This window comes from Pelodictyon clathratiforme (assembly GCF_982375515.1).
The window spans coordinates 1,180,001-1,235,855 of the sequence record NZ_OZ455102.1; the positions used below are offsets into that span (position 1 = coordinate 1,180,001).

59 protein-coding genes and 2 tRNA genes (1 of these 61 only partly in view) are annotated in these 55,855 nt (G+C 46.5%); 35 read left to right on the forward strand and 26 right to left on the reverse strand.

Features of this window, described 5'->3' with window-relative positions:
* Nucleotides 1-1,384, reverse strand: the 5' portion of a protein-coding gene (locus AC56AD_RS05720; RefSeq protein ID WP_012507907.1) for a thioredoxin domain-containing protein. The gene continues 830 nt to the left of window position 1, outside the view; 1,384 of the gene's 2,214 nt are visible here — the first part of the coding sequence; it begins with the start codon at nt 1,382-1,384; the stop codon falls past the left edge of the window.
* Between the two features lie 253 nt (nt 1,385-1,637).
* Between AC56AD_RS05720 and AC56AD_RS05725 the strand changes: the two genes are divergently transcribed.
* Nucleotides 1,638-2,492, forward strand: coding sequence for a bifunctional methionine sulfoxide reductase B/A protein (locus tag AC56AD_RS05725; protein ID WP_041526721.1), 855 nt, complete (start codon nt 1,638-1,640; stop codon nt 2,490-2,492).
* A 163-nt stretch (nt 2,493-2,655) separates the two neighbouring features.
* Here the strand turns inward: AC56AD_RS05725 and AC56AD_RS05730 are convergent, their stop codons facing one another.
* The 4 genes from AC56AD_RS05730 to chlG all read right to left on the reverse strand — a co-directional run bounded on the left by AC56AD_RS05730 (nt 2,656) and on the right by chlG (nt 5,782).
* Nucleotides 2,656-3,333, reverse strand: a complete 678-nt coding sequence (locus AC56AD_RS05730; protein WP_012507909.1) for a peroxiredoxin — start codon at nt 3,331-3,333, stop codon at nt 2,656-2,658.
* Nucleotides 3,334-3,601: 268 nt separating this feature from the next.
* Nucleotides 3,602-4,147, reverse strand: coding sequence for an LOG family protein (locus AC56AD_RS05735; protein WP_012507910.1), 546 nt, complete (start codon nt 4,145-4,147; stop codon nt 3,602-3,604).
* Nucleotides 4,148-4,154: 7 nt separating this feature from the next.
* Nucleotides 4,155-4,784 (reverse strand): glycosyltransferase family 2 protein, encoded by a 630-nt coding sequence (locus AC56AD_RS05740; protein ID WP_012507911.1) that lies wholly within the window; start codon nt 4,782-4,784, stop codon nt 4,155-4,157.
* Nucleotides 4,781-5,782: a chlorophyll synthase ChlG gene (chlG, locus tag AC56AD_RS05745; RefSeq protein ID WP_012507912.1), complete on the reverse strand. Its 1,002-nt coding sequence runs from the start codon at nt 5,780-5,782 to the stop codon at nt 4,781-4,783. Before chlG ends, AC56AD_RS05740 begins: the two co-directional genes overlap by 4 nt.
* A gap of 226 nt (nt 5,783-6,008) precedes the next feature.
* On the opposite strand from chlG, the gene AC56AD_RS05750 reads away from it, so the two are divergent.
* From AC56AD_RS05750 to AC56AD_RS05765, 4 genes are all read left to right on the forward strand, one after another.
* A complete protein-coding gene (locus tag AC56AD_RS05750) occupies nt 6,009-6,473 on the forward strand; it encodes a hypothetical protein (RefSeq protein ID WP_012507913.1) in 465 nt (154 codons plus the stop codon).
* 44 nt (nt 6,474-6,517) lie between these two features.
* On the forward strand, nt 6,518-7,144 hold the full coding sequence (locus AC56AD_RS05755; protein WP_012507914.1) for a LysE family translocator: 627 nt from the start codon (nt 6,518-6,520) through the stop codon (nt 7,142-7,144).
* Between the two features lie 347 nt (nt 7,145-7,491).
* Nucleotides 7,492-8,427 carry a D-alanyl-D-alanine carboxypeptidase family protein gene (locus tag AC56AD_RS05760; RefSeq protein ID WP_397233814.1) on the forward strand — a complete coding sequence of 312 codons (936 nt, stop codon included), beginning with the start codon at nt 7,492-7,494 and terminating at the stop codon, nt 8,425-8,427.
* Nucleotides 8,428-8,460: 33 nt separating this feature from the next.
* On the forward strand, nt 8,461-8,769 hold the full coding sequence (locus AC56AD_RS05765; RefSeq protein WP_041526723.1) for a Dabb family protein: 309 nt from the start codon (nt 8,461-8,463) through the stop codon (nt 8,767-8,769).
* Between the two features lie 84 nt (nt 8,770-8,853).
* Here AC56AD_RS05765 and AC56AD_RS05770 read toward each other — a convergent pair whose 3' ends face one another.
* The 6 genes from AC56AD_RS05770 to AC56AD_RS05795 form a co-directional block, all read right to left on the reverse strand.
* On the reverse strand, nt 8,854-9,042 hold the full coding sequence (locus tag AC56AD_RS05770; protein ID WP_012507917.1) for a 4Fe-4S binding protein: 189 nt from the start codon (nt 9,040-9,042) through the stop codon (nt 8,854-8,856).
* Between the two features lie 133 nt (nt 9,043-9,175).
* Entirely contained in the window at nt 9,176-9,367 is a 192-nt protein-coding gene (locus tag AC56AD_RS05775; RefSeq protein WP_012507918.1) for a 4Fe-4S binding protein, read from the reverse strand.
* A gap of 130 nt (nt 9,368-9,497) precedes the next feature.
* Nucleotides 9,498-10,463, reverse strand: a complete 966-nt coding sequence (locus AC56AD_RS05780; protein WP_012507919.1) for a PhoH family protein — start codon at nt 10,461-10,463, stop codon at nt 9,498-9,500.
* Between the two features lie 12 nt (nt 10,464-10,475).
* The gene (rfaD, locus tag AC56AD_RS05785) at nt 10,476-11,477 is read right to left on the reverse strand and encodes an ADP-glyceromanno-heptose 6-epimerase (protein WP_012507920.1); all 1,002 of its coding nucleotides are present in this window, start codon (nt 11,475-11,477) and stop codon (nt 10,476-10,478) included.
* 83 nt (nt 11,478-11,560) lie between these two features.
* Entirely contained in the window at nt 11,561-14,338 is a 2,778-nt protein-coding gene (locus AC56AD_RS05790) for a PAS domain-containing hybrid sensor histidine kinase/response regulator (RefSeq protein WP_012507921.1), read from the reverse strand.
* A gap of 367 nt (nt 14,339-14,705) precedes the next feature.
* Nucleotides 14,706-15,146 (reverse strand): RNA polymerase sigma24 factor, encoded by a 441-nt coding sequence (locus tag AC56AD_RS05795; RefSeq protein ID WP_041526724.1) that lies wholly within the window; start codon nt 15,144-15,146, stop codon nt 14,706-14,708.
* A gap of 187 nt (nt 15,147-15,333) precedes the next feature.
* On the opposite strand from AC56AD_RS05795, the gene hisC reads away from it, so the two are divergent.
* From hisC to AC56AD_RS05810, 3 genes are all read left to right on the forward strand, one after another.
* Nucleotides 15,334-16,401: a histidinol-phosphate transaminase gene (hisC, locus tag AC56AD_RS05800; RefSeq protein WP_012507923.1), complete on the forward strand. Its 1,068-nt coding sequence runs from the start codon at nt 15,334-15,336 to the stop codon at nt 16,399-16,401.
* A gap of 2 nt (nt 16,402-16,403) precedes the next feature.
* On the forward strand, nt 16,404-16,946 hold the full coding sequence (locus tag AC56AD_RS05805; protein ID WP_012507924.1) for an RNA methyltransferase: 543 nt from the start codon (nt 16,404-16,406) through the stop codon (nt 16,944-16,946).
* Between the two features lie 63 nt (nt 16,947-17,009).
* Nucleotides 17,010-17,840, forward strand: a complete 831-nt coding sequence (locus AC56AD_RS05810) for an alpha/beta fold hydrolase (protein WP_012507925.1) — start codon at nt 17,010-17,012, stop codon at nt 17,838-17,840.
* On the opposite strand, the gene pth is transcribed toward AC56AD_RS05810, so the two are convergent.
* Nucleotides 17,837-18,409, reverse strand: a complete 573-nt coding sequence (pth, locus tag AC56AD_RS05815) for an aminoacyl-tRNA hydrolase (RefSeq protein WP_012507926.1) — start codon at nt 18,407-18,409, stop codon at nt 17,837-17,839. The genes AC56AD_RS05810 and pth overlap by 4 nt on opposite strands.
* A 306-nt stretch (nt 18,410-18,715) precedes the next feature.
* Here pth and AC56AD_RS05820 point away from each other — a divergent pair, with 306 nt between their 5' ends.
* Complete coding sequence (locus tag AC56AD_RS05820) at nt 18,716-21,196, forward strand: sodium-translocating pyrophosphatase (protein WP_012507927.1); 2,481 nt, start codon at nt 18,716-18,718, stop codon at nt 21,194-21,196.
* 80 nt (nt 21,197-21,276) lie between these two features.
* Here the strand turns inward: AC56AD_RS05820 and AC56AD_RS05825 are convergent, their stop codons facing one another.
* Nucleotides 21,277-21,819 (reverse strand): pentapeptide repeat-containing protein, encoded by a 543-nt coding sequence (locus tag AC56AD_RS05825; protein WP_012507928.1) that lies wholly within the window; start codon nt 21,817-21,819, stop codon nt 21,277-21,279.
* 358 nt (nt 21,820-22,177) lie between these two features.
* Between AC56AD_RS05825 and AC56AD_RS05830 the strand changes: the two genes are divergently transcribed.
* The 4 genes from AC56AD_RS05830 (at nt 22,178) to AC56AD_RS05845 (ending at nt 25,999) form a co-directional block, all read left to right on the forward strand.
* A complete protein-coding gene (locus AC56AD_RS05830; protein WP_012507929.1) occupies nt 22,178-23,383 on the forward strand; it encodes a hypothetical protein in 1,206 nt (401 codons plus the stop codon).
* A 193-nt stretch (nt 23,384-23,576) separates the two neighbouring features.
* Nucleotides 23,577-24,599 (forward strand): NAD(P)-dependent oxidoreductase, encoded by a 1,023-nt coding sequence (locus tag AC56AD_RS05835; protein ID WP_012507930.1) that lies wholly within the window; start codon nt 23,577-23,579, stop codon nt 24,597-24,599.
* A gap of 161 nt (nt 24,600-24,760) precedes the next feature.
* A complete protein-coding gene (locus tag AC56AD_RS05840) occupies nt 24,761-25,528 on the forward strand; it encodes a slipin family protein (RefSeq protein ID WP_041526725.1) in 768 nt (255 codons plus the stop codon).
* Between the two features lie 12 nt (nt 25,529-25,540).
* Nucleotides 25,541-25,999 carry a universal stress protein gene (locus AC56AD_RS05845; RefSeq protein WP_012507932.1) on the forward strand — a complete coding sequence of 153 codons (459 nt, stop codon included), beginning with the start codon at nt 25,541-25,543 and terminating at the stop codon, nt 25,997-25,999.
* Here AC56AD_RS05845 and meaB read toward each other — a convergent pair.
* From meaB to rsmA, 7 genes are all read right to left on the reverse strand, one after another.
* Nucleotides 25,983-26,996 (reverse strand): methylmalonyl Co-A mutase-associated GTPase MeaB, encoded by a 1,014-nt coding sequence (gene meaB / locus AC56AD_RS05850; protein WP_012507933.1) that lies wholly within the window; start codon nt 26,994-26,996, stop codon nt 25,983-25,985. The two genes, AC56AD_RS05845 and meaB, sit on opposite strands and share 17 nt — an antisense overlap.
* Before the next feature lie 163 nt (nt 26,997-27,159).
* Nucleotides 27,160-29,298 carry a methylmalonyl-CoA mutase gene (scpA, locus tag AC56AD_RS05855; RefSeq protein WP_012507934.1) on the reverse strand — a complete coding sequence of 713 codons (2,139 nt, stop codon included), beginning with the start codon at nt 29,296-29,298 and terminating at the stop codon, nt 27,160-27,162.
* Nucleotides 29,295-31,070 (reverse strand): methylmalonyl-CoA mutase subunit beta, encoded by a 1,776-nt coding sequence (locus AC56AD_RS05860; RefSeq protein WP_012507935.1) that lies wholly within the window; start codon nt 31,068-31,070, stop codon nt 29,295-29,297. Before AC56AD_RS05860 ends, scpA begins: the two co-directional genes overlap by 4 nt.
* Entirely contained in the window at nt 31,067-32,869 is a 1,803-nt protein-coding gene (locus AC56AD_RS05865) for a carboxyl transferase domain-containing protein (protein WP_012507936.1), read from the reverse strand. Before AC56AD_RS05865 ends, AC56AD_RS05860 begins: the two co-directional genes overlap by 4 nt.
* Before the next feature lie 28 nt (nt 32,870-32,897).
* The gene (gene mce, locus AC56AD_RS05870) at nt 32,898-33,305 is read right to left on the reverse strand and encodes a methylmalonyl-CoA epimerase (RefSeq protein WP_012507937.1); all 408 of its coding nucleotides are present in this window, start codon (nt 33,303-33,305) and stop codon (nt 32,898-32,900) included.
* On the reverse strand, nt 33,302-35,224 hold the full coding sequence (locus AC56AD_RS05875; protein WP_012507938.1) for a propionyl-CoA synthetase: 1,923 nt from the start codon (nt 35,222-35,224) through the stop codon (nt 33,302-33,304). Before AC56AD_RS05875 ends, mce begins: the two co-directional genes overlap by 4 nt.
* Before the next feature lie 170 nt (nt 35,225-35,394).
* Nucleotides 35,395-36,183 (reverse strand): 16S rRNA (adenine(1518)-N(6)/adenine(1519)-N(6))-dimethyltransferase RsmA, encoded by a 789-nt coding sequence (gene rsmA, locus AC56AD_RS05880; RefSeq protein ID WP_012507939.1) that lies wholly within the window; start codon nt 36,181-36,183, stop codon nt 35,395-35,397.
* 71 nt (nt 36,184-36,254) lie between these two features.
* On the opposite strand from rsmA, the gene AC56AD_RS05885 reads away from it, so the two are divergent.
* Genes AC56AD_RS05885 through AC56AD_RS05900 form a run of 4 tightly spaced genes read left to right on the forward strand, consistent with a single transcriptional unit; the run spans nt 36,255 to nt 39,654 of the window.
* Nucleotides 36,255-37,238, forward strand: coding sequence for a transketolase family protein (locus AC56AD_RS05885; RefSeq protein WP_012507940.1), 984 nt, complete (start codon nt 36,255-36,257; stop codon nt 37,236-37,238).
* Between the two features lie 39 nt (nt 37,239-37,277).
* The gene (locus AC56AD_RS05890; protein WP_012507941.1) at nt 37,278-37,613 is read left to right on the forward strand and encodes a YbaB/EbfC family nucleoid-associated protein; all 336 of its coding nucleotides are present in this window, start codon (nt 37,278-37,280) and stop codon (nt 37,611-37,613) included.
* A gap of 6 nt (nt 37,614-37,619) precedes the next feature.
* Complete coding sequence (gene recR / locus AC56AD_RS05895) at nt 37,620-38,234, forward strand: recombination mediator RecR (RefSeq protein WP_012507942.1); 615 nt, start codon at nt 37,620-37,622, stop codon at nt 38,232-38,234.
* Nucleotides 38,235-38,265: 31 nt separating this feature from the next.
* Nucleotides 38,266-39,654, forward strand: coding sequence for an FAD-dependent oxidoreductase (locus tag AC56AD_RS05900; RefSeq protein WP_012507943.1), 1,389 nt, complete (start codon nt 38,266-38,268; stop codon nt 39,652-39,654).
* Between the two features lie 139 nt (nt 39,655-39,793).
* On the opposite strand, the gene AC56AD_RS05905 is transcribed toward AC56AD_RS05900, so the two are convergent.
* On the reverse strand, nt 39,794-41,635 hold the full coding sequence (locus tag AC56AD_RS05905) for an ATP-binding protein (RefSeq protein WP_012507944.1): 1,842 nt from the start codon (nt 41,633-41,635) through the stop codon (nt 39,794-39,796).
* 52 nt (nt 41,636-41,687) lie between these two features.
* Between AC56AD_RS05905 and AC56AD_RS05910 the strand changes: the two genes are divergently transcribed.
* From AC56AD_RS05910 to AC56AD_RS05935, 6 genes are all read left to right on the forward strand, one after another.
* Nucleotides 41,688-41,858 carry a hypothetical protein gene (locus tag AC56AD_RS05910; protein WP_190274030.1) on the forward strand — a complete coding sequence of 57 codons (171 nt, stop codon included), beginning with the start codon at nt 41,688-41,690 and terminating at the stop codon, nt 41,856-41,858.
* Nucleotides 41,859-42,031: 173 nt separating this feature from the next.
* Nucleotides 42,032-42,667 (forward strand): flavodoxin family protein, encoded by a 636-nt coding sequence (locus tag AC56AD_RS05915; RefSeq protein WP_041526727.1) that lies wholly within the window; start codon nt 42,032-42,034, stop codon nt 42,665-42,667.
* 90 nt (nt 42,668-42,757) lie between these two features.
* Nucleotides 42,758-42,830, forward strand: a tRNA-Arg gene (locus tag AC56AD_RS05920).
* 18 nt (nt 42,831-42,848) lie between these two features.
* Nucleotides 42,849-42,921 (forward strand) — tRNA-Pro (locus AC56AD_RS05925).
* A 329-nt stretch (nt 42,922-43,250) separates the two neighbouring features.
* Nucleotides 43,251-43,511 (forward strand): CopG family ribbon-helix-helix protein, encoded by a 261-nt coding sequence (locus AC56AD_RS05930; protein ID WP_012507946.1) that lies wholly within the window; start codon nt 43,251-43,253, stop codon nt 43,509-43,511.
* A complete protein-coding gene (locus AC56AD_RS05935) occupies nt 43,465-43,767 on the forward strand; it encodes a type II toxin-antitoxin system RelE/ParE family toxin (RefSeq protein WP_083765310.1) in 303 nt (100 codons plus the stop codon). Before AC56AD_RS05930 ends, AC56AD_RS05935 begins: the two co-directional genes overlap by 47 nt.
* Here the strand turns inward: AC56AD_RS05935 and AC56AD_RS05940 are convergent.
* Nucleotides 43,738-44,022, reverse strand: coding sequence for a hypothetical protein (locus tag AC56AD_RS05940; protein ID WP_150085611.1), 285 nt, complete (start codon nt 44,020-44,022; stop codon nt 43,738-43,740). The genes AC56AD_RS05935 and AC56AD_RS05940 overlap by 30 nt on opposite strands.
* On the opposite strand from AC56AD_RS05940, the gene AC56AD_RS05945 reads away from it, so the two are divergent.
* Nucleotides 43,982-44,164, forward strand: coding sequence for a hypothetical protein (locus AC56AD_RS05945; protein WP_190274031.1), 183 nt, complete (start codon nt 43,982-43,984; stop codon nt 44,162-44,164). The genes AC56AD_RS05940 and AC56AD_RS05945 overlap by 41 nt on opposite strands.
* A 3-nt stretch (nt 44,165-44,167) precedes the next feature.
* Here AC56AD_RS05945 and AC56AD_RS05950 read toward each other — a convergent pair whose 3' ends face one another.
* Complete coding sequence (locus AC56AD_RS05950) at nt 44,168-45,430, reverse strand: NRAMP family divalent metal transporter (RefSeq protein WP_012507948.1); 1,263 nt, start codon at nt 45,428-45,430, stop codon at nt 44,168-44,170.
* A gap of 78 nt (nt 45,431-45,508) precedes the next feature.
* Complete coding sequence (locus AC56AD_RS05955; RefSeq protein WP_223294052.1) at nt 45,509-45,751, reverse strand: hypothetical protein; 243 nt, start codon at nt 45,749-45,751, stop codon at nt 45,509-45,511.
* On the opposite strand from AC56AD_RS05955, the gene AC56AD_RS05960 reads away from it, so the two are divergent.
* Complete coding sequence (locus tag AC56AD_RS05960) at nt 45,662-45,880, forward strand: cation transporting ATPase C-terminal domain-containing protein (protein ID WP_223294021.1); 219 nt, start codon at nt 45,662-45,664, stop codon at nt 45,878-45,880. The two genes, AC56AD_RS05955 and AC56AD_RS05960, sit on opposite strands and share 90 nt — an antisense overlap.
* Before the next feature lie 331 nt (nt 45,881-46,211).
* Entirely contained in the window at nt 46,212-47,138 is a 927-nt protein-coding gene (locus AC56AD_RS05965) for a magnesium transporter CorA family protein (protein WP_012507950.1), read from the forward strand.
* On the opposite strand, the gene AC56AD_RS05970 is transcribed toward AC56AD_RS05965, so the two are convergent.
* The gene (locus tag AC56AD_RS05970) at nt 47,135-48,163 is read right to left on the reverse strand and encodes an endonuclease/exonuclease/phosphatase family protein (RefSeq protein WP_012507951.1); all 1,029 of its coding nucleotides are present in this window, start codon (nt 48,161-48,163) and stop codon (nt 47,135-47,137) included. The two genes, AC56AD_RS05965 and AC56AD_RS05970, sit on opposite strands and share 4 nt — an antisense overlap.
* Before the next feature lie 107 nt (nt 48,164-48,270).
* Between AC56AD_RS05970 and AC56AD_RS05975 the strand changes: the two genes are divergently transcribed.
* From AC56AD_RS05975 to AC56AD_RS06015, 9 genes are all read left to right on the forward strand, one after another.
* A complete protein-coding gene (locus tag AC56AD_RS05975) occupies nt 48,271-48,672 on the forward strand; it encodes a hypothetical protein (protein ID WP_012507952.1) in 402 nt (133 codons plus the stop codon).
* 75 nt (nt 48,673-48,747) lie between these two features.
* Entirely contained in the window at nt 48,748-49,458 is a 711-nt protein-coding gene (gene purC, locus AC56AD_RS05980; RefSeq protein ID WP_012507953.1) for a phosphoribosylaminoimidazolesuccinocarboxamide synthase, read from the forward strand.
* A gap of 29 nt (nt 49,459-49,487) precedes the next feature.
* Entirely contained in the window at nt 49,488-50,132 is a 645-nt protein-coding gene (locus AC56AD_RS05985; protein WP_012507954.1) for a DedA family protein, read from the forward strand.
* 77 nt (nt 50,133-50,209) lie between these two features.
* Nucleotides 50,210-51,121 carry a transketolase gene (locus AC56AD_RS05990; protein ID WP_012507955.1) on the forward strand — a complete coding sequence of 304 codons (912 nt, stop codon included), beginning with the start codon at nt 50,210-50,212 and terminating at the stop codon, nt 51,119-51,121.
* A 14-nt stretch (nt 51,122-51,135) separates the two neighbouring features.
* Complete coding sequence (rsmD, locus tag AC56AD_RS05995; RefSeq protein ID WP_012507956.1) at nt 51,136-51,672, forward strand: 16S rRNA (guanine(966)-N(2))-methyltransferase RsmD; 537 nt, start codon at nt 51,136-51,138, stop codon at nt 51,670-51,672.
* 13 nt (nt 51,673-51,685) lie between these two features.
* Nucleotides 51,686-52,177, forward strand: a complete 492-nt coding sequence (gene coaD / locus AC56AD_RS06000; protein WP_012507957.1) for a pantetheine-phosphate adenylyltransferase — start codon at nt 51,686-51,688, stop codon at nt 52,175-52,177.
* A 25-nt stretch (nt 52,178-52,202) separates the two neighbouring features.
* Nucleotides 52,203-53,411 (forward strand): pyridoxal phosphate-dependent aminotransferase, encoded by a 1,209-nt coding sequence (locus tag AC56AD_RS06005; protein ID WP_012507958.1) that lies wholly within the window; start codon nt 52,203-52,205, stop codon nt 53,409-53,411.
* Between the two features lie 7 nt (nt 53,412-53,418).
* Nucleotides 53,419-54,192, forward strand: coding sequence for a lysophospholipid acyltransferase family protein (locus AC56AD_RS06010; protein WP_012507959.1), 774 nt, complete (start codon nt 53,419-53,421; stop codon nt 54,190-54,192).
* 189 nt (nt 54,193-54,381) lie between these two features.
* Entirely contained in the window at nt 54,382-55,359 is a 978-nt protein-coding gene (locus tag AC56AD_RS06015) for a PSP1 domain-containing protein (protein WP_012507960.1), read from the forward strand.
* A 22-nt stretch (nt 55,360-55,381) separates the two neighbouring features.
* On the opposite strand, the gene AC56AD_RS06020 is transcribed toward AC56AD_RS06015, so the two are convergent.
* Nucleotides 55,382-55,609: a double zinc ribbon domain-containing protein gene (locus AC56AD_RS06020; RefSeq protein ID WP_083765311.1), complete on the reverse strand. Its 228-nt coding sequence runs from the start codon at nt 55,607-55,609 to the stop codon at nt 55,382-55,384.
* Nucleotides 55,610-55,855: the final 246 nt, after the last annotated feature.

Below are 55,855 nucleotides of genomic sequence, written 5' to 3' on the forward strand. Positions count from 1 at the left end.
CATTCCATGCCGTGAGTATTTTGTCATCAAGAAATGCTCTTGGTCTTCTGCTTCTTGCGTGATACAGTTTTGTGCGGGCGTCGTCAAGTGCCGCCCTGATCTCTTCGACTGTTTTTCCGAATGTATCTGCACACTCTTCATCTGTGGCTTGTTGCATCAGGATATTTTTACCGTTGAACTCTCCATGCGGATCGTACTCGGCATTGCCTTCATCCCTGATGCCGTAGGTAAAGGAGAAGATGGTGGCAAGCTCTTCGTCAGCGAGAGTTTCGCGGATTTCATCGGCGCTCCAAAGATAGAGTGCTCCTTCCTGCTTCTGTTCGCTTCCATGAGTGAGAAGAGTGTCGGCATCTTCAGCCGAGTAGAACCCTCCTTGCGGCGATCTCATGTCACAGAGTACATAGTTGAAGATATCCTCTGCTGTCCTTTTGTAGAAGTTGTCGCCACTGCATTGAAAGGCTTCAAGACAGGAGATGGCCAGTTGGGCATTGTCGTAGAGCATCTTTTCAAAATGAGGAACATGCCAGCGTTGATCGGTGGAGTATCGGGCAAAACCTCCGCCACCTTTGCCGATAATGCCGAGATGATCGTGTATTCCTCCCTCCGCCATTTTATGAAGGGTGTGCAGTGCCATTCTGAGGGCCTTTTTGTCTCCTGTATGGTATGCGTGGTTGAAGAGAAAGTTAAGAAGGACAGGGCGAGGGAATTTGGGGGCTCTGCCGAATCCTCCGAACATGGGGTCGTAGTTTGCTTCAAGCCATTCGAAGCATTTTTTCTGAGCCATCTCAGCATCGGGCTGTGAGGAGGGAGTTGTCCTTGACACTGCACCAAGAGAGGCAAAAAAGCTGCCGGATTCGGAAATAATTTTTTCTCGCTCATTTTCCCAATATCGGGTAATGGTGATGAGGATGGTTTTAAATCCCGGCATACCGTAACGCTCTTCAGGAGGGAAATAGCTTCCTCCATAAAATGGATTCAGTTCGGGGGTAAGCCAGACCGACATTGGCCAGCCTCCACGTCCTGTGCTTGCTTGTACATAGCTCATGTAGAGGCGGTCGAGGTCGGGAAGCTCTTCGCGGTCTACCTTGACGGGTACGAAATGAGCATTCAGCAGTTTGGCAATTTCAGGGTTTTCAAATGATTCATCTTCCATGACATGGCACCAGTGGCAGGTGGAATAGCCCACCGACAGGAAGATGGGCTTGTTTTCCCCTCTTGCTTTTTTAAAAGCCTCCTCCCCCCATGCAAGCCACGCAACGGGGTTCAGTGCGTGTTGCAGGAGGTAGGGACTTTTTTCTGCTATCAGGCTGTTTGGCTTGTTTTCTGGTGAGGTCATTGGTCGGGTGTTGGTAGCATGGTGAACAATATATCGATAGATAACCATCAATGGATGGTTGAAAGTTCTTGAGAATTGAAACCATCTGTGAACTCAGCCTGTTCTATAAAGGTTGAGTTACAATAATTAACAATGGTTAATGATGCTTGTCAGGATAATGAAAAGCGCTTTGAGGGGGAAGGGGATAGCCGTTGCGGCTTTTCTTTTGCCTGCTCTTCTTCTTTTTTGTGGATGTGCAGGCAATAATGGTCTGTCGCCTTTGCCGGAGGAGCCTCGTTCAACTGTTCAACTGGAGAAAGGTATGCATTTTAATGAGTTGACGCCCGAAGAGGAGAGGGTGATTGTTTATAAGGGAACGGAAAGAGCATTTACGGGAAAGTACTCCGAGAGCAAGGAGAGGGGCACTTATCTCTGCAGGCGCTGTGACGCGCCATTATTTCGCTCTACGGACAAGTTTGAATCGGGCACCGGTTGGCCGAGCTTTGATGATGCTCTTGAAGGTGCAGTCAAACAGCTTCCTGATGCGGACGGGCGTCGCACGGAAATAGTTTGTGCCAACTGCGGGGCTCATCTTGGTCATGTTTTTTTCGGGGAGGAGATAACGGCAAAAAATGTTCGTCACTGCGTTAATTCCATATCCCTCGGCTTTCTGCCGGAAGCAAAAGCTGCGTCGGTAACACAAAAGGCGATCTTTGCGGGAGGATGTTTCTGGGGTGTTGAGTACCATTTCAATAAGCTGAAAGGGGTTCTTTCCGCCAAATCAGGCTATACCGGCGGTCTGATTGATAACCCCTCCTATAAACAGGTCTGTACCGGTAGAACGGGACATGCCGAAGCTGTGGAGATAGCATATGATCCGGCCCTGGTCAGCTATGAAACGCTCGCAAAACTCTTTTTTGAGATTCACGATCCGACCGAACTGAACCGGCAGGGCCCTGACCGGGGTACGCAGTATCGGTCAGCCGTTTTTTATACCGATGAGGAGCAGAAAAAAGTGACTGAAAAGCTTATTGGTGAGCTGAGGGCCAAAGGATACAAGGTTGTGACAACGGTTGAAAAGGCAGGAACATTCTGGCCTGCCGAGGAGTATCATCAGGATTATTATGAAAAAAATGGTCATGAGCCCTACTGTCATATCTATCAGAAGCGCTTTTAGTTGCGAAGTGGCAGTGTATAAAAGTGGTTTGGTCAAGAGTAAAAACGGTCAATCATAGTGCTGCTGGCAGGGATGAAGGCGGGTATAACCATTTTGAGTAATAAAAAAAGCAGGGCTAAAAGTTATCTCGAGCCCTGCTTTTTTTTATAGTTGTCGAAAAAGCTCACTCTTCCAGTGGCTTGTAGCAGAACCACCAGTCGTAGCAATTCTTCATTCCAGTGCGTTTCTTTGCGTCTTCAATGTTGTTGGCGGGCGGAATGATCACCTGATCTTTCAGCAATGAGTTGGTTGGCCAGTTTGCCGGAATGGCAACTTTTTTGTTGTCGGCAATCTGCAGTGCTTTGACGGCGCGAACCACTTCATCGATGTTGCGACCTATTTCTTGCGGGTAATAGAGGATGAGCCGCACCTTGCCTTTTGGATCCCCAATAAAGACTGCACGAACGGTATTGGATCCTTTTCCAGGGTGCAACATGCCGAGTTGCATAGCAATTTTGTCGTTGGCAGCTACAATCGGAAAGGTGATCTCGATATTCATGTTATCCTTGATCCACTCTATCCACTTGATGTGTGAAAAAATCTGGTCTATCGACATGCCAATAAGTTTGCATCCAAGCTTTTCAAAATCAGCCATTCTCTCCTGAAAACCAAGAAACTCTGTTGTGCAGACAGGGGTAAAGTCAGCCGGGTGGCTGAAGAGAACAAACCACGATCCTTCCAGATCTGCTGGTATGTTCATCGGCCCGTGAGTGGTTTGGACATGTAGCTCAGGGAAATCATCTCCAAGCAATGGCATATTGAGCTCAGAATAAAAGGGCTGTTCATCATAAAGATCCGACATGGCAAAACTCCTTTAAAGTTAGACGGTTATAATTTTCACCAGATAACACAAACAAGGTCACAACAAGATTTCGATTAAGAACAGATACCCCTCCTGCACGTTCCGGTATATCTCAATTTAACAGTGATTTATTATAAAAAGTTTTATTTGAATCAGGGAGGTGATTGCGGGTTGATCCGGTTGATCCGGTCGATCTCGTAATCATGTTATCAGTATATTTACCATCTGTTACGTTGAAGAAATATTATGTTGCATACTGAACTCTCCCTTACGCCTGCTCTTGCAGCAACTCAAGCACCTCCAGAATGGTGTTGCAGACTGAGTAGTAGCTGCCATGTTCTTCACTGACCATATGCTCGGCGGCAATACGGTCGAAAAAGAGCAGCAGCGGATTCCAGAAGCCATTGAGGTTCAGCAGGATGATGGGTTTGTTATGGTGGCCAAGATGTTTCCAGGTGATCACCTCAACCAGCTCGTCGAGAGTGCCGAATCCGCCGGGCAGAACAAGGTAGGCATCTCCCCATTCGGCGAGTTTCATTTTCCGCTCGTGCATGGTTTCAACCACATGCAGTTCGGTGAGGCCGTAATGGGCAACCTCCCGTTCTTCAAGAAAGCGGGGAATGATCCCTTTGACCGTTCCACCCCCCTCCATTACGGCATCGGCGATGCAACCCATCAGTCCGACCCGTCCACCCCCGAATACAAGGCCGATACCCCGTTTGGCAAATGCACGGCCAAGGTCTGAGGCAGCGGTAAAATAGTCGCGAGGGGCGAGGTTGCTTGAACTGCAGTAGACGGTTACAGATGAGATCATGGTGTAGTTAACGGTTAAGGGTGATACTGTCGCTGGCTCGTTGGTAGACATAGGTTTTCGGCTCTTCTATCTTTTTTAAAGAAAAGAGCCTGGAAGCTCTTTCCCATAGATCGGTATCTTCAGCGTACTCCATGTCGCTGAATCCGTCGAGCGCAAAAAAGAGCTCTCTTTTTCCGAAGAGGGTACCACAAAGGATGCACTCCCTGATACCGACAAGAGAGTCAGGATGATAACAGTCTTTGACCGTGATGGTTTCATCGCAGAGAAATCCTCCCGAGAGCATGGAAACATCCTGCATCTCTTCGATGAGGGTGATCCGCGTTTCGAGATGGTTTTTCAGATAGTGGTCGTCACTGTCAAGAAAGGTGATGTAGCGGCCGAAAGAGGCCTGAATTCCTGTGTTTCGAGCGAGTGCAGCTTTCCGGTTGCTCTGTTTCATGTACCGGATATTGGGAAATTTGAGAATGAATGGGTCAAGCTTTTCGAAGGTGTTGTCATTGCTGCCGTCATCGACAATAATCAGTTCCCAGTTACTGAAGGATTGGGCAAGAACGCTGTGTATAGCACATTCAAGATGATTTGCCCGGTTGAAGGTGGGCATGATAATCGAAATGTCGGGTCTGGAGATGCCTTTCATGGTCTTGCAGCTCTGATGGCAAAGGCGCAGACCAGCATACCGGCGACCAGAAAGTTCTGCGCAATGGCATTATAGCGTACATCCATTGTTGCTGGTGATTTTACGAGAGCAAACTGCAGGTAGAATTGCGGGACGACGAGTGCGCCGACAATGATTCCGCAGGTAGTTTGACCAATCAGGAACATATAGCCTGATGCAAGGAGCTGGCCGGCATTGATGAGCACTGCGGCAATCAGTGCAGCATGGGTTTCTCCGAAGACAACGGGGAGCGTTCTGATGCCTACCATCCTGTCACCCTCAATTGATTTGAAGTCGTTGATGGTCATGGTGCCGGTGCTTGAGAGGGTGAAAAGTCCGGCAACGATCAACGATGGCTGAAGCGATGAGAGGGTAAAGGAGGGGTTGTAGGCGATCTCTCCGGCTATCCAGGGTATGATAAGGTAGGAGACGGCAACAATGATATTGCCTGCCCAGAGCCTTTTTTTGAGTTTGATGGGGTTTGCGCTGTAGAGATGCGCATTAATAATGCCGATGACGACGTAAAAACCGATGAGCGGATGGATCAGATAACCTGTGATAACCGAAAAGACCGACCATAGGGCAATCAGGATGGTGGCATTTCTGAGTGAGATGGCGCCGCCGGGTATAGGGCGGTTTGGTTCGTTGATTTCATCAAGATCACGGTCAAAATAGTCATTCAGCATCTGACAGGTTCCACTTGCCAGAGGACCGGTCAGCAGCATGGCGAGGAGAAACTTTATGCTGATCACCTCCTTCCATCCAAAGGCTCCGCTTGCTACGGCTCCGCAGAGAAAGCTCCACATGACAGGAATCCATGTGACCGGTTTAAGGAATCGAATGATCAGTGCAAGTTTTGAGATGTTCTCAGCGGGCATTGGCCGGGCATCAACCAGTTTACGGACACTCAAGGGCGTTTTGAACTCGCTCCGATCAGGCAACTGAGGCTCTGAACTCTTTTTGGCACGAAAATCACTCACACGTACAGACTTAGGTTTGAGAAATGCTGACAGAGTGAAAATAACAGGTTAAACGGAAGAAAGGAATCATCTGTTGCAAAAGAGCACTCTTCTGTGTGCAATATCCTGAAATATCATGAAGATTTTTTTTAAACTGACAAAACAGAGAGGAACTTACGTTGTTATTCATGGTTGCAAAAATCTGTTCCTGTTTTCAACTCATTGTGCTAAAGAGGAGAGGTGTGTTATGGCTGGTCGCAGTTTGCTTGAGGAGATGAAGAAAACCTTTCTGTTTCATGCCATTGCAGCCCATTTCAGTAATGGGCTGATTCCTGTTGCGGTGCTTTATCTGTTGTTGACCCTTTCAACCGGGAGTATCTATTTCGAGCATACCGTCGAACATCTTATTGTCATTGTTCTGATGGCTGTTCCGGTATCTTTTTTTTCAGGCGTTCATGACTGGAAGAAGAAATATCGGGGGGCGAAAGCGCCTGTGTTTATCAAAAAAATAAGGTTATCCGCTCTGCTTTTTCTTTTGTGTGCATCTGCTGTTGCTATCAGGCTTACCATTCCCGAGGTGATGACCGGTCAGGGTATTGAACACTGGCTCTATCTTGCGCTTCTTTTTTCCATGTTGCCTGTTGTGACGCTGCTCGGTCACTACGGAGGAAAACTGTCATCCCAGTCAAGGCAGGCTTCCAAACCGGCATGAGAAAGGGAAGTACTCATTACCAACCGTGAAAATGAACGTGTTTCATGATCGATAGTAACGTGCTGCTTGCGTTTTTTACGACGTCAGTAATTCTTGCGCTCTCTCCCGGCCCCGACAACCTTTTTGTTTTGGCGCAGTCGGCCCAGAATGGGCGTAGAGCCGGGCTTTTTGTAACACTCGGTCTTGCAACAGGGCTGATTGGACATACGGTTGCTGTTGCTTTTGGTCTTGCGGCCATCGTGCATTCGTCGGCGCTCGCATTCACCATTCTGAAAGGTGTGGGTGCGGCATATCTGCTTTATCTTGCATGGCAGGCACTCAGGGCAGCGGCGTTAACCGGGCAGGGGGAGCCGGTTCAGGCTTACTCAATGGGGGCGCTCTATCGCCGGGGGATTGTCATGAACTTGAGCAATCCCAAGGTATCGCTCTTTTTTATGGCGTTTTTGCCACAGTTTGCCGATCCACGTTATGGCTCCATGAGGGGGCAGTTTTTCCAGCTTGGAGCTGTTTTTATTATGGCAACTATCCTTGTTTTCGGTGTTATCAGCTTTTTTGCCGGTGGGTTCGGCGACAAGTTTCGCAATGCAGTTTCTGCTCAAAAAACAGTTAACAGGGTAGCCGCTTTCGTATTTATTGCTCTTGCCATTAAGCTGGCAGTTTCGGAACGATAAAGCAATATCTTTTGTCTTGCAGGAATTCGTTATTTATGATGGAAATATGTACAATGAAGCGATGTTTGTTTTACCCTCGCTTGAAACCAAAAGAACACTCTACCAGACCAATGCCAGACCAGATCCTGATATCTGCGATTTTCCGTTCACGGAAACGGGCCTTCTGTATCTACAGGAAGCCTCCCCTGTCACTATTCCGACAGATAACGTGTTTCGTTGTTTTTTTTGTCATAGCCGTTACGATCACTCCTCTTTTTTTGCTTGCACAAACAGGTGATGATTCGTTGCGCTCACCGTTTCCAATAAACTCATATATCGTAAAGGAGCGAGGTGGGTCTAAATTCCTGATGGCAAAGGATATAGAGAAATCCGTTTCCCCGGCAAGTCTTACCAAGATACTGACTTGTATCATGGCAATTGAAAGTGGTCGACTGGAAGAGGATGTGCTGATTACCAAAGAGTCGACCCTTGTTGAACCCTCAAAAGCGGGGTTTAAACCGGGTGAGAAAATCAGGCTTATCGATCTGGTCAAGGCGGCGATGGTCAACTCAAGCAATGATGCTGCATTTGCCATAGCCATACATCTTTCCGGCGATGTTGAATCATTTGTAGCGGCAATGAACTACAGGGCACAACGGATTGGAATGAGAAATTCCAGGTTCACCAACCCTGCCGGTTTTGATAAAGCTCTCTACGCTGGCAATAGTTCTACGGCAGAGGATCTTTTACATCTTACGGAATATGCAGTTAAAAATCCTGTTTTTAACCAGATCGCCCGGCTTGAACAGGTTGTTTTTACGGAGCAGACAACGCGCAAGGTTTATTCCCTGAAAACCCATAACAAGCTTCTTGATAAATATCCTTATGCTGTTGGTATTAAAACTGGTTATACTTCGACGGCTGGAAGGTGCCTGATTGCCAGAGCGATCAAGGATAACCGTGATATTCTTCTGGTGATGCTGAATGCGAAAACAGATCGATGGACTATTGCCGCTGATATTTTTGACTCGGTTTTTGCAATCAACCGACCGAATGCTGACTGGCTGCGTCAATCGAATCGGAGAAATTCCGGTGTATCAAGGGTTGGTCAAGGAGTGTATAGTATGTCGAAGTCCAGATATCAGATGAAAAAAAAGGTGACGAATGGGGCGAAACAAGGTCATAAGCTGAAAAATCGAGGGGTTGTTTCAGCAAAATCGCTCAAAAAAAACAGAAAGAGAGTGGCGCGTTCCTATGCATCGGTGGTTGGGTGTCATGTCGCTCATGATGATGCGAGTTCTTGAACAGTAATGCAACCATACCAGACAGAGAAAAAAATGATCAAGCATATCGTTATGTGGCGGCTTAAGGAGTTTGAGCAGGGTCATGATAGGCAAACCAATGCTCATCTTGTCAGGGAGAAACTTACCGCATTAAGGGGAAGGATTCCCGGGATGATGGCTCTTGAGGTGGGAGTCGATTTCAGTCGGAGCGATAGCTCTTGCGATATTGTGCTGTACAGTGAATTTGTTGACCGTGAAGCCCTCGAAGCCTATCAGATAAATCCGGAACATGAAGCAATAAAGCCCTTTATCGGCAGTGTCAGTATAGAACGCAGGATTGCTGATTACGAGGTGTCGGTGTAAAACCGAAGGTGCCGATATAAAACCGATAAAGAAGCGGATGTTTTCCCGTTCTCCGCTTCTTTATGGCGTTCTTATTCTTATTGCTTATCCCTGAACGATGCATTCTGCCGGGCAGACAGCAGAGCAGGCTGGGGAGTCAGCGTATCCTGCGCATTCGGTACAGGTACTTGCGTCGATAGAGTAGATATCGTCGCCAGCAACAATTGCGTTGACCGGGCATTCTGGTTCACAGGCTCCGCAGTAAGTGCATTCTTCAGTAATGTAAAGTGCCATAGTGATTTCCTAACTTAAATGGTTGTAAAAAAAAAGGAAAGAACGATTCTGGATAATTTCGTTCAATATAAGATTTTTTTTTAGCTCAAAAAAAAATGGAGCATCACTTAAGGTTATTTGTGCGGCACAATAATCAGACCATGATGATGCAGCCATCAACCGGGCAGACCGCAACACATGCAGCTTCATCATAATAGCCTTTGCAATCTGTACACACTGCTTCATCAACGACATAGATGTCTTCGCCGGGGGTAATGGCGTTTACCGGACATTCCGGCTCGCATGCTCCGCAATAGGTGCAGGTATCAGTAATTCGATGTGCCATGGTTCTCTCATTCAGGATTTATGGAAGATTGTTTTTCTTTGTTGCCATAATTGATGATTTCATCTGTTTTCACGCAATAGTTTAACCTGTTAACCTGAGAAGTGAAAATAAAGTTCTGCTGTTGTGTCTGTCAGGGCTTTTTTTGTTCGTGGATTTCGTAGGCATTGATGATATCGCGCACGAGCTTGTGGCGGACAACATCACTCTTATCCAGATAGACAAAGCTGATTCCCTTGATATTGTTCAGGATTTCGGGTGAACTGATGAGCCCTGAATTTATCTCCTTTGGCAGGTCGATCTGGGTGACATCACCGGTAATGATCGCCTTTGAATTCAGCCCAAGTCTTGTGAGACACATTTTCATCTGTGTATTTGATGCATTTTGAGCTTCATCGAGAATGATGAAAGCGTTGCTCATTGTTCTTCCTCGCATATAGGCGAGTGGAACAATCTCGATAACGCGCTGTTCTATGAGAAGTTTCAGCTTTTCGGCAGTGAGCATCTCCTGAAGAGCATCATAGAGGGGGCGAAGGTAGGGGTCTATTTTCTGAGCCAGGTCGCCGGGTAGAAACCCAAGGCTTTCACCGGCCTCTACGGCCGGTCGTGCAAGCACAATGCGTTTGACTCTTTTGGCTTTCCATGCAGCGACAGCAATGGCAACTGCAGTGTAGGTTTTTCCTGTACCTGCAGGGCCGATGGCAAAAAGAATGTCGTTGTTTTTTGCCTCAGCCACCATTCGCCGCTGGCCATCTGTTTTTGCCCTGACGGTAGAATCTGTTGTTGTGATGATAATATCTTCATCGCCATGATGAGCTGCTTTCAGGGTATGAGCAGGTGAGAGCGCAAGATTGATCAGTGCGTTCAGATCAGTGTCGAGCACTTCGCCATGTTTATTGGCGAGCAAAATCATCTCACTGAAAATCCGTTCCAGCAGGGCAACCTCTTCGTCTCTTCCTCGAAGAGTAATCTGTGTTCCCCGTGCAGTGATCTGTATATCGGAAAACTCATTACGAATTTTTTTCAGGAGGGAATCGTAGGGTCCAAAAAGAATGAGCGGTTCAATGCCCTGAATTTCAATGGTTTTTTCTATGGTCAAAATAACAGGGGGTTATGCATTGGAAGTGGGCTTTGTGTAGTCAAAATATGGATTGGCAGATGCGAGGTAGTGTTGCACATATTCTCTAATACCATCCTCGATTGAGGTGAGCGTTTCGCTGAATCCTGCCTCTCGCAGCCGAGTGATATCCGCGCAGGTGTAGTACTGATATTTATCACGAAGGCTCTCCGGCATGGGTGTGTAGTTGATGAGGATTTGACGATCAAGCGCGGAGAACGTTGCAGCCGCAAGGTCATTGAAGCTTCTTGGTGTTCCGCAGCCGATATTGAAGAGTCCGGTTGCTGAAGGGGTTTCAAGCATCCATGCCATAATTCGGGTACAATCTTTGATGTAGACGAAATCCCTTGATTGTTCACCATCACGGTAGTCTGGCCTGTGCGATTGAAAGAGATTCAATACCCCATGTTCGCCTATCTGATGAAACGCCTTATAGACGACACTGCTCATATCTCCCTTGTGATATTCGTTTGGGCCGTAGACATTGAAGAATTTCAGACCAGCGGCATGATTGAGGATATGGTGCTTCACTGCCCAGTGGTCAAAGAGCTGTTTGGAGTATCCATACATATTCAGTGGTCGGAGTGCAGCCATCCCTTCAATGGCATCACTGTATCCGTTCGATCCGTCACCATAGGTTGCTGCGCTTGATGCATAGATAAGTCGTACTTCATGCTGCATGCAGAACGAAGCAATTTTTTTTGAGTAGCCGAAATTGTTGGCAAGAAGATGGTCGGCATCGGTTTCTGTTGTCGAACTATTCGCGCCCATATGGATGATAGCCGAGATCCCTTCGAGTGCATTTCTTTCGAGCAGGCCGGGAAAAAGCTCTATGGGAATAAAATCGGCAAAATGAAGTCCGGAAAGATTGCGCCATTTTTCTGTGGTTGTGAACCCAAGATCATCGACAATGATGACATTCTCTTCACCTCTTCTGTTGAGCTCCCAAAGCATGGCGCTTCCAATAAATCCTGCGCCGCCAGTGATAACAATCATGGAAAATAAAATATAGATTTGATGCGGTAGCATCGAATATAAAGAGGTGGGTACAAATACAAAAACAAAAGATAATCTTAAAGTTAATGGTTCAGTGACTCACGTACCGCTTTTATGAGCGCATTTAAAGAAAATGGTTTTTGAATGAAATGTGTCCCGGTATCGATCATTTTGTGATTAGAAACAATGTCTGTTGCATACCCTGACATAAAGAGTGTTTTCAGATCTGGTCTGATTGACTGCAGTTTTCTGGAGAGTTCATTGCCGTTCATTTCAGGCATAATCACATCGGTCAGAAGCAGGTTTATGTTGCCTTTATATTGCTTTATCATCTTGATTGCATCACTGGGGGTCGTGGTTGGGAGTACCTTGTATCCCCTGCTTTCAAGCATGAGCTTGCAGAGTTTCAGTATATCAGGCTCATCTTCGACTATGAGTATTGTTTCTGTGCCTCTCTTTTTTTCCGGTTCAGCCTGTTGTTCACTTTCAACGGGATCAGCAGAGTCATTAAAGAGGGGAAAAGAGATTCTGAAGCATGTTCCCTTACCTGGATTGCTTTCACATTCGATAGAACCGTTGTTCTGTTTTACAATGCCATATACTGTAGAAAGTCCCATTCCGGTGCCTTTTCCCACCTCTTTTGTGGTAAAGAATGGTTCGAAAATATGGGGCAGATCCTTTTTTTCAATACCGGAGCCATTATCGCTGACGGCAAGCGTTACATAGTCACCGGGTGCAAGGTAAGGAGGAATGGTAGTACCATCAGTTTGGTCAATGGTTACCAGAGAGGTTTCAATGGTGATTTTGCCTGAACCAGCGATGGCATGGCGTGCATTGATGCAGAGGTTGGCAAGAATCTGGTCGATTTGTGCGGGATCGATCTTGACTTTAATGGGCCTTTTTTCGGGTATCCAGACCAGCGAAATATTCTCGCCGATCAAGCGCCTTAACATTGGCAGCATCTCCTCGACGACACTGTTTATTTTGAGAATTTTTGACATCACGGTTTGCTTTCGGGCAAATGCGAGAAGTTGATGGGTCAGATCGGCAGAGTGTGAGGCCGCTTTGTGGATGATCTCCAGATTGGCATAAATCGGCAAGGCGGGTTCAAGAAGTTCCATGGTCATTTCGGTATGTCCAAGAATCACAGCCATCATGTTGTTGAAATCGTGGGCAATACCTCCGGCAAGCTGTCCCACCACCTCCATTTTTTGGAATTGCTGAAGCTGGCATTGCAATTTTTCCCGCTCCTCGTCGACAAGCTTTTTGGCAACGATGTCCCATGCGATGCTTGCAAGCATGGTGACCCAACGGATATCATCGTCATCATAATCGGATGGTTTATTGACAACTACCAAAATGGCAATGATCCGATCTCCTTGCAGCATGGGAACAACCAGCGTTCGTCTGATAACAGGGTGGGATTGCGGAAGATTATCCTGATATTTATTGCGATCGTAACTATTGTTAATTACAGCTTTTTTTTCCCGCATGATATCAGCCCAGAACTCGGCATTATTCACTGAAGGATGATGTGATTGGCCAACCTCGCTGACAATGTGTTTATTTTTTTGCATGTTGGACGACATGACCTGTATCGTGCGGGATGGGGTAATATTTTCGATAAAGTGACAAAACCCCAAGGCACTGTTTGTCTGTCGTTCAGCTTCGTTGATGGCAGTCAGAAGTAATGTTTCCACAGATTGGGTCTCAGCCATTTCGATCAGGTGCAGGCGAAATGCCGAGAGGGCTTCAAAGTGCTTGCGTTGATTGATATCGTGAATAATACAGTAGATAAAAGCTTTGCCCGTTATCTCGATTTTATTGGCGAATATCTCTACATCACGGATGGAACCGTTCGCTCTGAGGTGACGAAATGAAAAATTGAGTTGTTTTGATGCCAGCCATTTTTTCATGATCTTGTTTACCTCATCGGCAGGGAGAGCATTGATATCATGGAGATGCATCTTTTTGAGTTCTTCAATTGACCAGCCATAAAAGTCCTCAGCCGCTTGATTGGCATCAACGATATTGCCGTTATCAGGATCCAGAATAAGCTGAATGGCTGAATGGCTTTCAAAAAGCTTCCGGAATCGTTCCTCGTTTTCCTGTAACGCTTTTTCTGTTTGTTTGCGTTCGGTAATGTCAATACCCATTCCGACAATGAATGGCTTATCATCGATGATGAAGCGCTTTCCGGTCATGATGAGCCAGCGATACTCCGGCCCTCCCCGCAAGAGTACCCGTCCTTCCCCGGTTACTTCAGTACCAAGGGTGAGAATGTCCCGCATGCTTTCTGCGACAACATGCTGATCGTCGGGATGAATGGTCTCAATGGCATGAAAACTCCCCATCTCTTGTTCAGTTTTTCCGGCAATTTGTTCACGCTGATACGAATTCCATCCTACATATTGTCCGTTGGCATCCAGAATGTAAAAGGTGCCTGGAATGGTGTCGATAATGGTTTTACTGAAGGTCTGCTCATTTTTCAGACTCAGCTCTCTTAACTTCAGCTCAGTCACATCCTGGATAATAATTAACAGTTGAGTGACTTGTCCTTCTGATGAAAGGGTTGGATAGATGGTGTTGCGCAGGATTCGGTTGTTTCGTTCATCCTCCCAGGATATTTGCCTGGCTGTGCAGATGGCCTCGTCGGCTTTTTCTTTTCTTCGTGATGCAAGTTCAGGAGCCAGCAAGCTGTACATATTGGTGCCGATGCACTCGTGCACTCTTTTTTGAAAGCGGGAAGCAAAGGTTTCGTTGGCGTCAAGAATGGTACCCTCAGTATCAATGATAAGCACAGATTCGGGAAAAGATTCAAACCACGCAGGAGTGGCTCTCTGGTAAGGTTCTACAGTCATTCAGGCCTCAGTTATCTTATTGTTCTGCATGAAGGTTAGATCTTCTTTCTGAAAATCATTGCTTTTTCAGTTCGTACCAAAATAATCAGGTCAAGTTATTGCTTCATTCCGGTCATGATCTCCTCGCTGAGCCATGAGTTTTGCATGGAGCAACTGAACTTGCTGAAAAATAAATAAAAAAACCCCCCTGAGTATAACGAATACATCTCTCCATGCAATTTCTTTCATGAAATCGATCTGGATTGAGTTTGTGCCTTGGAGGTATGATTGCTGGGTGTCATGTGGAGGAAGTTGTCGTGCTGAATGGTATCTCCCGATTCAGTACGACAACTTTGTAAAATCTTATTATTAGTACTGTATCCTGTCGTTAACTTGCCTTTAGGTGCCCTAAAACCACTGGATTTTGATTTGCCAGAGACAAGATTTTCCTTCCCCATAACAGCCACAGTCTTACGGTTTCAACTGGCTTTCCAACAATCTCTGCTATCTGAAGATGTTTCAGACCAGATATTTCGCTCAACAGAACGGAGAGTTTCATATCTGCTGCCCAAGGAATCAATGAATCGAGAGGTTGCAGATGGCACTGGTCGCTCTTTTCACCTGTACAGAAATCAGTGTATTGACCAAAGCGGTTTACGTAACATTCACGGAAGCTTTTGAGCAAAACTCTTTCCTCGCTTTCCATACTTGCAGAGAGGTAAGTACAGTAAACCAGGTCGCTTGATACATCCTCGCTTCCCGTCATCCAGTATGCAAGAGAGTATATATTATCGAGAAGATCAAGAGCACTCTTTTTCATCTTTTTCATGTCTGACCCCATTATAATTGGATTTAATTTGTCCTATTTTAATTTATAAAAAAAATGAGGATTATCCAGATTTATTTCAAGAATTGTTTGAAAAAGATGTTTTTTAAGGATAATAAGGTGGCTTTCGGCATTAATGGGTTTGCTCTGTCGGTTTGGCCGTTTTCGAACAACAACATACAGTGGTAATATGAAGAGAGATATACAGTACCTTCTTAATCCGGCATTACAGAATATTGCGACCTATCGGGTTGAGGGGGGACAGCAGGCTGAGATAAAGCTGAACCAGAACGAAAGTCCTTTTGATGTGCCGATGTGGCTCAAGGAGGAGATTACAGGAGAGTTTATCAAGGAACCCTGGAATCGGTATCCGGATATTCTTCCCTACAGGGGAATGCAGGTTTATGCGGATTTTCTTGGCATTTCGCCTGATTCCGTAATGATGAGCAACGGATCGAACGAAATGCTCTACACCATATTTCTTGCCTGTCTTGGACCTGGCAGGAAGGTGCTGATTCCTGACCCTTCATTTTCGCTGTACGAAAAAATTGCGCTACTTCTTCAGTCGCAGATTGTCACGGTTCCCATGCTTCCTGATCTTGATTTTGATCTGGAGGCAATTCTGCGTACTGCACATGATGAAGCTGTTGATTTTATTGTCATCTCCACACCGAACAATCCTACAGGAAAATCACTCACGTTTGAAGAGGTTCGTCTTATTGCACAATCTTCTGATGCCATCGTTCTGGTTGATGAGGCCTATATTGAGTTCTCACGGCAACGCTCTGTTCTTGAACTGATAGACGAACTGCCGAATCTTGTTGTGCTTCGGACTATGTCCAAAGCAATCGCTCTGGCAGGAATTCGTATTGGTTTTGCGCTTGCCAATCCTCTTCTGATGGCTGAAATCGCCAAACCGAAAATTCCTTTTGCATCAAGCAGACTTGCCGAGATAACACTTTCAATGGTGCTGGCAAATTACTCTCTTGTTACTGACGCTGTATCCTATATTCTACATGAACGGGAAAAGCTCTATACCGCAATGCTTACCATTGATGGTGTTGAGCCTTTTGTGAGTGATACTAATTTTTTGATTATCAGAGTCTCCGATGCGGGTTCCGTGTTTCAAAACCTTCAGAGCCAGGGTATTTTGGTGAGAAATGTTTCCGGTTACCGGCTCATGGAAAACTGCCTGAGATTTAATGTTGGTCTCGTTGATGAAAATCAGCAGCTCATTGCAAAACTGAGGCAGTTTTAGCCATGCAGGGCTTCAGAAAATTATCCGGTATTGAGATGAACCGACTGAGTGTGGAGCATTATTGCCAGTCGCCAAAGCATCCTCTTGTCTTGATGCTCCATAATATTCGCAGTATGTGGAATGTCGGTTCGATGTTTCGTTCGGCTGATGCTGCAAGGATCGAAAAAATTATACTTTCTGGCTATACGGCAACTCCGCCAAGAAAAGAGATCGCCAAAACAGCTCTGGGAGCACAGGATACGGTTGTTTGGGAGTATCATGCCGATCCACTTGAGGCTGTTTGCAGCATGAAGCGAGAGGGTGTGAGAATTTGTGGATTGGAGATTACGGAGGGAAGTCGTCCCTACACGGCAGTGAATGCGGGGGATTTTCCAATCTGTCTTGTCGTCGGTAATGAAGTGGATGGTCTTGAAAATGAGATACTTGATTCATGTGATGATGTACTTGAAATCCCCCAATACGGGACCAAGCATTCGTTAAACGTCGCGGTTGCTGCTGGTATTGCTCTTTTTGAGTTGGTGCATGTTTTTAGAAGAAGTGTGTAACTTTTTGTTTTTTGTTTTTGTTTTGTTTACTTGGAGACTAATCGCTTATAACCGCGTTTTTCGATGCTTCATTACAAGACATATGAGTTGGATGATCCGGAAGCTCCCTGGGTTGTTTTTGTTCACGGGGCTGGAGGCAGTTCTTCAATATGGTTTATGCAAATAAAAGAGTTCATCAGGCATTTTAATGTTCTGCTTGTTGATCTCCGCGGGCATGGCAAGTCGAAAAGCATTGTTGTTCCCAAAGATAAACACTATTACGACTTTGGGGATGTTACCCGTGATATTCTTGAGGTTCTCGACACTCTGAATATCCAGAAAGCACACTTCATCGGCATTTCACTCGGAACCATCATTATTCGTAATCTCAGCGAAATTGCTCCCGGCAGGGTCACTTCCATGATTATGGGTGGGGCTATCATAAGGTTGAATGTACGGGCAAAAGTGCTTGTTACCCTTGGAAACATGTTCAAGAGGTTCGTTCCCTACATGTGGCTTTACAGTTTTTTTGCGTGGATTATTATGCCAAGCGAGCGACATAAACGCTCAAGGTTGCTCTTTGTCAATGAAGCCAAGAAGGTGGCTCAGAAGGAGTTTATGCGCTGGTTCACATTGACCTATGAGATCACGCCACTGTTAAAATATTTTGAAGAGAAAGATACAGCAATTCCTACGCTCTACCTTATGGGTGACGAAGATCATATGTTTCTTCCTGCTGTTCGTTACATCATAACGAAACATACCAATTCGTGGCTTGAGGTGATCGGAAATTCCGGTCATGTCTGTAATGTCGATCAACCCAAGGAGTTTAATTCCCGCGCGATTCACTTTTTGAAAAGCATGTCGTCGGTCACCTCGACTGAAGAATCAGTAGTACGTTTGGCAGCCTGTTAGGTTACAGGCTTGTTGTAGTTGTTCATGGCATGTTCAATCCCGTTGATTGTAAAATCAAGAGCGGCATCGCTAGTGATCGGCAGTATTTTTTCCATGACCACCTTTTCATTTTCACTGAATTTTCCGAGTACAAAAGAGGAAAAAGAGGTTAATGACGTTTCGTCAACTCTGATACCAATCCGCAAACGGGCAAATTCTTCACTTCCGAGCGATTCGATAATGTGCTTCAGCCCGTTCTGTCCCCCCGCAGACCCTTTTGCCCTGAGCCGTATGGTGCCTGAGGGAAGATTGAGGTCATCACAAATTATCAGTATGTCATTTCTCACGATTTTGTAAAAATTCATTGCCGCTACGACTGCGTGCCCTGAGAGGTTCATATAGGTCATCGGTTTAATTATGATGACCTGCTCTCCTCTGTGTGTGATTTTTGCTTCAAGGGATTTCCCCTTTCCCTTACTGAAGTTTGCCCCGAAAGAGGCAGCAATTTTTTCAACAGCAGAGAAGCCGATGTTGTGCCTTGTACCGATGTACCGGGATTCAGGATTTCCGAGACCCACAATGAGTTTCATAGCAAAAAGAGTAAATCCGGAGGGGTGGTTCCGGTATTGAGGCAAAAGAGTTCAAAGAGGACGGGATAAATATACGGAGAGGAGTGGCAAAATCTGTAACAACCGTTCATTTCGAGTGTTAAAAACAGGAAATACTCTCCGGTTAAATCTTGTGATATGCTTGGGAAGTTCTTCAAAAGCTATTGAGATTCATGAAAAAAGTTGCAAATTAGAGCTTCCTGTTTGTGACAGGAGAGTTCCTTGTCATGGTTCTGTTGATAGTATTTTTTTTCTTGAATTAAAAAAAACAATGAAAAAAAAAGTACAATGAAAAAACCGTTCAATGTAACATGGTTGGCCAGAGCTGTATCAGTTCTGGGAGGCCTTGGTGTGTTGCTGCAGGCCCCGAATGCCTTTGCCAGCGAGGCAGATTTGATCCTGCCTGATTTACACTCAGGTCTTTTTTTTGGTGGAATACCTGGTGACACCCTTTTGATGTGGGGTCTTGCTATCTGCCTCTTCGGTATGCTCTTCGGTGTAGTACAGTACATGGGTATCCGCAAACTCCCTGTTCACAATGCAATGCGCGAGATCAGCGAACTGATCTACGAAACCTGTAAAACCTATCTGATTACGCAGGGCAAATTCATTCTTGTTCTCTGGGTTCTTATCGGTGCCATTATTGTCGCCTACTTCGGCTGGCTGAGCCACATGGAGACAATAAAGGTTGTTTTCATTCTTGTTGCAAGTCTTATCGGTATTCTCGGAAGCTACACTGTTGCCTGGTTCGGCATGAGGATCAACACCTTTGCAAACTCAAGAACGGCATTTGCCAGTCTTGGTGGCAAACCCTTCCCGACCTATGCCATTCCGCTTCGGGCAGGTATGAGTATCGGTATGCTGCTCATCAGCATTGAGCTGTTTGTCATGCTTTGTATTCTTCTTTTTGTTCCTGCCGATTTTGCTGGACCTTGCTTTATCGGCTTTGCTATCGGTGAATCTCTCGGTGCTTCGGTGCTTCGTATTGCTGGTGGTATCTTCACCAAGATTGCCGACATCGGTTCCGATCTCATGAAGATTGTCTTTAAGATCAAGGAGGATGATGCCCGTAACCCTGGCGTTATTGCTGACTGTGCCGGTGACAATGCCGGTGACTCGGTTGGACCTACGGCTGATGGTTTTGAAACCTACGGTGTTACCGGTGTTGCCCTCATCTCCTTTATTCTTCTTGCCATCAAGGCACCTGAAGTTCAGGTCATGTTGCTTGTCTGGATATTCGCCATGCGGCTTGTGATGATTCTCGCCAGCGCGGTCTCCTACTGGGTCAATGCAGCTATTGCCAGAATGAGATTCAGCAATGCCGACGAGATGAACTTTGAGACCCCGCTGATCACGCTGGTGTGGCTTACCTCCGTTGTCTCGATTGTGCTTACCTACATCGCATCCTGGTACCTGATCAGCAATCTTGGTGATGGCACCATGTGGTGGAAGCTCGCATCAATCATCACCTGCGGAACCATTGCCGGTGCTCTTATTCCTGAACTGGTGAACCGCTTTACCTCAACAGAGTGTGCCCACGTCCGCAACGTTGTGCAGTGCACCAAAGAGGGTGGAGCTGCCCTGAACATTCTCGCAGGTCTTGTTGCCGGTAACTTCAGCGCTTACTGGATGGGCCTTGCCATTGTCGGCCTTATGGGTGCAGCCTATGGCCTCAGCACCCTTGGCATCACTACTCTTGGCCTTACTCCCGAGCTTATTGCCTCGCAGGGGCTCCTGACTGTTGGCATCGATAAGGTGATCATGCTTGCACCTTCTGTTTTTGCTTTCGGTCTGGTTGCCTTCGGCTTCCTGAGCATGGGCCCGGTCACCATCGCAGTTGACTCCTACGGTCCGGTTACCGACAACGCACAGTCGGTCTATGAGCTTTCATTGATCGAAAATGTTTCGGCCAAAGAGATTGAGAGTGAGTTTGGTTTCAAGCCGGACTTTACCAATGCAAAACGCTACCTTGAAGCCAACGATGGTGCAGGTAACACCTTCAAGGCAACAGCCAAGCCGGTGCTTATCGGTACTGCTGTGGTCGGCTCGACCACGATGATCTTCTCAATCATCATGATTCTTACCAACGGTCTTGCTGATGTTTCGGCAATCGCCAAACTCTCCATTCTGTCGCCGCCATTCCTGCTCGGTCTTATGATGGGTGGCGCGGTGATCTACTGGTTTACCGGTGCCTCAATGAATGCGGTGACTACAGGCGCTTACTTCGCCGTTGAATTCATCAAGAAGAACATCAAGCTTGATGCCTCCGTTGAAAAAGCATCTATTGAGGACAGCAAGAAGGTGGTCGAAATCTGTACGAAGTTTGCGCAGAAGGGCATGATCAACATCTTCCTGACCATCTTTTTCACGACGCTTGCCTTTGCCTGTCTTGATTCATTCTTCTTTATTGGCTACCTGATCTCCATTGCTCTTTTCGGTCTCTACCAGGCTATCTTTATGGCCAATGCTGGCGGTGCGTGGGACAATGCGAAGAAGCTTGTTGAAACCGAGCTCAACGCCAAAGGTACCGAGTTGCATGATGCATCAATTGTCGGTGATACGGTCGGCGATCCGTTCAAGGACACCTCTTCGGTTGCTCTGAACCCGATCATCAAGTTCACCACGCTTTTCGGTCTGCTTGCCATCGAGCTTGCCATCAAGCTTCCTTCGCAGCTTGCCGTCAGTCTTGCAGCGATTTTCTTCCTGCTTTCGCTGGTTTTTGTCCATCGCTCCTTCTTCTCCATGAGAATCAAGGTCGACGAACACTAAATTGTTGTTTTTGCACCAGGCATTTTTCCCCCGGTGCAAACAAGAGGAAGCCGCAGCGATGCGGCTTCCTTGCGTATGAGTCACTCGATTTCGATTCCGTACGTATCAAGTAAACCCGTCACGCCAGGAATTGAAAATCTTGCCTTTCTGAGACGGTTTGTTTCCGGGTTGATGGAATAGTTTAAAGCCGAACGGAAATCTGCGGTTTCGAGGTTGGAATGAAAAAATATCGTCTGGAGCAGGTCAGAACCATCAAACTTTGCTCCGCTCAAGTCAGCTTCACTGAAATCAGCCTCCTGCAGATCACAATTTATGAAGCGCGTGTTTTTCAGCTTCAACCCTGCAAAGAGTGACAGTTTCAGGATACAACGATCAAAATCAAGATCCAGCATAAATTTCCGGCAATCACTGAACAGTACACCAAGCAATTTGCAGTTCACAAATTTCACCTTCTGCAGGCTGCTGTTTTTGAGTTTGGCCAGGCTGAGATCGCAACCCTCAAACCGGCAATCGATCATTCTGACACCGGAGAGATCGGCGCTGTTGAAGTTGCAGTGAATGAAGGCACACTGTTCATAACTGCCCTCCCTTTCAAGAGTCTGAACCCCTGTAATTTTTTCCATGATCTCCTTTATAAAAATAAATTACAACTGTCTGCCAGTTCTGTTCCTTTTACATATTTGGCTTGTACCTCGTCCCGAAAACACTCTTTGTGAGAAATTGCATTTTCTCTTGATCTCTTCAAAGAAGTTCAAAAACGCTTTGTCTCTCTTCTGTTCTCAAACTTTACTGCTCTATCGCTCTGAGCGTTTTGCGTTGTTCCGGGCGTAAATATTGCCATGAGGGCGACTTTTGATTTCCTTTCTTTATAAGTTAATACGTTTTTATTATAGCCGGGCATTGACAAGGAATTCCTTATATTCAGAGACAACGGTGTTCAGCCTCTTGATTTAATTTCGGTTAAAAAAAGTGAGAAGAACCATGCTTACCGATATCACCTCATCATCATTTTCTGCGCTGCATTTTCTGCTCTTTTTCTTTTTTACCGTGCTCTCCGTTACACCCAATAGTGCAGAGGCAGCAAGCCTGAACCTTCAGGAAGATAAGGTGATTCAGAAGTTCAAAGATGAAACAGCCCGTCTGGAAGCAGAAACCGCAGCCATCAATGCCCAGAAGGCTAAAGTTGATGCGGAAATAGCACTCATCAAAGCGCAGACCGGTACGGTATCCGACTCAGGATATAAGGGAGAAGCTTCATTGGTAACAGATGCCGGGAAAGCTGAAGCTATGATGCTTGGAGCAGTAGCCTTAAACAAAATTGCCGATAAATTTGCGGCTCAACTAAAAAAAGATCTGCCATCGGCAAAGACTTTTTTACTCTATAGTGATAAACTTCCGGATTTTCACGCCCTTGCTTTATTTAATATCCGGTATGAAGCCTTGAAACAGCAGGCAAAACAAGAGGCAGAAAAAGGCGAAAAGAGAGATGTGGCGAATGATGAGTCGGGAAGATCTGTGAAAAGTGCGCCATTTTTGCCTGTTATAGGCAAAGTAGGCTCAACTCTCGATTTTACAAAAAATCTGCTCTCGTTCTTTAAAACAGACTACAGCTTTTCTCCTGTAGATATCTCACTCGATAATGCCATGCTGCTCAACGCGCTGGCTCTTTCTGTAAGAAAGGAATACATCGCTTCTCGCTCAGTGAAGGTTGAACTGCCTGAGTTGTATGATGTTGATCTCTGTTTGCCTGGGCAGAAAGTTACAGATCAACTGCAGGATATCATCGGTTGGGCAGCAGTTGATACAAAAGATAAGGCCTGTTCACAAGAAGCGAGGGATTTTCTGACAAAACTGACAACCCCTGATGACAAATACCACACCATTCTTGCAGATGTGGTTCGCCAGGCAGCGATCAAACAGAAGCTTGAAGTCCAAAATACCGTTATGATACTTTTGCAGCCAACGAAACTCTCTGGAACGACCTATACAAAGAAAAATATTCTCTCTTCCCTTGGGGCCAATCCATTCCATGTTATGGGAGGGGCTATTGCAAGCTATACTGCGTTTGATGGCCCGACAGGTGCCGTTGTCAGTTCAATGTTGTTTCCATGGCATGGCGGCTATCATTCTGTTTCAGAAGTCCAGAAAATTGTCAACAGTGACATGGAGTCCGGGTACAGTCAGTAAGTAGTCGGTGTCAGCAGCTTCCTGCAGGCTGTTATGTACAGGATTTGCGGCAAAGAGATTTGATAACCAGATATTATGCTTTATTTTATGACTTAACCGTCGTTGTGCGGGAACTCTCTGTAGTTTTGTGGATTTGAGAGTAAACCGGGGTTAGCGACGTTGATTGTCTTGAAACTGTAACCATTTCTGAACTGTGAATACTTCTTTGCACTCTCCGCCAAGACGGCATGAACGTGTTTTTGTTGTTGGAGCCACTGGATATATCGGGAAATTTGTTGTGCGTGAACTGGTTGCCAGGGGATATGATGTGGTGAGTTTTGCCCGTGAGCGTTCAGGTGTTGGTTCGATGACGAGGGCTGATGAGACTCGTGCCCAGTTACAGGGTTCCGAGGTACGGTTCGGGGACGTAAGCAACATGGAGTCTCTGATGAAGAATGGTATCTGCGGGGAGCATTTTGATGTGGTTGTTTCCTGTCTGACTTCTCGCAATGGGGGTGTGAAGGATTCGTGGAATATCGACTATCAGGCCACACGCAATGCGCTTGACGCAGGCAAGGCTGCGGGAGCGACCCATTTTGTGCTGCTTTCAGCAATCTGCGTCCAGAAGCCGTTGCTTGAGTTTCAGAGAGCGAAACTGAAATTTGAGCAGGAGCTGAAAGAGTCCGGTTTGACCTGGTCTATTGTTCGTCCGACAGCCTTTTTCAAGTCTATTGCCGGTCAGGTTGAGTCGGTCAAGAAGGGCAAGCCCTTTGTAACGTTTGGTAATGGAGAATTGACCTCCTGCAAGCCGATTAGTGAGTCCGATCTGGCGCGATTTATTGCTGATTGTCTCGAAGATTCAGAAAAGCAGAATAAAATTCTGCCCATTGGCGGTCCAGGAAGGGCGATTTCTCACAAGGAACAGGGTGAAATGCTTTTTGAGCTTCTTGGTCGCACGCCAAAGTTCAAATATATGCCGATTCAGATGTTCGACGTGATTATTCCTTTGATGAGCCTGCTTGCAAAGATCTTTCCAAAATTGCAGGATAAGGCTGAGTTCGCCCGTATTGGCAAGTATTACTGTTCAGAGTCCATGCTTGTACTCAATCCGCAGACAGGGAAATATGATGCTGACATGACGCCATCCTATGGCAGTGATACGTTGCGCGATTTTTACAAAAGAGTTTTGAAAGAGGGGATTGCCGGACAGGAGCTTGGTGAGCATTCGATGTTCTGAAGAGAGGAGATTTATTGTAGAGGGAAGGAATAGTGCATTTGTTTTGTTCTTGTTATGCTGTGGAGGTGATGGTGTATGGCTGAAGCCGTATTGGCGTTTTGCTGAGTGCTCAAGAGAGAAAGAAGGTTTTTGAGATAATGTTTATCAATGGAGAAGAGGGTATGCTTGAGTTTAATATGATGGTTCTTTTACTGATTATGGCGTTTTTGATTTCGTCGGTAAAAATTCTCAGGGAGTATGAGCGGGGTGTTGTTTTTCGTCTCGGGCGGATTATCGGAGCAAAAGGGCCGGGGATTATTATTCTTATTCCGGGGATCGACAAAATGGTAAAAGTTGATCTTCGTACGGTAACGCTTGATGTTCCGCCTCAGGATATTATCACTCGAGATAATGTCTCCGTAAAGGTTAGCGCAGTGGTCTATTTTCGGGTACTTGATCCAATCAAGGCTATTGTTGAGGTTGCGGATTTTCATTTTGCGACCTCCCAACTTGCCCAGACCACGCTTCGCAGCGTATGCGGACAGGGGGAACTGGATAACCTGCTTGCGGAGCGCGATGAAATCAATGACCGTATTCAGGCCATTCTCGACAAGGATACGGAGCCTTGGGGTGTGAAGGTCGCCAAGGTTGAGGTGAAGGAGATTGATCTGCCTGAAGAGATGCGCCGGGCTATGGCCAAACAGGCTGAGGCTGAACGGGAACGTCGTTCTACAATTATTAATGCGGAAGGGGAGTATCAGGCAGCACAGCGGCTTGCTGATGCGGCGACGATTATTGCCGCCAGTCCTTCTGCCTTGCAGCTTCGTTATCTGCAGACGCTGAAGGATATCTCTGCCGAGAATAACTCTACTATTATCTTTCCGTTGCCGATTGATCTGCTTAAACCATTTCTTGAAAGCAGGTCATCCGGCCCATCCCAGGCAACATAAACCATTCCGATCATGTTCAAGATTCATGCGATTCTTTGTCCCGTCGATTTTTCTGATGCTTCCCGCAAGGCGGTGCAGTATGCCAGAGAGTTTGCCTCGAATATGGGGGCCTCTGTCTATCTGCTCAATGTTGTGGAGCCGAGACCGATGGCAGTTGACATTACCCTCAATTATGTGCCGCTTGAAGAGGATCTTGAAAAAGCCGCGGCAGAGGATCTTGATATTATTCTGCAGGAGTTTCTCGTTGCCGGACTCAAGGCTGAGTGTGCCATTGAGTTTGGCAATCCCTCTGATGTGATCCTTGAGAAAGCAGCGGAGCTTGATGTTAATCTCCTTATTATGGGTTCTCATGGTAAAAAGGGGCTGAGCCGTCTGATCATGGGCAGTGTGGCCGAGACGGTTGTTCGCAAGGCCAATTGTCCGGTACTGATCGTCAAGGCTGAGGAGAAGGAGTTTATCGGTGATGTGTGAAGGCTTCGATCAGGGCCTTCGCTCCGCTGAAGGGGCTGAGCTCTGCGAGAAGCACCTGTTGCTCGATACTCTCTTTTGAGCGGATGACTTCGGGATGAGAGAAAAACTCTCGTTTAAGCATCTCTTCAAGAACGGTATAGAGCAGATTTTTCAGTTGCTGGTGGCGTCTCTTTTCCAGGAGGTTTTGTTTGCGCATCTCTACAAAGAAGTCGGAGATATTCTGCCAGACCTCCTTGATGCCGATGCCTGTGATGGCCGAGGTGAGAAAAACCTTCGGTTGCCAGAACGGATGTTTTGCTGGCAGCATCCTGAGGGCTGCTTCGAATTCAGCCCTTGAAACAGCCGCAATACCTGCCTGATCGCCATCAGTTTTGGTGATTGCTACGGCGTCTGCTATCTCCATGATGCCTCGCTTGATGCCCTGCAGCTCATCCCCCGAGCCGGGCAGCATCAGCAGCAGGATAAAGTCAACCATGGTATCGACAAGAACCTCCGATTGCCCGACTCCGACGGTTTCCACCATAATGACATCATACCCGGCAGCTTCGCAGAGGATGATGGTTTCATGGGTTTTTGGCGAGGTGCCTCCAAGATAGCAGGATGAGGCTGTTGGGCGGATAAAGGCCTCCTTTCTTCCTGCAAGCTTTTCCATGCGTGCCTTGTCGCCGAGAATACTTCCTTTCGATTGCTTGCTGCTCGGGTCTATCGCCAGAACCGCAAGCCGGAGTCCCTGGTTGATGATCTCTTCGCCAAGGGATTCAATAAAGGTACTTTTTCCTGCACCCGGGGAGCCGGTTATGCCAATGCGGATTGCCTCTGTTTTTTTTGCGAGGCAGCGATCGAGAATCTCATGGGCTTTACGCTCATGTTCGGGTTTCTGTGACTCAATCAGGGTAATAGCCCTGCTGAGCATATGGCGATCCCCGTTCATGATGCCGCTGACCACCGTATCCACATCCGGGTTATAGCGCTTGGTCAAGTGGGGCGTATTGTTCATGCGCAAAGGGTCAAAATTCAGAAATCGATATCAACGTTTTACGTGCAATTTCCAACGTCTTTCAGGCAACGCACAAATATTAATCGTCGTAGGGGCACGGCATGCCGTGCCCTTACAAATGCCGTATCCCCACAAATGGCATGCCGTGCCCCCTACAGTGTGGTTACACCTGTGCGATCAATTTTTTCAAAATCGTAATGGCCGCTTCGGCAATGACGGTTCCCGGTCCGAAGATGCCTGCCACCCCTTTTTCATAGAGGAAAGCGTGATCTTTTTCGGGAATGATGCCTCCTGCAATGACAAGGATATCCTCCCGATTGTGGGCTTTTAGCTCTTCGATGATTTTCGGGATCAAGGTCTTGTGGCCGGCGGCAAGGCTCGATATGCCGATCAGGTGCACATCGTTGTCGAGTGCCTGCTGCACCACCTCTTCAGGTGTCTGGAATAAAGGGCTGATATCGACGTCAAAACCGACATCGGCAAAGCCTGCGGCAATGACCTTTGCTCCACGATCGTGGCCATCCTGTCCAACTTTTGAAACCATGATTCTCGGACGGCGACCGTCAAGCGACGCAAAGGTATCGGCGAGTTGCTGCGCCTCTTTAAAGAGTGTATTGTCCTGCATCTGCGACATATAGACACTGCTGTTAAGTCGGGTTATGGCGCGATATCTTCCAAAAGTTTTTTCGCAGGCGAATGAGATTTCTCCCAATGTAGCTCTTTTTCTTGCGGCATCAACGGCCAGTTCAAGCAGATTACCCTCTCCGGATGCTGCGCTCTCCTCAATTGCCTTGAGTGCAAGGGCACAAGCATCGCTGTCGCGTTCAGCCTTGATGGATGTCAGTCGCCGGAGCTGTTGATCGAGTACCAGGGTGTTGTCGACTTCGAGCAGCTCAATCTCAGTTTTGCTTGTGGTTTTGTAGCCGTTGACGCCGACAATGATCTCCTTGCCGCTGTCGATGCGGGCCTGTTTACGGGTTGCAGCCTCTTCAATCTGCAGTTTTGGGAGTCCTTGTTCGATCGCTTTGACCATTCCTCCCGCCTCTTCGATGTCGCTGATGATTTTCCATGCTTTCGCCGCGAGCTCTGCCGTCAGGTATTCAACATACGAGGAGCCAGCCCAGGGGTCGATGCTTCTGGTGATATCGCTCTCTTCCTGCAGATAGAGCTGGGTATTGCGGGCAATTCGGGCTGAAAAGGGTGATGGCAGTGCGATGGCTTCATCAAGCGCATTGGTGTGCAGTGACTGGGTGTGGCCGAGCGTTGCTGCCAGAGCCTCCAGGCAGGTGCGGGTGATGTTATTGAAGGGATCCTGCTCGGTCAGACTCCAACCAGAGGTCTGGCAGTGCGAACGGAGCATGAGTGATTTTGGATTTTTCGGATTGAACTGCCCGACGATTTTTGCCCAGAGCATTCTTGCGGCCCTTAATTTGGCTATCTCCATAAAGAAGTTCATTCCGGTCGCCCAGAAGAAAGAGAGGCGTGGCGCAAAGGCATCAATATCGAGACCTGTTTTCAGGCCGGTACGAATATATTCGAGGCCGTCGGCAAGAGTGAAGGCCAGCTCCAGGTCGGCTGTTGCTCCCGCTTCCTGCATGTGGTAGCCTGAGATGCTGATCGAGTTGAATTTCGGCATTTTTTCGCTGGTGTAGCGGAAAATGTCGGCAATAATCCGCATGGAGGGTTCTGGCGGATAGATATAAGTGTTGCGTACCATGAACTCTTTGAGAATATCGTTCTGGATGGTACCGCTGAGCTTTTCGGTTGGCACTCCCTGCTCTTCTGCCGCAACGATATAAAAGGCCATGATGGGCAGCACTGCTCCGTTCATGGTCATAGAGACTGAGATGTCGCCAAGCGGAATCTGGTCAAAGAGGATTTTCATATCTTCAACCGAGTCTACAGCTACACCGGCTTTCCCGACGTCGCCAATGACCCGTTCATGGTCAGAATCGTAACCACGGTGTGTTGGAAGGTCGAAAGCGACGGAGAGCCCTTTCTGACCTGCGGCAAGGTTCTGGCGGTAAAAGCGATTCGACTCCTCGGCGGTTGAAAATCCTGCATACTGCCTGATCGTCCAGGGTTGTGTGGTGTACATGGTGGTGTAGGGGCCACCTATGTAGGGAGCAAAACCGGGAGCAAAGTTCAGTTGCTCAGCTTGTCCAATATCGGATTCACGGTATAGGGATTTGATGTCGATTCCTTCCGCAGTTGTCCAGCCTGTCTGCTGAGCTTCTGTGCCAGTTTTATTGGCTGTTGGAGCGGAAGAGAAAATATCGATCTCTGAAAAGTCCGGTCTCATTGCACTCCGGTTTTACGTTGGTAGGATTTCAGCATTTCAAGAACATTGACGCCTGCATAGATGAAGCTGTCGAGGCCTGCGGCGAAGAGGCGTTCCTTTTCTTCGGGTGGCTTTCCTGCCATGACAGTAATAATGTCGCCATCGAGAGTATGAAGTCTCTTGCAGAGTGTTTCCGCTGTTGGAACAGGATCTTTTTCGGCTATACAGAAGACCATAATGTCCGGTTTATTCTGCAGGGCTGTGCTGTATGCCCTCTCTTCAAGAGGGAGTGTTGCGCGTCCGGCAATCTCAAAACCGCCACATTTGAAAAAGTCTTCGGCAAAGGCAGCTTGCTGGAAACTTATGGCCGGGTTGCCCAGCATCCAGATAAATACGGATGGTGTACGACCGGACTTCAGGCTGAAGGAACGGCTTTTCAGACGTACCAGCTCATAACCAGCGGTTTCATTACCTTCAGGGAGTTGTTCCAGAGCAAGCTCAAGTGCGTCGATATGTTCTACCTGTTCGTCCGTGAGAGGCCAGGGATAACGGTTGATGCCAATCAAGGTTTTTTTTCGGTTTTCGAGAACTCTCCGTCGTTTGTCGGTCGCTTCGGCAATCATGGTTTCAATGACACCGCGATCGGTAGCTTCAGCCATACCTCCTGCCGCTTCAATCTCTTTAAAGAGAGTCCATGCCGATTCGGCAAGCTCTCTGGTCATGGCTTCAATGTAGTGCGAACCATGTGCCGCGTCGACAACCCGGTCAAATGAGGCCTCTTCCTTGAGAATCAGGTGAATATTGCCCGTGATTCGTTCTGTAATTTCAGCTTTGACAGAGAGGCCTGTGTCGAATGCACCTATCTGCAGGGTGTCGTAACCGCCGAGAATTGCTGAAACTGATTCGGTGGTCAGTCGGAGCACATTGGTGTAGGGATCGAGCAGAGAGTGGTTTCTGTCTGATGTTCTGGCAAAGAGAGTTGGCTGTGCTGATCCTGATGCACCGTAGGCCTTCAGAAGATGCTGAAGGAGGTAACGCAGGGCTCTGGGTTTCGCCAGTTCGGTAAAGTGGCTCGATCCGACAGGAAGGATGATTTCCATCGCTGCAATGATGCTCTCCACCGGAACTCCGGATTCAGTAAAGCTGTGGAGATAGTCGCTTGCTATGGCGAGCGCAAATGCAATCTCCTGTGTTGATGTGGAGCCTTTTTCATGAAAAGGGATGGTATCAACAGCCAGAAATCTGAAGCGGGGAAGTGCCCTGAAGTGGGAATGGAACTTTTCGGGTTCGTAAAAGGGCTGATCTGCTGAAGAGGTGAGCAGCCCCCCCCTGTTTTCCGTAAATCCGGGAAGCGTCGCAAGCGCTGCAAGCAGTTCGTGAGCAGGAGGGAGGTTCCCTGAAAAGTGGATGGCAACCGCCGAGGTGTTGATTCCCGCAAAGAGTCGATTGAGCTGTTCCGGGGAACAGAGCGCAGGATCCGTTACTGCGAACTCGATTGCCGAAGCATCAAGTTCAAACGTTTTTAATGCGGCTTTGTTTGCACTTTCCGCTTCATGCACGGTAATACGGTGGCAATTTTTCCAGGTATTGTTTCCTTTTGAGGGTGGCAGCTCAAGGTGTTGTTCTTTCTCTTCATGAGCGTGCCAGGGTTCAAGATCAAAACCCTCTGGCGTATGCCAGACTATGGTTTCATAAGGTTTTCCTTTGAGGTCGGCAACTGCCTTGGTTTTCCATTCAGCCCGACTGACAGGCGGGAAGCTGGAAAAAAGAGAATCAGGCCGGGAGTGTGTCATAACGATGCTTCCTGCTGGTTTTGTGCAATGTTGTGCTGGCTGAGAAGTTCTGAAATTTTATACTTCAGGTTAGTCGGCAAAGCGGTATTTTCTACAAATCCTTTCTGTTGAAGCCACCAGGTAGTCTGGAAGTCCCTGGTTGTCGGTTTGCCGGTATATTGTTCAATGACCCGTTTGCCGGAAAAGCCGATGTTGCCAGCGTTATGTTCAAAGAGTTTAATTCCCCTTGATCCGATGCCTATGGCAACACCGCCAAGTGTTGGGTCGGTAACGATGGTAATAACAGGAAGTCCAGCTTTTTCAACACTCGATATGGCGACATGCAACTTCGGCAGTCCAACCATGGAGGAGCACCCTTCATGCATTCTTGCGCCACCTCCTGTAGCCTGGATAACAAGAGGGACACCTCTTTCAATGGCAGTTTTGCTTGCCCGCCAGATTTTTTCTGCTGTCGACATGCAGAATGAACCGCCGAGAAAATTGAAGTTGGTAGCACAAAAGACGACAGGCACACCCTCGATTGTGGCGTCTCCGGTTATAAAGGATGCTGCAGCGCCGGTTTTGCGCTGTGCTTCAACAATTTTCTTCTGGTAATCAGGGAAATCCAGAATATCTTTGTCAACAATGTAGCGGGTATTCCGGTGTTCGACGAATGAGCCGTTGTCGAGGACAAGGTTGATGTAGTCATGCGCTGTCAACCTGACATACCGATGTCCGCATATTTCACAGGTGAAGTTATCGGCAAAGAGCTTTGAGTACAGTACCGGATCAAGCACTTTTTTACCAGCATTGTCGATACAGTTTTTATGGCGGGCAACAAAGAGTATTTTTTTTGGCTTCGGAATAAAGTAGGTGACCGGTTTTTCAAAGCTGATGATCTCCTCCTCGCTGATGGTATCCCACTGCCCGATCTTTTCCCAGCGTTTCATTCTCTCTGCAAAAAGCTCATTGGATGGTATTCTGCTGAGCTGGTCAAGCCATTTTACCATCGAGCTTTTGAAAGACTGCAGGGCAGATTGCGGAAAATGGTGTGCCGGGCCATCCGGTTCAATGATGATGTCATCAATGATGCCGTTTTTCAGCGCTTTCTGAGCTGTTATCTGTGAAATTTCGGCGGCAAAGTTGGCCTTGTCCCTTGTGCGAAAAAGGATGGAAGAGCATGCTTCAGGTGAAATGACCATGTAGGTGGAAAATTCCATGGCAAGAACGGCATCGCATCCGGTCAGGGCAATGGCACCACCGCTGCATCCCCTGTTGATGATCACCGATATGGTAGGTACGGTTGCTTCGGCAAGCAATTGCATGCATCGACCAATTTTCCATGCAATTCCACCTCCTTCCGACTCTTCAGTGGGATCGGCACCTGCGGTATCGATTATGGTGATAATGATACGGTGTTCCTTTTCGGCAAGTTCAATGGCCTTGATTGCTTTCTCAAATGCTGCCGGTGTTGGCATGCCCTGATTCCATTTCGCAATCTCATCAGGATTTCTCAAAAGCTGGCGCATGAGCGCAAAATCAGAGGTTGGTGCCGATTGCTGGCCGATCAGCATGACAGGCCACCAGGCGTTTTCCCCATTGCGCAATACAGCCCGATGGGTCTGGATGATGCAACTGCCGTACAGATCGTTCTGCAGACACTCTTCAGTTTCTTCAAATACGGTAAGGTAATCGAGGTGTCTGGGGCGTTCGGGGTGAAAGGAGAGTTGATACTTTTCGTATTCGGTGAGCTGTTCAATACTCTCATGTGAGTAGCTGAAGCCCTCTTTTTTCTCGAAAGGCAGATAAAAATGTTTCACTGGTTACAAGCTGCTTTGTCTTGATTGGTTAATGCTGTTTTTGAGCAAATTCAAGAAGTACCCTGTTGGTCTCTTTAGGGTGAAGAAACATAATTTTTTTTCCGCCTGCCCCTTCTTTTGGCAAGCCAAGTGGATTGATATTGACGGAGCGAAGACGCTCCGTTTCTTTTTCGATGTCGTCGGTTTCAAATGCGATATGATGCATGCCGTCGCCGTTTTTTGCAAGAAATTTTGCAATGGCACTCTCATTGCTCATGGGTTCCAGGAGTTCGATTTTTGTCTCTCCAATGGAAATAAATGCAACGCGCACATTTTCAGACGGAACTTCTTCGATCCTGATCGCCTCCCTGGCGCACCCAAGAACGTTCCGGAACGTCTCAAGTGCGCTTTCAAGGTTTTGGACGGCAATCGCGATATGGTCAATTTTTTTGATCATGCGTCCTTTGTTATTGATTTGCTCTTTATGGCATATCCGATTGTCTGCAGTCCTTCCCTGATTTCATCGAGAATCACCGGATCGTCAATTGTTGCAGGCATGGTGTACTCTTCACTGTTGGCAATTTTGCGCATGGTTCCGCGGAGAATTTTTCCTGAACGGGTTTTTGGAAGGCGGTCGACAATAATGGCGCTCTTGAACGAGGCGACAGGCCCGATATTTTCACGCACGTATTCAATAACGTGCTTGATGATCTGGTTGTGCGGGGTATCAACATTGTTCTTGAGGACGAGGAAGCCGAGCGGCACCTGGCCTTTCAGGTCGTCATGAACGCCGACGACAGCACTTTCTGCAACGTCAGGATGTTCACAGAGAGCGCCTTCAATTGCTCCGGTAGAGAGTCTGTGACCGGCAACATTGATGACGTCATCGGTGCGTGACATGATGTAGATGTAGCCATCTTCGTCAATATAACCGGCATCGCTGGTCTGGTAGTATCCGGGGAACTGTTTCATGTAGGTCTCGACAAAGCGATTGTCGGCTTTCCAGAGAGTCAGCATGGTACCGGGAGGAAGAGGCTGTTTGATGACGATGTCGCCCATCTGTCCAGCGGGAAGCTCTTCCAGATCTGAATTGACGACCTGAACATTATAACCAGGTACAGCCCTTGATGATGATCCGTACTTGACCGGTCCAGGTTCAATGCCCTGGCAGTTTGCCGCAATAGCCCATCCAGTCTCAGTCTGCCACCAATGGTCAATGACCGGTACATTCAGATTGCGCTCAGCCCATTTGACCGTATCGGGATCAGCCCGTTCACCGGCAAGAAAGAGAGTCCGGAACCTGGAGAGATCATAGTTTTTGATGTAGTTACCATTTGGGTCCTCTTTTTTGATAGCCCGGAATGCCGTTGGCGCAGTAAAGAGCACTGCGACATTGTGTTCGCTGATGATTCGCCAGAAGGTGCCGGGGTCGGGTGTGCCGACCGGTTTCCCCTCAAAAATAAGTGTGGTGCATCCCTGAAGAAGGGGAGCGTAGACGATATAGGAGTGGCCGACAACCCAGCCAACATCACTCGCAGCCCAGAAAACCTCTCCAGGTTCAACGTTATACACATTTTTCATTGACCATTGCAGAGCGACCATGTGGCCGCCGTGATCGCGGACGATTCCCTTTGGCTGGCCGGTGGTTCCCGATGTGTAGAGGATGTAGAGGGGATCGGAAGATTCAACAGGGACGCATTGAGCGGGTTCGGCACCGAGGAGAGACTGGTTCCAGGTCAGGTCGCGCTCTTCGTTGAGTTCCGCTTTGAGCTGGTCGCGCTGTTTGATGATACAGATTTCAGGCTTGAAGTGGGCAAGCTCGATGGCAAAGTCGAGCAGACGCTTGTAGTCAATTACTTTACTGTGTTCAATGCCGCAGGATGCTGAAATGATCACTTTCGGTTTGCAGTCATCAATTCGTATGGCAAGTTCATGAGAGGCAAAACCACCGAATACGACGGAATGGATAGCTCCGATTCTTGCACAGGCAAGCATGGCAACTACGGCTTCGGGGATCATTGGCATATAGATGATCACGCGATCACCCTTGCGAACTCCTCTCGATTGCAATGCACCGGCGAAGAGCGCCACGATATCCCGGAACTCCCGAAAAGTATAGCGTTGTTTTGTACCTGTTACCGGACTGTCGAAAATAACAGCCAAATCGTTACCGCGTCCTTCATCAACATGGCGATCCAGGGCATTGTAACAGGTGTTGGTCATTCCGCCAGCAAACCATCGATAAAAAGGCGGGTTACTGGTATCCAGAACGGTGTTCCATTTCTTGTACCAATGAAGCTTTTCTGCGGCTTCTCCCCAGAATGCTACCGGGTTCTGAATTGAGTGCTGATAGACGGTGCTGAAGGACTGCGACATACGAATAACCCCCTGGAAAAAAATGAGTTAATAAAATAAAAGGGAGGACGGTTTATTCAGAAAGAACGGACATACGGTATGATGGCGGCAGAACATTGAGTGGACTGATTTATTTTTTAAAATTAAAACCCAATGTTAACAAAAATAGACAGTAGTTCAATGATCATTTGTCAGGTCAGTGGTTTCAGCTCTCTGAAGAGTTGAAAAAAATCTTCAACTGAGAGTGCTTCGGCTCTCAGTTTCAGGGTATGGTTTGCTACTGATTCAAGGTTATAGCTCTCTTTGAGATTGTTCAGCAGGGTTTTTCGGCGCTGGTGAAAAGCTATTCGGACAAAGCGACGGAACCCGTCAGCATCGTTCAAGGGGACATTGTTTTTTGGAGTCATCTGCAAAACAGCACTGTCGACACCTGGTTGTGGTCTGAAGACTTTGCGTCCAACCTTGAAAAGATAGTTGACATCGCAGAAAGCTTGCATCTGAACAGCAAGAATGCCATAATCCTTTGTGCTTGGATGTGCAACAATTCTCATGGCGACTTCATGCTGCATCATCAGTGTTGCTGAAAAAAAAGTATGACGGTGTTCAAGCAGTTTAAAAAGGATCGGTGTCGTGATGGAGTAGGGGATGTTGCCGAGTATTTTGAGTGGTTTATCGTGTGCGAGTGCGGCAAGATCGGTTTCGAGAAAGTCGCCTTCAATGAGGTTGAGTTGTGGATATTCAGATCGGATGAAGTCCGCGAGTTTGTGGTCTTTTTCGACGACGGTGAAGAGTGGGCAGAATTCCATGATCGCTCTTGTCAGGGCACCGAATCCAGGGCCAATTTCAAGAATGTTATCTTGGGGAGTGGCGCCTGATGCAATTACTATTTTTCTTGTGATATTACGGTCTGTGAGAAAGTTTTGACCTAATTTTTTTTTTACTGCTATTTCTGTATGCTTATATTCAACAACTTTTCTCATGGGGTTTGCATTTTTTTGAGTACCATAGCCAAGCGGAAGTACTTTTCACAATTTAAGTTATTCTGGAAGTAATGGAAGAAAATAACATCGGGGTTCCGGCTTCGCCATATGTTTCGCGGGGAAACAAAGCTACCCGTACCGGGTTTGGCGAAGCTTTGCTTGAAATAGGCAGGGAGGATAGTTCTGTTGTCGCTCTGTGCGCCGATTTGACGGGCTCCCTGAATATGAATTTATTTCGCGATGCTTTTCCCGACCGTTTTATCCAGACAGGGATCGCTGAGGCAAACATGATCTCCATGGCTGCCGGTCTTGCGACAACAGGCAAAATACCGATTGCAGCAACGTTTGCCGTCTTTGCTACTGGCAGGGTTTACGATCAGATACGCCAGTCGGTCTGTTATTCAAATCATAATGTAAAGATCTGCGCTTCACATGCAGGGCTGACACTGGGTGAAGATGGAGCTACCCACCAGATTCTTGAGGATATTGGCCTTATGCGTGGTCTGCCAAGAATGACGGTAGTTGTGCCCGCCGATTACAGTGAAACCATTCGTGCGACCAGGGCCATTGTGAAGCATCAGGGGCCAGTCTACCTTCGTTTCGGAAGGCCGAACATTCCTGATTTTTCGCTTGACGAGGATGGCTTTGAAATCGGCAAGTCGATCGAGCTCCATCCAGGAAAAGATGTTACCGTCATTGCCTGTGGTATCATGGTCTGGAAAGCTCTTGAAGCTGCGCGTATACTTGAAAAAGAGGGGGTTGGCGTCAGGGTGATCAACATGCACACGATCAAGCCAATCGATACGCTTGCTATCGTTCGCGCGGCCAATGATACCGGCGCTCTTGTTACGGCTGAAGAGCACCAGACCTTTAACGGTCTTGGTGATGCAGTGGCCCATGTTTGTGCTCTCAATATTCCGGTACCGATTGAGATGGTCGGAGTTGAAGATCAGTTTGGCGAGTCAGGAAAAGCTGATGAGCTTCTGGAAAAATACAGGCTGACAACCGGAGACATTCTTGAAAAAATTTACATCGCTCTGCGCAGAAAGAGTTGACGGTAATAATTCTATACAATCTACAGGAGATAAGATCAGATGGCAATGCCGAATTTAGGTGATATGATGAAACAGATCCAGCAGGCTGGTGAAAAGATGCAGGATGTACAGAAACAGCTTGAAAAGATTGTGGCTCATGGTGAAGCCGGGGGTGGCATGGTTAAAGTCAGTGTCAGCGGCAAGCAGAAGCTGCTCAGCCTGACTATTGATCCTGACATCATGGATGATGCGGAAATGGTGCAGGATCTTGTTCTGGCTGCAGTGAACAATGCTCTGGATGAATCTGCAAGGCTTGCACAGGAAGAGATATCCAAGGTGACCGGAGGGATGATGAATCCTGCGGATATTCTCAAAAACCTGAACCTCGGTCAATAATTTTTCATGCGTTATACTTCGGCTGCCCTGGAATCTCTTATTGATGAATTTGCAAAACTCCCTGGTGTCGGACGCAAAACTGCCCAGCGTCTTGCCATGTATATTTTGCGTGAGCCAAGAGCTGAGGCAGAAAGGCTGGCCGAAGCCCTGCTTGAAGCCAAAGATAACGTTATTCGTTGTTCTGTTTGCCAGAACATCACTGATGTCGGCGTCGATCCTTGTGCACTCTGTACCAGCAAGGCACGTGACCGTTCAGTGATCTGCGTTGTCGAATCTCCCGTTGATATGCTCGCTTTTGAAAAAACCGGCCATTACAAGGGGCTCTACCATGTTTTGCATGGAGTTATCTCACCCCTTGATGGTATTGGTCCTGACGACATCAAGGTGCGGGAACTGTTGTTGCGGTTCACAATGCCGCAGAGTCCAGCAGTCAGGGAGGTTGTTCTTGCCCTGAATCCGACCATTGAAGGAGAAACAACAGCGCTCTATCTCAGCAAGCTTCTCAAGCCACTTGGCATCCATGTTACAAAAATAGCTCGCGGGATTCCAGTTGGAGCGGAGCTTGAATTTATCGATGAAGCAACCCTTTCACGGGCAATGGAAGGACGCACGGTTGTATAGCGTTTTTTAAATGCCGTTTCAATTCCGAATAATGAGCTCAGAAAAAAAGTCAGTGTTGATTCTTGGTGGTGGCCTTGCAGGTCTGACTGCCGCCAAACGTTTAACCGATAACGGGTTTCAGGTAAAGGTACTTGAAAAAAGAACGATCTTCGGAGGGAAAGTATCGGCATGGAAAGATGATGAGGGTGACTGGATCGAATCAGGAACCCACTGTTTTTTCGGTGCCTACAGTGTACTCTACGATCTTATGAAAGAGATCAAAACCGCTCATGCTGTTGTCTGGAAAGAGCACCAGCTCACCTATACCCTTGAGGGAGGAAAGCGCTTTACCTTTCATACCTGGGATCTTCCCAGTCCATTGCATCTTCTGCCTGCGATTGTCAAAAATGGCTATTTTACTTTTGGCGAAATGGTGGCGTTTGCGAAATCTCTGATTCCTCTCGCACTGAAAAAAGAGAAGTATCCTCCAACACAGGATCATCTGACCTTTACCGAATGGGCAAAAGAGAAAAAATTTGGCAATCGACTTCTTGAGAAGATGTTTCGTCCGATGGCTCTTGCCCTGAAGTTTATTCCGCCCGAAGAGATTTCTGCCAAGATTATCCTTGATGTTACCGAGACTTTTTACCGCATTCCTGATGCCTCCCGAATGGGCTTTCTCAAAGGATCTCCCCAAGAATATCTGACACAGCCCCTTATTGACTACTCGGAATCGAGGGGAGCAATTTTCAAGAATGGAACAGTTGTCGATGAGTTGCTTTTCGATGGCGCTGAAATTAATGGCGTTCAGCTTCGCAATGGCGAGATTCTGACAGCCGATTACTACCTTTGCGCACTGCCGATTCATAATCTGAAAAGGGTTTTGCCTGATAATCTCAAACGCCATGACCCGTTTTTTGGTGATCTTGACAAGCTTGAAGGGGTTCCTGTGATTTCTGTCCAGATCTGGTACGACCGTGAAATTACCTCTGCCGATAATGTGCTTTTCTCTCCTGATGGAGTCATTCCTGTTTATGCCAACCTTGCCCGTACCACACCTGAATACACAACACTCAGAGGAGAACCCTTCAAGGGCAAAACCCGTTTCGAGTTCTGTGTAGCTCCGGCAAAAGATCTTATTGCACTCTCAAAGGAGGAGATTATCCGCCTTGTTGACTTGAGTGTCAGAAATTGCTATCCAGAAACGTCACACGGCGCAAAAATTCTGAAGTCAACAGTAGTCAAAATTCCCCAATCGGTCTATGCGCCACTACCTTTCATGGAGCAGTACCGTCCCACACAGAAAACACCGATCCGAAACCTTTTTCTTGCAGGCGGATTTTCTCAGCAACTCTATTACGACTCTATGGGTGGTGCCGTGATGAGTGCAAATCTTGCTGTGGATGGGATTGTGAAAGATGCCAGGTTGAGAGAGGGTTAGCCAGATTGCTTTTCTTTCCCGAGGTACCCAAAGAGCACTTAAACATACGATAAAATGCATTTATATAGATCGTTTCAGTCATCAATGACTTGATGTCGCCCTCCTCCTAAAACTCGGGATTGACGCATACTGTCACGGTTTAATCATCATTTGTGCGTGGCAGTGACAAGGTAAAAATTGTGCCACCTTCTGCTGGCGTAGTGAAGGCGAGAGTTCCCTTGTGTGTGACGACAATAATATCCCAGGAAATGCTTAAGCCCAGTCCGGTACCATTTCGTGAGTTTTTGGTGGTAAAAAAAGGGTTGAAAATATCTTTTTGGATTGCTTCAGGGATGCCAGGACCATCATCTGCAATTGAACAGTAAACATTGCTGCTGTCGAACCATGTTTGAATGGTGATGGTTCCGTTTGCATGTCGTTTCTGGGACTGTATGGCGTGGACACTGTTGATAATCAGGTTGAGAAAGACCTGATTGATCTGTTCCGGATTGCAGGCGATAAGCGGTAACTCTCCAAGGGTGGTCTTAATATCTGCGCAAGAGCTGTATTCATGACGTGCGATGGTGAGGGTGTCGATGATCCCTTGATTGATGTCGAAAGGAATCTTCTTGTCTATTGCGTAGCGGTGCGACAAGTTTCTCATGCTGTTGATGACTGCGGTAATGCGTTCGAAGCCACGTTGGGACTCGACTATAATCTCGGGAATATCATCAATCAGCATCTCTACATTAAGCTCGGACTCTCTTTTGCGCAGTTTTTGTACGTCGAGTGGAGAGAGCGTTCCATCCTCAAATTTTTGGGTTACTATTTTGTACTCTGTCAGTATAATTCGCAAGTCAGAGGTAATCTCCCGAATATTTGCAAAATTGATAGCGATGAAATTCAGGGGATTGTTGATTTCATGAGCCATGCCAGCGGCAAGTTGGCCGACCATCTCCATTTTCTGTGATTGCTGAAGCTGCTGCTGAAGTTTTTCCCGTTCCTCTTCGGCAATTTTTTTTGCTACAATATCCCACGTCAGGTTGGCAAGTATAGTTACCCAGCGCACATCGTTCCCATCATATGGCTCGGGTTTGTTACCAACACCCATTGTAGCAACTATCCTGTCGTTCCGAATGACAGGAACCACCAGTTCACGTATGAGCTCTGTCTCGCATTCTTTTGCCATCCCCATGTAATGCTTGATTGCTGGCTCATAATTGTTCATCACTGCTCTTTGCTCTCGTATGGCATCAGCCCATATTCCAGACTTATCCAACGGTATATGCTTTCTCTTTTCTTTTCCTGGGCAGATCACTTTTTCGGTATTGGTTGAGACTGACTGCAGAGAAAGTGACATCTGATCTTTTGCTACAAAAAAAGCAAATCCAATCCTGCTTTGGGTTATTTGTTCAGCCTCGTCGAGAGTTGTCTGCAGTAATTGCTCCACCGATGAGCATTCAGCCATCTGGAGAATGCGAAGCCGGAATGTCAGGAGAAATTCGTAGTACTTGCGTTCGGTGACTTCATCGAACATCGAAACGAAATATCCTTTTTGCGGGCAGTATACGGAAACGTCAAACCATTTTTTCAAATGTTCAATATAGATTTCAAACCGATCAGGAATTCCTGTTTCGGCTACCCGAAAATGTTTTTCGAGAAACTTCGACTGAGTCTTGTTGATGTCCGGAAAAATCTCGGATATTTTTTTTCCAATAACATTTTTCAAACCGGTTATGGTCTCATAACCAGTGTTAACCTCTTGATGGATAAAATCGATCGCAGCTCTCTTTTCGTAAATGACTTTGCCATAAACGTAACCATTTCGCATGTAATCGATGAGATTTCTGTGTGAGGTTTTGTAGTCCAATACCGTGTTGTCGTGCAAAGGGAGTGCTGCCTTTTGTTTTTTCTGAATTATTGCGTCAAGCGATTTTTTTCGCGCTTGCTGGCACTTTTCAGTCGCCGGAAACTCATCAGAAACTATTTTCTTGTTTTTCATGGACAATTATTAACAACAGGTCAGCCATTGGGAAGCAAAAACAGTGCACTGGATGAGCAGCAATTCGAGGCAGACCCGTAGAATCGTTTCGTCTGCTGCTTTTCTGATAGGCTACAATTCCGCCTGGTCTGCCGGGAGGAAGCGGAATCGCCATTTTCCGACAACAAGACCCTCCGGTAAATGTCAACAAAAAGTCATTCTGCAGGATGAAGTTGAAGAGTGATTTTTTGCTTAACCAATAAAAAAATTCACGTCGTTTCTAATATATTAATATTTTACGTTTAAATGGGTAGTTATAAATTCTAAGCGAGTGCTTTTCAAATTGCCGTTATTTATTCTAATTTTTGGAGTTAAAGCTGAATGCGGCGGCAGGTTCATAATAAAAACAACGTAACATTGAAAGTTATAGCAGTTAACGGGAGTCCTCGCAAAGAGGGGAATACCTATCATGCACTGATGGGAGTTGGTCGGCAGTTACAGGAAAACGGTATTGCTTTTGAAATCCTTCATATTGGCAATCAGGCTGTAAGAGGTTGTCTGGCTTGCGGAACATGCGCTAAAAACAGGGATGAAAAATGTACCATTACGACGGATCCATTGAATGAATGGATTCAGCAACTGAAGGCTGCTGACGGTATTATCCTTGCCTCCCCGGTCTATTATGCAGGTATTGCCGGTACCATGAAATGTTTTCTTGACAGGGCATTCTATGTAGCCGGAGCCAATGGCGGCTTGTTCCGCCAGAAAGTGGCAGCCGCAGTTGTGGCTGTTCGTCGTACTGGAGGATCATCCACCTTCGACAGCCTGAACCATTATCTGACCTATGCAGAAATGATTCTTGCAACTTCAAACTATTGGAATATTACCCACGGAAGAGCTCCTGGTGAAGTGTTGCAGGATGGCGAAGGTGTCCAGATTATGGATGTACTTGGACGAAATATGGCCTGGTTGCTCAAAATGCGTGAGCAGACAAAAGTACTGCTTCCCGGTCCGGAACCAGTCAAAAAGGTTTTCACGAGCTTTATCCGATAACCGCCGATTTCGAGCTTGAAAATTGTCTTTACTTTTCTGTGGAAATTCTTATCTTCAATCCCCTGATTCGATTCAGTGAATTGTCAGCAGGCCCTTGTAGCTCAGTGGATAGAGTACTAGTTTCCGAAACTATTGGTCGGCAGTTCGAATCTGCCCAAGGGCACAGGAGAATAAGAGATTTCGGGGTGTGGCTCAGTTGGTAGAGTGCTGCGTTCGGGACGCAGAGGTCGTGGGTTCGAGTCCCGCCACCCCGACACAAGAGTAGTTCCATGGCGTTCCATAGTGTCCGCAAGCCCCTGTACAAGCAGGGGTTTTTGCTTTTCCGTTGTTCGCTTTCATGCTGTATTGTTCGTTATAATCCGCTTGTTTTTGGTAAGCTTTGAAGAGTTATTCCTGTAAACGACGTTAATGCCTTCAAAAAGTCAGGACGAAGCGTCTTGAGGAGAGCAGAAGGATGATGCAAGCTTGGGCCAGACTATCTGGACAAGATAAAGTTGTAACGTGCATGTATCGGAAATTTGCACAAAGGGCGTATCTTAACGAAGTGCATCAAATTACCATTTCATTCAACAGAGGGTAGATCATGACGACCAAAACAAAACGGCAACAAGTCACCTTCAAGATTCCAAAAGAGACCAATGACCGCCTTACTGCTCTTGCCGTAGCGACCAGACGGACGAAAACGTTTGTCCTGGAGGAGGCTGTTTCAGCTTACCTGAACTATAACGAGTGGCAGATTCAAAGCATTCAGAGGGGATTGGAAGATATGAAAGCTGGTCGAGTAACCCCTATTGAAGATGTTATTGCTGAATTGGAGGCAGAGCTTGAAAATTGTCCTGACTAAGGAGGCGAAGGATTCTCTTCGTGAGATAGAGTCCTATATTGGCCAGACCAGCAAAAGAGCAGCCCAGCAAACTATCATCACCATTTTGAATAAGATCACCAGGCAGTTGCCTGCACATCCTCAGAGCGCAAAGCCTGGCATATTAACTGATACCAGGGAACTCTACTTCTCTGATGTACCATACTGCGTTATCTACACTTCGGATAACAAGACGATTACTGTACTGTCAATATTCCACACAGCGCAGAGCCGGTGAAACCGTGTTTCCAGGCCAGTTCTGTTGGCGGAGGTCTTTTTTGGCTTTCGATATCACGTCGGTAGGCGAGTTGCGCAGCTCATTGGCCTGAACAAGCCCTTCACTCTGCACCGAGAGCGAACTGGTACGAAGACGGTAGAACGCCTTATCGGCCCGATTCTGCTGAGCCCTAATCTCCGGGTTCAGGCGCGGCGTTTCCCGAACATTGTACGCCTTGGAACAAACTTTCGGGGGTAGCCACACGGGCAAATCCATCTTCATCGGCAAAGGTGTGTCATGCGGCGACAACGCGTTCGATGTGTTCATCCGTCAAAAAGCTCTGCGTCCGTTCGCAGGTCACTTCGTTGATGGCGTTGATGAAAAGCACCTTGTTTGCAGCATGGTCTCCGCATGGTAAAAGTCAGTTGCCGAGCGTATACCAGAGCAGGAAGAGCGATGAGACGGTCATCATCAGAAATGTTGCAATACCAAAAAAATTGGACCAGCCGTTGTTGGTATATTTTCCCATGATTTTTTTATTGTTGCAGATGTGCAGAATCAGGGCAATAAGTACCGGTGCGGTTACTCCATAAAGTACAGCGGTGTATATCAAAGCCTGGATAGGGCTTATACCGATGAAATGAATGAGCAGACCAATAACGAGAGAGAGTCCCATTGTCAGGTAAAATCCAGGCGCCTCGTAGTATTTTTTGTCAAATCCTTCATTCCAGCCAAATGTTTCTGCAATCATATAGCTCAATGATCCGGCAAGCACCGGAATGGCAAGAAATCCTGTACCAATGACTCCGAGTGCAAAGAGGAGATAGGCCTGGTCTCCGGCAAGAGGACGCAGTGCCCGTGCAGCCTCTTCTACAGTATTGACATGATGAATGCCAGCGTTGAACAAGACCGTTCCTGCCGCCAGAATGATGAAGTAAAAGACCACATTGGTAAAGAGCATCCCTCCCTTCACATCAGCTTCCATGTTGTCCATATTTCTTTTGTCTACAATCAGCCGCTTTTCATGTCGTTCTTCAACCTCCATGGATGCTTGCCAGAAAAAAAGATATGGTGAAATGGTGGTGCCAAGAATGCCAACCAGCGCCATAAAATAGGCCTTGTCGGGTGTAACTGTTGGCAAAACGGTATCCTTGAGTACCTGGGGCCAGTTGACATCAATGAGAAAGGGTATCAGGATGTAGCTGAACAGGGTGAGGCAGAGCCATTTCAGGATAAGGGCTATTTTATGGTATGACCAGAAAATGACACTGTAGAGAATCAGCATTGTGAACAGGAGCGAGAAAAAAAAACCAGGTATAGCAGGGAAGAGAAGATTGCCAACAGCTCCCATCCCGGCAATGTCGGCACCGATATTGAGGGTAATGGAGGGAAAACTGATGAAAAGAATGGCATAGAGGAAATATTTTGGATAATAGCGCTTTATGGCGCCGGTAAGGCCGTGGTTGGTAACCAGTCCGATACGTGCACACATCTCCTGGATGGAGACCATCAATGGATAGGTTACAAGGGCGCTCCAAAGTAACTGCGACCCAAATGCTGCTCCTGCCTGGGTGTAGGTTGCAATACCTGAAGGATCATCGTCACTTGCTCCGGTAATCAGGCCCGGACCAAGCTTTCCCCAGAACCGTTGTATCAGGCCCTCTTTTTTTGCTTTTGGTTTCATCTTCATAAGCTCATTTGCAGAATTGAAACAGTTCGGTTGACCCGTATTCGGAAAATATCAAAAACCCTTGCCTATATTCTAAACGGGTGCATTTTCGTCTACAAGTGACAGCCTCTTTCCAGGGATAATGATCGCATCTGATTGCTGGCAATGAAAACCGAAGGATTTGATGATTTCCAATCTTGCTCTGATTCTGACCAACCGCTCCTGGAGCCGGACTTTTTTTCTGCCATGCGCTTGACCAATGGAGTTGTCTTTCCGGTGGTTGCCGGTGCACTCCTTTTTTTGGGGATTGTCCTTTATGTTCCTTTTTTTGTTCATCTTTTCAGATTTTCTGCCTTACATTCCCTTTATCTTTTTCTGTGTATTGTTGCTGGTATCGGGAGTGTGCCCTGTTTTGAAGCGGTGAAGTGGTTTGTCGCATCCAGATTATCGAGGAAACGCATGTGATTTTGTCCGCAACAAAAATCGGTTTTCTGTTATTTGAAAAGGAGCCATTGATCACTTGAACTGCATTTTTTCTGTTTCCAGTTCCAAAGAAATAACTGGCAGCCTTGATTTTTCTTGCGAAATATGTCGAAAAGAGGGATCTCCTCTCAGCAAGGCTATGTTTCGTAATAGTGTGGAATGGACAGTGAAAAATATCTCAGACAATCACAAGCATAACGCCAGATCATGATAAATTTTTCTTGTTCTTTTCGTTACGAGGTAAGCTGAAAAAATCCATTGCCTCGGATTGCAGGCGCAATGTTATTTTTGTAATCATTTTAATTCAAAAATAATGAGGGAGTTTCTCAAAAACGGAAATGGACTGGAACGTACTGATGAATGGCAAAAAAATTGCTGGATCAATATTGAATGTCCTGATGAAAATGACAAAGATTATGTAATCAATGAACTGAAACTGCCACTCTCTTTTTATTGTGATATTGAGGATATAGATGAACGGCCACGTATTGAAATTGAGGATGGGTGGTACTTTATTCTGCTGCGAATTCCTTATAAAACCAATGATACTGATTTGCCCTTCACCACGATTCCTCTCGGTGTTATCTTTAATAAAGATTTGATTTTATCAATTTGTTTTTTCAAGACCGATCTGATACAGGACTTTATTGAGCATACAAAACGAAAGAATATTGTTGTTGAGAATAATTTTGATCTTCTTCTCAAGTTACTGCTCTCTTCAAGCATCTGGTTTTTGAAATATTTAAAACAGATTAACCAGCAAATCAAAAATGCTGAAAGCAAGCTTGACAAATCTATTAAAAATGAAGATCTCCAGACATTGTTGCAGATTGAAAAATGTCTTGTCTATTTTTTAACCTCTCTCAAGGGAAACGATATTTTACTGCATAGAATAAAAAATATCAAATCTAAAAGGGATGAATTTGATCTTGACCTGATAGAGGACGTTGAGGTTGAGTTAAAGCAGGCGCAGGAGATAACCAATATCTATAGCGACATTCTGAGCGGTATGATGGATGCTTATGCTTCGGTTATTTCCAATAATCTTAATGTTGTGATGAAGCGTTTGACCTCAATATCTATTATCCTGATGATCCCGACCTTGATTGCCAGCTTGTATGGCATGAATGTTCCCAATGCACTGGAAAACTCTCCTTATGGATTCTGGGCCATTCTTCTTTTTTCCTTTTTGCTTTCAACATCAGGAGTTCTGTTTTTTAAAAGCCGAAATTGGCTTTAAGGCATAATACGGCTCTTCAGGAGCAGTGGCAGGTGGTCGGAGTAGCCTCCGGTATATTTTCTTTTTTCAAATGTTGCATAGGGCTTGTTGCCAGTGGCATCGAGAAGCCGGAAAAAAGAGAAGCAACGGAATGCGTTTTGTGGGGCATAAAGTCCAAGCTCATCAAACATTCCTGCACTCAGAAGAATCTGGTCGATCTGTTGCCAACGGTTTTTGTACGAGTAACTTCCGATCCCCTCATAGCCGCTCCAGCAGTTGTAAAGAAATTTTTTACCGTTTGTTTTGAGCCTGGCGGCATCAAATGTCGAACCGAGCCCCTCTCTCAAGGATCGGTTGCCTGGTTCATCGTTAAAGTCTCCCATGATGATAACATCCGCTTTTGGTTTGCTGAGAAGCAGGCTATCGAGAATGTGACGGGCAACGCTGGCGGCTGCAACTCTTTTGGGTTCAGTCCAGTGGGTGTCGAAAGAGCGTGATGGCCAGTGGTTCAGAATGAGGTGAAAGGGGTGGCCCTCACTTAAAAATTCAGCAACGATGATTTTGCGAGTTGCCCTCTCTGCGCTCGCAACGCTGTAGGCTTTCGATGCTTTTGCCTGTACGGTTTGTGGATTGAAGGCGAGTCCGATATCGATACCTCTTGGATCGGAAGAGTTGTGATAAATGGTTTTATAGCCGATATCCGGAATCCCGGAGAGTGTTTTCTCGAACACCTCTCGGTTTTCTACCTCTGCAAAAGCCAAAAGATCAGGATATGCATTGTAGTCGGGGTGTGCTTTCACTGCTGAAAGGAGGTGGCGGATGCGCATCTGTTTCAGGATGAGTTTTTTTTCTGTCCAGTGCAGCTTTCCTTCCGGGGTAAAATCATCGTCGTTGGTTATCGGGTCATTGCGCGTATCGAATAAATTTTCAACGTTCCACCACAGAAAGAGTACGCTTTTTCCGGCTTTTGGATTTCCTGCCGCAGGTTGGGATATCCATGATACGGCACAGAAAAAAAGAAAAACGTAACAGAGTATTTTTCGCATAACCTCTTTCGCTGGAATTTTTTTTCTTTACCATAATGATTATGTAACTTAATCGGGATTTTCCAGTTGTCCATATTTTTTTATTCTCCAACGATCCGGGAAGCATTATGACCCAGAAGAGTGATGTCAAGGAACAAGCTAAAGATATCCTCGAGGAGACTCTTGACAGGGAGGCGGTTATTGTTTTGGCAAGGATATCGGAAGAGATGAAGCTCCTCTTTCAGGCCCATCCGGAACCAGCAATGGCTAAGGTCAAGGAGATTGTGACTGGTTTTTTTCTGGAAAACGGGAAATCGGAACAGTTTATTGACGATTGGATCCATACCTCCGAAGAGTACAGCAGGGCAAGGGGGCTTGGAGAACAGCACCAGCCGAAAGCGATGTTGTCAGATTTGGGAGTATTCAGATTTATGAGCTTTCTGAGAGATAAGGGATTGACCGACGATCAGATTTCTATTGTTTTGACAGGTGCGGTGCAACAGGCAGCTTCCGAGCAGGCGAGTCAGTAAAAGGGTTATTTCGATGTATGCGATATTAACGGCTGTTATTTTCGACAGTTAATCACAAAATAATTACATTTATACATGAAAAAGACGACACAACTCTACGAAGGCAAGGCTAAAAAGGTATTTTTGACGGATGATGCTGATCTGGTGATACAGGAGTTCAAGGATGATGCTACAGCGTTCAATAACAAGAAAAAGGGGAGTATTGCCGAGAAAGGTGTGGTGAACAATGCTATTTCAAGCAAGCTCTTTACGTTGCTTGAAGCGCAGGGTATTCGCACTCACTTTGTTGAAAAACTCTCTGATCGCGATATGCTTTGCCGTTACCTCGATATCATCAAGGTGGAGGTTGTTGTGCGCAATATTGCCGCAGGGTCGCTGGTAAAGCGGTATGGGTTCAGTGAAGGAACGGTGCTGGCAATGCCTATTGTTGAGTTCTATCTGAAGGATGATGATCTTGATGATCCGCTGATGAATGAGGCCCATGCTGTGGCGCTTGGTGTTGCAACGCTTGAGGAACTTGCTTTTCTTAAAAATCGGGCGGAAGCTATCAATGTTCTGCTCAAAGCGTTTTTTGCAGAAAGAAAGTTGAAGCTTGTCGATTTCAAACTTGAATTCGGTCGGCACAACAACGAGATATTGCTTGGTGATGAGATTAGTCCGGATACCTGTCGCTTCTGGGATCTTGAGACGAACGAAAAAATGGATAAGGATCGTTTTCGTTTTGATCTGGGCGGGGTTGAAGATGCATACAGCGAAGTGCAGAAAAGAGTTCTTGATCTTGACTGAGGCCAATACAACAGAGGAGGGGATTTGTTATGCTTGAAGCTGTGATTGTCTGGCTGCAGCATGCAGATCCTTTTGCTGTCTATGTTTTTCTGTTTTTTATCGCTTTTCTTGAAAATGTTGTACCGCCTATACCCGGAGATCTTCCCATCGCATTTATCGGGTATTTGATCTATAAAAGCGGGATAACATTTGCAGGAGCTCTCTTTTCAGCTTCTTTTGGTTCGACAGCAGGGTTTATGCTGGTCTACATGCTCAGTCGGCATCTCGGTCTGAAATTATATGCTGAGGGTGAGAGCACTGTGCAGCACCGTTTGTCAAAAAGTGTTCATCGCTTTTTCCCTCCTTCGGAAATGGTTTTGCTTCGCAGGAAATTTGCCACTCATGGTTATCTTGCCGTGCTGGTAAACCGTTTTCTCTTCGGTTCAAGGGCAGTTATTTCGGTTATGGCTGGATTGATGCATCTTAAGACGCCATTTGTTCTTCTGGCTTCCCTTACAAGCGCTTTTGTCTGGAATGTTCTTTTGCTTTATAGTGGCTTTCTACTTGGAAGCAACTGGAAGGATATCGGCAGTTATGCAGCTCTGTACAGTATTCCGGTATCGATTATTTTTGTTGGAGTGCTTTCTTTTTCAGTATGGAAGTTTTTCCGGGAAAGAAAGCAGAAACATGGTTGAGTTTTTTTGTTATTTATCACCGGCAAATTAACTTGCAGCTTTTTTTTATTTATTCACAAGCATTTTGTTGATCTACCATGGCAAAAGAGTTAAAACTGTATCCTGCTGAAAAGAAAGGTGAGCTTCTTGAGCTTGCTTCAATTGACGATCTCAAGGAAATGGCCCGTCAGGTCCGTCGGGACGTTGTCAGAATGCTTGCTATGGCCAATTCTGGCCATACGGGTGGTTCACTCGGCATGGCCGATGTCTTTACTGCGCTCTATTTTCGGGTACTTCAGCATAAGCCACATGAGTTTTGGCAATATCAGGATGGAGACATGGTGTTTCTTTCCAATGGCCATATTGCGCCAGTCTGGTATAGCGTGCTTGCCCGTTCAGGTTATTTTCCCCTTGGTGAACTGAACTCTCTGCGGAAGATTAACTCTTATCTTCAAGGTCATCCAACTTCTGAAGCGAGGCTTCCAGGTATCAGAATTGCTTCCGGATCTCTTGGACAAGGCCTTTCATCTGCAGTTGGCGCTGCTCTCGGTCTTCGTATTGATGGAAGTGATAATGATGTTTTCTGTCTGATGGGGGATGGTGAGTGCCAGGAAGGACAGATATGGGAGGCTGCCATGAGTGCATCTCATTACAAGCTTGCCAATATCATTGGTATTGTCGATCACAACAATTTGCAGATTGACGGAGAGGTTACTTCCATCATGAATGTTGAGCCTTTTGCAGATAAGTGGCGTTCCTTCGGGTGGGATGTCTACCATTGTGATGGTAATGATATGGAAGATGTTGTCTGCACAGTTGAAAAGATCAAGGCGAGTGATAATCGCTACAGGCCTTCAGTAGTTCTTGCTACAACGATCATGGGAAAAGGTGTTCACTTTTTTGAGGGGAGTATGCCAGATAAATCGAATTGGCATGGAAAACCTCCATCGAAAGATGATGCCGTCAAAGCTCTTGCCATCCTTGGTGAGACTCGTTTCGGTGATTTTTAGGCCGAAGTAATTTCGTGCAGATTCTGGGGGGTACATATAAAGGACGGAAAATCAGGAGCTCATCGTCGCTCGCTATCCGTCCTTGCAGCAGCAGAGTGAAGAAGTCGCTTTTTGATATGCTCACGGCAAGGATGGATTTTGAAGGTGTTTCAGTTCTGGATTTGTTTGCGGGTTTTGGTTCTCTGGGTTTTGAAGCGTTGAGTCGTGGGGCTCAGTCGGTCTGCTTTGTCGACCAGCATGTTGATGCTCTGAAGGCAATGAAGGCAACCGCTCTTCAGTTAGCGCTTCACGATCGGGTTAAAATTGTCAATTCGGACGTTTTGGCATTTCTTGGCCGTACGACCGGGCAGTTTGATCTTCTCTTTTGTGATCCTCCCTATTCCTGGCCTGATTATGAACGGTTGATAGAAAAGATGTTCGCAAGTACTCTTCTCTCTCAGGATGGTCTGGTGCTGATGGAGCATAGTGCCCATCTTGATTTTAGTCACTCGCCCTTTTACTCGTTTCACCGCGATTACGGCATGACGAGAGTTACTTTTTTTCAGCATTGATTTTGTTCAGCAAATGAAACAGAAAGCTATTTATCCAGGAACGTTCGATCCTTTTACCAACGGCCATCTTGATGTGCTTGAACGTGCCTTGAATATTTTTGAGGAGGTTATAGTCGTCATTGCCGAGAATTGCCAGAAACATGCACTCTTTACCATTGAAGAGCGAGAGGCGATGACCAGGGAGGTGACCTGCGATTATCCCGGCGTAACCGTTGAAGTGTTGCACAGGGGACTTCTTGCCGATTATGCGCGTCAGGTCGGAGCGAGAGCTATTGTCAGAGGGGTCAGGCAGGTTAAGGATTTTGAGTACGAGTTTCAGATGTCGCTTCTTAACCGTCAACTCTATCCAGAGGTGACTACGGTTTTTCTGATGCCGAATGTTAAATATACCTACGTGGCTTCATCTATCATCAAGGAGGTTGCCATGTTGGGCGGCGATGTCAGCAAATTTGTGCATCCTTGCGTTCTGGAGATGATGCATCAAAAACGTGAAGAACAGAACTGAAAAAAATATAATAAACCATTTATATATGTCGAAAACAGTTATTCCGGAAGAACAATATCTCACCCGCAGGGTGCTCAGCATGCAGGAATCGCAGACCATGCGAATCAGCAATCTGGCCAATAAAATGAAAGCTGAAGGTCGTGATATCGTCAGTCTTTCAGCCGGTGAGCCGGATTTCCCTACCCCAGCCCACGTCAACCAGGCTGGTATCGATGCCATTAATGCCGGGTTTACCCGTTATACAGCAAATTCAGGTATTGCTGATTTGAAAAAGGCCATTGTAGAAAAGTTCAGACGCGATAATGGTCTGGAGTTTCAGGAAAATCAGATTATCGTCAGCAATGGAGGAAAGCAGACTCTTGCAAACACCTTTCTTGCTCTTTGCGAAGAGGGTGATGAGGTGATTGTTCCGGCACCTTACTGGGTCAGTTTTCCTGAAATGGTTCGTCTTGCAGGCGGCATTCCAGTGATTATTCACACGACTCTGGAAGAGGAATACAAAATGACACCCGCTCAGCTTGATGCGGCCATTACCCCAAAAACGAAGATCGTTGTGTTGAATTCTCCTTCGAATCCAACAGGGGCAGTTTATACAGAAGCTGAAGTACGAGCCTTGATGAAAGTTGTTGAAGGACGTGGTATTTTTGTCGTTTCCGACGAAATGTACGATATGATCGTCTATGGTGATGTTCGTCCCTTCTCTCCAGCAAGGATTCCGGAGATGAAAGAGTGGGTCATTGTGAGTAACGGAGTATCGAAAACCTATGCCATGACGGGATGGAGAATTGGTTACCTTGCAGGCCCCAAATGGCTTATCGATGCCTGTGACAAGATACAGTCGCAGACCACCTCAAATCCTAATGCTATAGCCCAGAAAGCTGCCGTTGCGGCCCTTACAGGAGATCAGGGAATTGTTGAAGAGCGTCGAGCAGAGTTTGAAAAGAGGCGCGATTATATGTATGAGGCTCTCAATAGTATACCTGGATTCAAGACGGCTCTTCCTCAGGGTGCGTTTTATATTTTTCCCGATATCAGTGGTTTGCTCGGTCAGACATTTGATGGCGTTGTTATGAAAGACTCGGCAGATGTTGCCGAATATCTCCTGAAGGTCCATCACGTTGCAACTGTACCGGGGGATGCGTTCGGCGCACCGGAAAACCTTCGCATGTCCTATGCTGCGTCGATTGCTTCACTGGAAGAGGCGATAAATCGTATCAGGAGAGCTTTTAAATAGGGTGTCGATGCTGAAAGTCCGTCGCAGTCGACTGTATACCTTGTGGTTTGGCTGGTATTCACGGCGCCAGTTCAGAAGGTATTTTAATTCGGTACGTGTTTTTATGCAATCCGGAGTGCAGGAGATGGAGCATGGTATTCCGGTTGTATTTTATGCAAATCACTCCTGCTGGTGGGATGGTTTCTGGTCGCAACTCTGTACGGAAGAATTATTTCATCAGAATCTGCATATCATTATCGAATTTAAGCAGTTGCAGAAACATCGCTTCTTTACCCGTATAGGAGCTTTTTCTCTTGACCGTTCCCATCCGAGAAGTGCGATCCAGACGATTCATTATGCTGCTGAATTGCTGACCGCAAAAAGCGAAAGACAGAATGCCTTGTGGATTTTCCCTCAGGGCAGGATAGAGTCTATCGACAAACGCCCCCTTTTCTTTTTTAAAGGGACAGCTTCGATTGTTTCTCGCGTTCTTGAAACTATTCCAGGGATTTACCTGGTTTCAGTTGTCAGCCGGATTGAATACCTCGAAGAGCAAAAACCTGAGCTGTTTTTGTCTTTCAGGGAACCGCTTCAGATTACCCCTACCGAGTTTTTAGGACCGGATGCTCTTACGGCCTACATGCAGAGGATGACTGAGACCCATCTTGACGAACTTAAGGAGAAGATTATCAACCGGACATTTGATGATGCGCATCTTCTTGTCAGGGGAAAGCCATCCATAAACAGAAGGATTGAAGCGATCAGGCTGTTTTTGCATCTGGATAAAAGAGAGAAGAGTTAACCTGTATTTCTGATATAGCTAAAAAGAAGATAAATTTGCCTACCTTGAGGACAGCAAAGAGAATGGCTGGCAGAGGAGAGGTTTTCTGTACATCAAAGCACCTTATTTAACGTCCTTAATTTACTTAAGTTGTAATTATATAAGAATATATGCGGGTTTATGGTTTCCTGCATTCCAAATTAACCGGTTATGAGCAATGTCATATGTAGTTGTCTTTTAGGTGATAATACCAATGTAAGGCTGCGGCTTTCACAATTGCTGCACAGTGAGATGGAATCTATTTATGGGCCAGTTTCTGATGATGCTTCCGACGATATATGTGAAGTTGAGTTGCAGGGTTGCAGAAGGGAGTTTTTCATCAACAACACAGGAGTTCCTTTCAGTATCGGGTTGCAGGTCATTATCGAATCAGACGGTGGTTATGATTTTGGTATTGTTTATTCAACTGGTCAGATAGCGCGCAAAAAGCTTCAGCTCAAAGGGCTGGATAAGAATGGCCAGGAGTGGACTGCAGTGTTGCGGATTGCTGACGAGAGTGACAAACTGGCAATTCTTGATTTGAAAAAACGGCAATCGGAGATACGGGAGGTCTGTCTCAACAAAATTAAAAAGCACGAACTTGATCTGAAACTGGTTGATGTTGAATTGCGTATGGATCAACAGAAACTGTCGGTCTACTATACCTCTTCACATCGGGTTGATTTCAGGACACTTGTTCGTGATCTTGCCGGAGAGTTCAAGGCAAGAATCCAGATGGTGCAGATAACCACACGAGAGGAAGCAAGGAGAGCGAATGCTTTTGGGCCATGCGGTTGCCTTCTCTGTTGCTCGAGCTGGCTGCCTAAAATCCATGCCAACCCCTTTGCTGAAAAGTCGCAATACACCGAAGCAGCAGGCAACGAGAGCCATGCTTTCAATATTACCGGATTATGTAATCGTCCCAAATGCTGTCTTGGGTATTCAAAACATGAAAAAGGCTGCCGCTCTCAGTCGAACGGCAACTCATCGCTCCCCCTTGCAGGAAGCAAGGTCATCACGCCTGAGGGTCCGGCTGTTGTAGAAAGTGTTGATGCTCAGAAAAAACTTGTCTGGCTTCGCTATCTCAAGAACGATCAGACACGCAGATTCCCTATTAACAAGTTCAACGCCCTGTTTGTAAAAAAATAATTACTCGTTTTTAGTCTCAAAGTTAGGGATGACTTACCAGTGACGTATGGTGGCGCTCCTTCACCGGGAACTTCACCTCACCGGACTTCATATTGTGACCGCACTCCGGACAAAAGTGGTAATCGAACATATACCGCCAGTTATTGCCACATTCAGGGCATACAATATCAAGGGGATAACCGCATTTCATACAAAATTTTTCGTCTCCCCCCGTCACGTTCTGACATTTCGGACACCTAAAAGCGCTCATTTTCTCTCCATTTTTTGTGTTACTGTTGCTACAGTTTCTCTTCTGCAACGATCATACATTCCTGCAACGCTATCCTCTTTCAAGTCATAGAACGCGAAGTTGATCACTTTAGTTGCAGGATATAGCGTAGTTATAATCCGGAAAAAAGTGTGTATGGCATTCTTCAACTATGCTTGATACCGGTGCGTATGAGTGTGATAAAGGAAATGAGTGGTGCGAGTTTCCTCTTTTTGGCGGAGAATTATT

What these genes read in the sequence shown, in the direction of transcription:
- AC56AD_RS05760 (WP_397233814.1), top strand. Translation starts at nt 7,492, where the DNA reads ATGGCAAAGGATATAGAGAAATCCGTTTCCCCGGCAAGTCTTACCAAG.
- AC56AD_RS05845 (WP_012507932.1), top strand. Translation starts at nt 25,541, where the DNA reads ATGTTCAAGATTCATGCGATTCTTTGTCCCGTCGATTTTTCTGATGCT.
- AC56AD_RS05725 (WP_041526721.1), top strand. Translation starts at nt 1,638, where the DNA reads ATGCATTTTAATGAGTTGACGCCCGAAGAGGAGAGGGTGATTGTTTAT.
- AC56AD_RS05775 (WP_012507918.1), bottom strand. Translation starts at nt 9,367, where the DNA reads ATGGCACATCGAATTACTGATACCTGCACCTATTGCGGAGCATGCGAG.
- rsmA (WP_012507939.1), bottom strand. Translation starts at nt 36,183, where the DNA reads ATGAGAAAAGTTGTTGAATATAAGCATACAGAAATAGCAGTAAAAAAA.
- AC56AD_RS05765 (WP_041526723.1), top strand. Translation starts at nt 8,461, where the DNA reads ATGATCAAGCATATCGTTATGTGGCGGCTTAAGGAGTTTGAGCAGGGT.
- AC56AD_RS05830 (WP_012507929.1), top strand. Translation starts at nt 22,178, where the DNA reads ATGCTTACCGATATCACCTCATCATCATTTTCTGCGCTGCATTTTCTG.
- AC56AD_RS05935 (WP_083765310.1), top strand. Translation starts at nt 43,465, where the DNA reads ATGTTATTGCTGAATTGGAGGCAGAGCTTGAAAATTGTCCTGACTAAG.
- AC56AD_RS05890 (WP_012507941.1), top strand. Translation starts at nt 37,278, where the DNA reads ATGGCAATGCCGAATTTAGGTGATATGATGAAACAGATCCAGCAGGCT.
- AC56AD_RS05755 (WP_012507914.1), top strand. Translation starts at nt 6,518, where the DNA reads ATGATCGATAGTAACGTGCTGCTTGCGTTTTTTACGACGTCAGTAATT.
- AC56AD_RS05860 (WP_012507935.1), bottom strand. Translation starts at nt 31,070, where the DNA reads ATGACACACTCCCGGCCTGATTCTCTTTTTTCCAGCTTCCCGCCTGTC.
- AC56AD_RS05965 (WP_012507950.1), top strand. Translation starts at nt 46,212, where the DNA reads ATGAGGGAGTTTCTCAAAAACGGAAATGGACTGGAACGTACTGATGAA.
- rfaD (WP_012507920.1), bottom strand. Translation starts at nt 11,477, where the DNA reads ATGATTGTTATCACTGGCGGCGCAGGATTTATTGGAAGCGCCATGCTT.
- AC56AD_RS05910 (WP_190274030.1), top strand. Translation starts at nt 41,688, where the DNA reads ATGAGCAGCAATTCGAGGCAGACCCGTAGAATCGTTTCGTCTGCTGCT.
- AC56AD_RS06020 (WP_083765311.1), bottom strand. Translation starts at nt 55,609, where the DNA reads ATGAGCGCTTTTAGGTGTCCGAAATGTCAGAACGTGACGGGGGGAGAC.
- AC56AD_RS05825 (WP_012507928.1), bottom strand. Translation starts at nt 21,819, where the DNA reads ATGGAAAAAATTACAGGGGTTCAGACTCTTGAAAGGGAGGGCAGTTAT.
- AC56AD_RS05810 (WP_012507925.1), top strand. Translation starts at nt 17,010, where the DNA reads ATGCTTCATTACAAGACATATGAGTTGGATGATCCGGAAGCTCCCTGG.
- AC56AD_RS05975 (WP_012507952.1), top strand. Translation starts at nt 48,271, where the DNA reads ATGACCCAGAAGAGTGATGTCAAGGAACAAGCTAAAGATATCCTCGAG.
- AC56AD_RS05985 (WP_012507954.1), top strand. Translation starts at nt 49,488, where the DNA reads ATGCTTGAAGCTGTGATTGTCTGGCTGCAGCATGCAGATCCTTTTGCT.
- AC56AD_RS05740 (WP_012507911.1), bottom strand. Translation starts at nt 4,784, where the DNA reads ATGAAAGGCATCTCCAGACCCGACATTTCGATTATCATGCCCACCTTC.
- AC56AD_RS05875 (WP_012507938.1), bottom strand. Translation starts at nt 35,224, where the DNA reads ATGTCGCAGTCCTTCAGCACCGTCTATCAGCACTCAATTCAGAACCCG.
- AC56AD_RS05990 (WP_012507955.1), top strand. Translation starts at nt 50,210, where the DNA reads ATGGCAAAAGAGTTAAAACTGTATCCTGCTGAAAAGAAAGGTGAGCTT.
- AC56AD_RS05900 (WP_012507943.1), top strand. Translation starts at nt 38,266, where the DNA reads ATGAGCTCAGAAAAAAAGTCAGTGTTGATTCTTGGTGGTGGCCTTGCA.
- AC56AD_RS06015 (WP_012507960.1), top strand. Translation starts at nt 54,382, where the DNA reads ATGAGCAATGTCATATGTAGTTGTCTTTTAGGTGATAATACCAATGTA.
- AC56AD_RS05735 (WP_012507910.1), bottom strand. Translation starts at nt 4,147, where the DNA reads ATGATCTCATCTGTAACCGTCTACTGCAGTTCAAGCAACCTCGCCCCT.
- hisC (WP_012507923.1), top strand. Translation starts at nt 15,334, where the DNA reads ATGAAGAGAGATATACAGTACCTTCTTAATCCGGCATTACAGAATATT.
- AC56AD_RS05960 (WP_223294021.1), top strand. Translation starts at nt 45,662, where the DNA reads ATGCGCTTGACCAATGGAGTTGTCTTTCCGGTGGTTGCCGGTGCACTC.
- AC56AD_RS05730 (WP_012507909.1), bottom strand. Translation starts at nt 3,333, where the DNA reads ATGTCGGATCTTTATGATGAACAGCCCTTTTATTCTGAGCTCAATATG.
- AC56AD_RS06010 (WP_012507959.1), top strand. Translation starts at nt 53,419, where the DNA reads ATGCTGAAAGTCCGTCGCAGTCGACTGTATACCTTGTGGTTTGGCTGG.
- coaD (WP_012507957.1), top strand. Translation starts at nt 51,686, where the DNA reads ATGAAACAGAAAGCTATTTATCCAGGAACGTTCGATCCTTTTACCAAC.
- scpA (WP_012507934.1), bottom strand. Translation starts at nt 29,298, where the DNA reads ATGAGACCGGACTTTTCAGAGATCGATATTTTCTCTTCCGCTCCAACA.
- AC56AD_RS05885 (WP_012507940.1), top strand. Translation starts at nt 36,255, where the DNA reads ATGGAAGAAAATAACATCGGGGTTCCGGCTTCGCCATATGTTTCGCGG.
- AC56AD_RS05750 (WP_012507913.1), top strand. Translation starts at nt 6,009, where the DNA reads ATGGCTGGTCGCAGTTTGCTTGAGGAGATGAAGAAAACCTTTCTGTTT.
- AC56AD_RS06005 (WP_012507958.1), top strand. Translation starts at nt 52,203, where the DNA reads ATGTCGAAAACAGTTATTCCGGAAGAACAATATCTCACCCGCAGGGTG.
- AC56AD_RS05805 (WP_012507924.1), top strand. Translation starts at nt 16,404, where the DNA reads ATGCAGGGCTTCAGAAAATTATCCGGTATTGAGATGAACCGACTGAGT.
- pth (WP_012507926.1), bottom strand. Translation starts at nt 18,409, where the DNA reads ATGAAACTCATTGTGGGTCTCGGAAATCCTGAATCCCGGTACATCGGT.
- mce (WP_012507937.1), bottom strand. Translation starts at nt 33,305, where the DNA reads ATGATCAAAAAAATTGACCATATCGCGATTGCCGTCCAAAACCTTGAA.
- AC56AD_RS05940 (WP_150085611.1), bottom strand. Translation starts at nt 44,022, where the DNA reads ATGGATTTGCCCGTGTGGCTACCCCCGAAAGTTTGTTCCAAGGCGTAC.
- meaB (WP_012507933.1), bottom strand. Translation starts at nt 26,996, where the DNA reads ATGAACAATACGCCCCACTTGACCAAGCGCTATAACCCGGATGTGGAT.
- AC56AD_RS05955 (WP_223294052.1), bottom strand. Translation starts at nt 45,751, where the DNA reads ATGAACAAAAAAAGGAACATAAAGGACAATCCCCAAAAAAAGGAGTGC.
- recR (WP_012507942.1), top strand. Translation starts at nt 37,620, where the DNA reads ATGCGTTATACTTCGGCTGCCCTGGAATCTCTTATTGATGAATTTGCA.
- AC56AD_RS05820 (WP_012507927.1), top strand. Translation starts at nt 18,716, where the DNA reads ATGAAAAAACCGTTCAATGTAACATGGTTGGCCAGAGCTGTATCAGTT.
- AC56AD_RS05905 (WP_012507944.1), bottom strand. Translation starts at nt 41,635, where the DNA reads ATGAAAAACAAGAAAATAGTTTCTGATGAGTTTCCGGCGACTGAAAAG.
- AC56AD_RS05795 (WP_041526724.1), bottom strand. Translation starts at nt 15,146, where the DNA reads ATGAAAAAGATGAAAAAGAGTGCTCTTGATCTTCTCGATAATATATAC.
- AC56AD_RS05770 (WP_012507917.1), bottom strand. Translation starts at nt 9,042, where the DNA reads ATGGCACTTTACATTACTGAAGAATGCACTTACTGCGGAGCCTGTGAA.
- AC56AD_RS05950 (WP_012507948.1), bottom strand. Translation starts at nt 45,430, where the DNA reads ATGAAACCAAAAGCAAAAAAAGAGGGCCTGATACAACGGTTCTGGGGA.
- AC56AD_RS05930 (WP_012507946.1), top strand. Translation starts at nt 43,251, where the DNA reads ATGACGACCAAAACAAAACGGCAACAAGTCACCTTCAAGATTCCAAAA.
- AC56AD_RS05790 (WP_012507921.1), bottom strand. Translation starts at nt 14,338, where the DNA reads ATGACTGTAGAACCTTACCAGAGAGCCACTCCTGCGTGGTTTGAATCT.
- AC56AD_RS05970 (WP_012507951.1), bottom strand. Translation starts at nt 48,163, where the DNA reads ATGCGAAAAATACTCTGTTACGTTTTTCTTTTTTTCTGTGCCGTATCA.
- purC (WP_012507953.1), top strand. Translation starts at nt 48,748, where the DNA reads ATGAAAAAGACGACACAACTCTACGAAGGCAAGGCTAAAAAGGTATTT.
- AC56AD_RS05840 (WP_041526725.1), top strand. Translation starts at nt 24,761, where the DNA reads ATGCTTGAGTTTAATATGATGGTTCTTTTACTGATTATGGCGTTTTTG.